Source organism: Nocardia sp. NPDC004860, assembly GCF_040609015.1.
Lineage (GTDB): Bacteria > Actinomycetota > Actinomycetes > Mycobacteriales > Mycobacteriaceae > Nocardia.
Genome location: NZ_JBEXJI010000012.1, coordinates 113,562 through 169,227 on the forward strand (window position 1 = coordinate 113,562; position 55,666 = coordinate 169,227).

At 68.4% G+C, this 55,666-nt stretch carries 56 protein-coding genes, 2 tRNA genes and 1 riboswitch (2 of these 59 only partly in view); of the genes, 29 read left to right on the plus strand and 29 right to left on the minus strand.

The window, feature by feature from the left end; translation table 11 throughout:
* On the minus strand, positions 1–47 hold the 5' portion of the coding sequence (gene hutU, locus ABZV44_RS22500) for a urocanate hydratase (RefSeq protein ID WP_354839391.1). 1,624 nt of this gene lie to the left of the window's left edge; the window shows 47 of its 1,671 coding nt (coding positions 1–47); it begins with the start codon at positions 45–47; the stop codon falls past the left edge of the window.
* A 197-nt stretch (positions 48–244) separates the two neighbouring features.
* Here hutU and hutC point away from each other — a divergent pair, with 197 nt between their 5' ends.
* Positions 245–1,000, plus strand: coding sequence for a histidine utilization repressor (gene hutC / locus ABZV44_RS22505; RefSeq protein WP_354839730.1), 756 nt, complete (start codon positions 245–247; stop codon positions 998–1,000).
* A gap of 5 nt (positions 1,001–1,005) precedes the next feature.
* Here the strand turns inward: hutC and ABZV44_RS22510 are convergent, their stop codons facing one another.
* Together ABZV44_RS22510 and ABZV44_RS22515 are read right to left on the minus strand one after the other, a co-directional pair.
* A complete protein-coding gene (locus ABZV44_RS22510) occupies positions 1,006–4,350 on the minus strand; it encodes an NAD-glutamate dehydrogenase domain-containing protein (protein WP_354839394.1) in 3,345 nt (1,114 codons plus the stop codon).
* An 83-nt stretch (positions 4,351–4,433) separates the two neighbouring features.
* A complete protein-coding gene (locus ABZV44_RS22515) occupies positions 4,434–5,231 on the minus strand; it encodes an IclR family transcriptional regulator (protein ID WP_354839397.1) in 798 nt (265 codons plus the stop codon).
* 141 nt (positions 5,232–5,372) lie between these two features.
* Here ABZV44_RS22515 and ABZV44_RS22520 point away from each other — a divergent pair, with 141 nt between their 5' ends.
* The gene (locus ABZV44_RS22520; RefSeq protein ID WP_354839400.1) at positions 5,373–5,795 is read left to right on the plus strand and encodes a hypothetical protein; all 423 of its coding nucleotides are present in this window, start codon (positions 5,373–5,375) and stop codon (positions 5,793–5,795) included.
* A 63-nt stretch (positions 5,796–5,858) separates the two neighbouring features.
* Here the strand turns inward: ABZV44_RS22520 and ABZV44_RS22525 are convergent, their stop codons facing one another.
* Positions 5,859–6,749, minus strand: a complete 891-nt coding sequence (locus tag ABZV44_RS22525; RefSeq protein WP_354839403.1) for a DUF5995 family protein — start codon at positions 6,747–6,749, stop codon at positions 5,859–5,861.
* 117 nt (positions 6,750–6,866) lie between these two features.
* Between ABZV44_RS22525 and ABZV44_RS22530 the strand changes: the two genes are divergently transcribed.
* Positions 6,867–7,352 carry a peptidylprolyl isomerase gene (locus ABZV44_RS22530; RefSeq protein WP_354839406.1) on the plus strand — a complete coding sequence of 162 codons (486 nt, stop codon included), beginning with the start codon at positions 6,867–6,869 and terminating at the stop codon, positions 7,350–7,352.
* Between the two features lie 108 nt (positions 7,353–7,460).
* Here ABZV44_RS22530 and ABZV44_RS22535 read toward each other — a convergent pair whose 3' ends face one another.
* From ABZV44_RS22535 to ABZV44_RS22550, 4 genes are all read right to left on the minus strand, one after another.
* Positions 7,461–8,528 (minus strand): acyl-CoA desaturase, encoded by a 1,068-nt coding sequence (locus ABZV44_RS22535; protein ID WP_354839408.1) that lies wholly within the window; start codon positions 8,526–8,528, stop codon positions 7,461–7,463.
* Positions 8,529–8,995: 467 nt separating this feature from the next.
* Positions 8,996–10,459, minus strand: coding sequence for an NAD(P)/FAD-dependent oxidoreductase (locus tag ABZV44_RS22540; protein WP_354839410.1), 1,464 nt, complete (start codon positions 10,457–10,459; stop codon positions 8,996–8,998).
* Entirely contained in the window at positions 10,456–12,240 is a 1,785-nt protein-coding gene (locus ABZV44_RS22545; protein ID WP_354839413.1) for a DUF3556 domain-containing protein, read from the minus strand. Before ABZV44_RS22545 ends, ABZV44_RS22540 begins: the two co-directional genes overlap by 4 nt.
* Positions 12,241–12,328: 88 nt before the next feature.
* Entirely contained in the window at positions 12,329–13,768 is a 1,440-nt protein-coding gene (locus ABZV44_RS22550) for an AMP-binding protein (protein WP_354839416.1), read from the minus strand.
* A gap of 160 nt (positions 13,769–13,928) precedes the next feature.
* Here ABZV44_RS22550 and ABZV44_RS22555 point away from each other — a divergent pair, with 160 nt between their 5' ends.
* Positions 13,929–15,149 (plus strand): helix-turn-helix domain-containing protein, encoded by a 1,221-nt coding sequence (locus tag ABZV44_RS22555; RefSeq protein ID WP_354839418.1) that lies wholly within the window; start codon positions 13,929–13,931, stop codon positions 15,147–15,149.
* Positions 15,150–15,197: 48 nt separating this feature from the next.
* On the opposite strand, the gene ABZV44_RS22560 is transcribed toward ABZV44_RS22555, so the two are convergent.
* The 3 genes from ABZV44_RS22560 to ABZV44_RS22570 form a co-directional block, all read right to left on the minus strand.
* Positions 15,198–16,547: a carboxylesterase family protein gene (locus ABZV44_RS22560; RefSeq protein ID WP_354839421.1), complete on the minus strand. Its 1,350-nt coding sequence runs from the start codon at positions 16,545–16,547 to the stop codon at positions 15,198–15,200.
* Between the two features lie 212 nt (positions 16,548–16,759).
* Positions 16,760–16,942 carry a hypothetical protein gene (locus tag ABZV44_RS22565; RefSeq protein ID WP_354839424.1) on the minus strand — a complete coding sequence of 61 codons (183 nt, stop codon included), beginning with the start codon at positions 16,940–16,942 and terminating at the stop codon, positions 16,760–16,762.
* Positions 16,942–17,241 carry a hypothetical protein gene (locus ABZV44_RS22570; protein WP_354839427.1) on the minus strand — a complete coding sequence of 100 codons (300 nt, stop codon included), beginning with the start codon at positions 17,239–17,241 and terminating at the stop codon, positions 16,942–16,944. Before ABZV44_RS22570 ends, ABZV44_RS22565 begins: the two co-directional genes overlap by 1 nt.
* A 626-nt stretch (positions 17,242–17,867) precedes the next feature.
* Here ABZV44_RS22570 and ABZV44_RS22575 point away from each other — a divergent pair.
* Positions 17,868–19,466 (plus strand): GMC family oxidoreductase N-terminal domain-containing protein, encoded by a 1,599-nt coding sequence (locus tag ABZV44_RS22575; protein WP_354839429.1) that lies wholly within the window; start codon positions 17,868–17,870, stop codon positions 19,464–19,466.
* Between the two features lie 37 nt (positions 19,467–19,503).
* On the plus strand, positions 19,504–19,620 hold the full coding sequence (locus tag ABZV44_RS22580; RefSeq protein WP_354839733.1) for a C2H2-type zinc finger protein: 117 nt from the start codon (positions 19,504–19,506) through the stop codon (positions 19,618–19,620).
* A gap of 196 nt (positions 19,621–19,816) precedes the next feature.
* Here the strand turns inward: ABZV44_RS22580 and ABZV44_RS22585 are convergent, their stop codons facing one another.
* The gene (locus ABZV44_RS22585) at positions 19,817–20,518 is read right to left on the minus strand and encodes an SDR family NAD(P)-dependent oxidoreductase (protein ID WP_354839432.1); all 702 of its coding nucleotides are present in this window, start codon (positions 20,516–20,518) and stop codon (positions 19,817–19,819) included.
* Between the two features lie 136 nt (positions 20,519–20,654).
* On the opposite strand from ABZV44_RS22585, the gene ABZV44_RS22590 reads away from it, so the two are divergent.
* The 6 genes from ABZV44_RS22590 (at position 20,655) to ABZV44_RS22615 (ending at position 26,136) form a co-directional block, all read left to right on the plus strand.
* Entirely contained in the window at positions 20,655–21,494 is an 840-nt protein-coding gene (locus tag ABZV44_RS22590) for a helix-turn-helix transcriptional regulator (RefSeq protein WP_354839435.1), read from the plus strand.
* A gap of 164 nt (positions 21,495–21,658) precedes the next feature.
* Positions 21,659–21,865, plus strand: coding sequence for a hypothetical protein (locus ABZV44_RS22595; protein WP_354839438.1), 207 nt, complete (start codon positions 21,659–21,661; stop codon positions 21,863–21,865).
* Position 21,866: 1 nt separating this feature from the next.
* The gene (locus ABZV44_RS22600; protein WP_354839441.1) at positions 21,867–22,718 is read left to right on the plus strand and encodes an alpha/beta hydrolase; all 852 of its coding nucleotides are present in this window, start codon (positions 21,867–21,869) and stop codon (positions 22,716–22,718) included.
* A 34-nt stretch (positions 22,719–22,752) separates the two neighbouring features.
* Entirely contained in the window at positions 22,753–23,199 is a 447-nt protein-coding gene (locus tag ABZV44_RS22605; protein WP_354839444.1) for a VOC family protein, read from the plus strand.
* Positions 23,200–23,221: 22 nt separating this feature from the next.
* Complete coding sequence (locus tag ABZV44_RS22610; RefSeq protein ID WP_354839446.1) at positions 23,222–24,697, plus strand: NAD(P)/FAD-dependent oxidoreductase; 1,476 nt, start codon at positions 23,222–23,224, stop codon at positions 24,695–24,697.
* The gene (locus ABZV44_RS22615; RefSeq protein ID WP_354839448.1) at positions 24,694–26,136 is read left to right on the plus strand and encodes an aldehyde dehydrogenase; all 1,443 of its coding nucleotides are present in this window, start codon (positions 24,694–24,696) and stop codon (positions 26,134–26,136) included. The genes ABZV44_RS22610 and ABZV44_RS22615 overlap by 4 nt, the downstream gene beginning before the upstream one ends.
* A gap of 99 nt (positions 26,137–26,235) precedes the next feature.
* On the opposite strand, the gene ABZV44_RS22620 is transcribed toward ABZV44_RS22615, so the two are convergent.
* Together ABZV44_RS22620 and ABZV44_RS22625 are read right to left on the minus strand one after the other, a co-directional pair.
* A complete protein-coding gene (locus ABZV44_RS22620; protein WP_354839450.1) occupies positions 26,236–27,285 on the minus strand; it encodes an alpha/beta hydrolase in 1,050 nt (349 codons plus the stop codon).
* A 69-nt stretch (positions 27,286–27,354) separates the two neighbouring features.
* The gene (locus tag ABZV44_RS22625) at positions 27,355–30,069 is read right to left on the minus strand and encodes an AAA family ATPase (protein ID WP_354839453.1); all 2,715 of its coding nucleotides are present in this window, start codon (positions 30,067–30,069) and stop codon (positions 27,355–27,357) included.
* Between the two features lie 129 nt (positions 30,070–30,198).
* Here ABZV44_RS22625 and ABZV44_RS22630 point away from each other — a divergent pair, with 129 nt between their 5' ends.
* The 7 genes from ABZV44_RS22630 to ABZV44_RS22660 all read left to right on the plus strand — a co-directional run bounded on the left by ABZV44_RS22630 (position 30,199) and on the right by ABZV44_RS22660 (position 36,395).
* Complete coding sequence (locus tag ABZV44_RS22630) at positions 30,199–30,627, plus strand: hypothetical protein (RefSeq protein ID WP_354839456.1); 429 nt, start codon at positions 30,199–30,201, stop codon at positions 30,625–30,627.
* Positions 30,627–31,019 (plus strand): alpha/beta hydrolase, encoded by a 393-nt coding sequence (locus ABZV44_RS22635; RefSeq protein ID WP_354839459.1) that lies wholly within the window; start codon positions 30,627–30,629, stop codon positions 31,017–31,019. Before ABZV44_RS22630 ends, ABZV44_RS22635 begins: the two co-directional genes overlap by 1 nt.
* A gap of 5 nt (positions 31,020–31,024) precedes the next feature.
* Entirely contained in the window at positions 31,025–31,165 is a 141-nt protein-coding gene (locus tag ABZV44_RS22640; protein ID WP_354839462.1) for a hypothetical protein, read from the plus strand.
* Positions 31,166–31,214: 49 nt separating this feature from the next.
* The gene (locus ABZV44_RS22645) at positions 31,215–31,802 is read left to right on the plus strand and encodes a DUF308 domain-containing protein (RefSeq protein ID WP_354839465.1); all 588 of its coding nucleotides are present in this window, start codon (positions 31,215–31,217) and stop codon (positions 31,800–31,802) included.
* A 161-nt stretch (positions 31,803–31,963) separates the two neighbouring features.
* Positions 31,964–32,148, plus strand: a riboswitch (M-box (ykoK) riboswitch).
* 354 nt (positions 32,149–32,502) lie between these two features.
* Positions 32,503–33,288, plus strand: coding sequence for a hypothetical protein (locus ABZV44_RS22650; RefSeq protein ID WP_354839467.1), 786 nt, complete (start codon positions 32,503–32,505; stop codon positions 33,286–33,288).
* Positions 33,289–33,324: 36 nt separating this feature from the next.
* A complete protein-coding gene (locus tag ABZV44_RS22655) occupies positions 33,325–35,082 on the plus strand; it encodes an ABC transporter permease subunit (protein WP_354839470.1) in 1,758 nt (585 codons plus the stop codon).
* 26 nt (positions 35,083–35,108) lie between these two features.
* Positions 35,109–36,395, plus strand: a complete 1,287-nt coding sequence (locus tag ABZV44_RS22660; RefSeq protein WP_354839472.1) for a nitrate/sulfonate/bicarbonate ABC transporter ATP-binding protein — start codon at positions 35,109–35,111, stop codon at positions 36,393–36,395.
* Here the strand turns inward: ABZV44_RS22660 and ABZV44_RS22665 are convergent.
* Positions 36,370–37,716 carry a DUF2786 domain-containing protein gene (locus ABZV44_RS22665; protein WP_354839474.1) on the minus strand — a complete coding sequence of 449 codons (1,347 nt, stop codon included), beginning with the start codon at positions 37,714–37,716 and terminating at the stop codon, positions 36,370–36,372. The genes ABZV44_RS22660 and ABZV44_RS22665 overlap by 26 nt on opposite strands.
* A 165-nt stretch (positions 37,717–37,881) precedes the next feature.
* Here ABZV44_RS22665 and ABZV44_RS22670 point away from each other — a divergent pair, with 165 nt between their 5' ends.
* Positions 37,882–38,244, plus strand: coding sequence for a hypothetical protein (locus ABZV44_RS22670; RefSeq protein ID WP_354839477.1), 363 nt, complete (start codon positions 37,882–37,884; stop codon positions 38,242–38,244).
* A gap of 43 nt (positions 38,245–38,287) precedes the next feature.
* Here the strand turns inward: ABZV44_RS22670 and ABZV44_RS22675 are convergent, their stop codons facing one another.
* Entirely contained in the window at positions 38,288–38,941 is a 654-nt protein-coding gene (locus ABZV44_RS22675) for a hypothetical protein (protein ID WP_354839480.1), read from the minus strand.
* Between the two features lie 18 nt (positions 38,942–38,959).
* On the opposite strand from ABZV44_RS22675, the gene ABZV44_RS22680 reads away from it, so the two are divergent.
* On the plus strand, positions 38,960–39,142 hold the full coding sequence (locus ABZV44_RS22680; RefSeq protein WP_354839483.1) for a hypothetical protein: 183 nt from the start codon (positions 38,960–38,962) through the stop codon (positions 39,140–39,142).
* A gap of 344 nt (positions 39,143–39,486) precedes the next feature.
* On the opposite strand, the gene ABZV44_RS22685 is transcribed toward ABZV44_RS22680, so the two are convergent.
* On the minus strand, positions 39,487–40,170 hold the full coding sequence (locus ABZV44_RS22685; RefSeq protein ID WP_354839485.1) for a GntR family transcriptional regulator: 684 nt from the start codon (positions 40,168–40,170) through the stop codon (positions 39,487–39,489).
* Between the two features lie 88 nt (positions 40,171–40,258).
* On the opposite strand from ABZV44_RS22685, the gene ABZV44_RS22690 reads away from it, so the two are divergent.
* From ABZV44_RS22690 to ABZV44_RS22700, 3 genes are all read left to right on the plus strand, one after another.
* On the plus strand, positions 40,259–40,792 hold the full coding sequence (locus tag ABZV44_RS22690; RefSeq protein ID WP_354839488.1) for a YbhB/YbcL family Raf kinase inhibitor-like protein: 534 nt from the start codon (positions 40,259–40,261) through the stop codon (positions 40,790–40,792).
* Between the two features lie 46 nt (positions 40,793–40,838).
* A complete protein-coding gene (locus tag ABZV44_RS22695) occupies positions 40,839–41,681 on the plus strand; it encodes an SDR family NAD(P)-dependent oxidoreductase (protein ID WP_354839490.1) in 843 nt (280 codons plus the stop codon).
* Positions 41,682–41,963: 282 nt separating this feature from the next.
* On the plus strand, positions 41,964–42,884 hold the full coding sequence (locus ABZV44_RS22700; RefSeq protein ID WP_354839493.1) for an SGNH/GDSL hydrolase family protein: 921 nt from the start codon (positions 41,964–41,966) through the stop codon (positions 42,882–42,884).
* A 17-nt stretch (positions 42,885–42,901) separates the two neighbouring features.
* Here ABZV44_RS22700 and ABZV44_RS22705 read toward each other — a convergent pair whose 3' ends face one another.
* From ABZV44_RS22705 to ABZV44_RS22725, 5 genes are all read right to left on the minus strand, one after another.
* Positions 42,902–43,708: an LLM class flavin-dependent oxidoreductase gene (locus tag ABZV44_RS22705; protein WP_354839496.1), complete on the minus strand. Its 807-nt coding sequence runs from the start codon at positions 43,706–43,708 to the stop codon at positions 42,902–42,904.
* A 191-nt stretch (positions 43,709–43,899) separates the two neighbouring features.
* A tRNA-Arg gene (locus tag ABZV44_RS22710) sits at positions 43,900–43,972 on the minus strand.
* Positions 43,973–44,037: 65 nt separating this feature from the next.
* A tRNA-Leu gene (locus ABZV44_RS22715) sits at positions 44,038–44,113 on the minus strand.
* A 266-nt stretch (positions 44,114–44,379) separates the two neighbouring features.
* The gene (locus ABZV44_RS22720) at positions 44,380–44,793 is read right to left on the minus strand and encodes a pyridoxamine 5'-phosphate oxidase family protein (protein ID WP_354839499.1); all 414 of its coding nucleotides are present in this window, start codon (positions 44,791–44,793) and stop codon (positions 44,380–44,382) included.
* Positions 44,794–44,833: 40 nt separating this feature from the next.
* The gene (locus ABZV44_RS22725) at positions 44,834–45,229 is read right to left on the minus strand and encodes a hypothetical protein (protein ID WP_354839502.1); all 396 of its coding nucleotides are present in this window, start codon (positions 45,227–45,229) and stop codon (positions 44,834–44,836) included.
* A gap of 348 nt (positions 45,230–45,577) precedes the next feature.
* Between ABZV44_RS22725 and ABZV44_RS22730 the strand changes: the two genes are divergently transcribed.
* From ABZV44_RS22730 to ABZV44_RS22740, 3 genes are all read left to right on the plus strand, one after another.
* Positions 45,578–45,706, plus strand: a complete 129-nt coding sequence (locus ABZV44_RS22730) for a hypothetical protein (RefSeq protein WP_354839505.1) — start codon at positions 45,578–45,580, stop codon at positions 45,704–45,706.
* A gap of 176 nt (positions 45,707–45,882) precedes the next feature.
* A complete protein-coding gene (locus ABZV44_RS22735; RefSeq protein WP_354839507.1) occupies positions 45,883–46,629 on the plus strand; it encodes a pirin family protein in 747 nt (248 codons plus the stop codon).
* A 233-nt stretch (positions 46,630–46,862) separates the two neighbouring features.
* Complete coding sequence (locus ABZV44_RS22740; RefSeq protein ID WP_354839510.1) at positions 46,863–47,411, plus strand: hypothetical protein; 549 nt, start codon at positions 46,863–46,865, stop codon at positions 47,409–47,411.
* Positions 47,412–47,469: 58 nt separating this feature from the next.
* Here ABZV44_RS22740 and ABZV44_RS22745 read toward each other — a convergent pair whose 3' ends face one another.
* The 6 genes from ABZV44_RS22745 to ABZV44_RS22770 form a co-directional block, all read right to left on the minus strand.
* Positions 47,470–48,396 (minus strand): hypothetical protein, encoded by a 927-nt coding sequence (locus tag ABZV44_RS22745; protein WP_354839513.1) that lies wholly within the window; start codon positions 48,394–48,396, stop codon positions 47,470–47,472.
* A gap of 45 nt (positions 48,397–48,441) precedes the next feature.
* Complete coding sequence (locus tag ABZV44_RS22750; protein WP_354839516.1) at positions 48,442–49,260, minus strand: helix-turn-helix transcriptional regulator; 819 nt, start codon at positions 49,258–49,260, stop codon at positions 48,442–48,444.
* 55 nt (positions 49,261–49,315) lie between these two features.
* Positions 49,316–50,161: a 3-hydroxybutyryl-CoA dehydrogenase gene (locus ABZV44_RS22755; RefSeq protein WP_354839518.1), complete on the minus strand. Its 846-nt coding sequence runs from the start codon at positions 50,159–50,161 to the stop codon at positions 49,316–49,318.
* Positions 50,162–50,341: 180 nt separating this feature from the next.
* Positions 50,342–50,692, minus strand: coding sequence for a hypothetical protein (locus ABZV44_RS22760; RefSeq protein WP_354839521.1), 351 nt, complete (start codon positions 50,690–50,692; stop codon positions 50,342–50,344).
* Positions 50,693–50,886: 194 nt separating this feature from the next.
* Entirely contained in the window at positions 50,887–51,258 is a 372-nt protein-coding gene (locus ABZV44_RS22765; RefSeq protein ID WP_354839524.1) for an acyl transferase, read from the minus strand.
* Positions 51,259–51,674: 416 nt separating this feature from the next.
* Complete coding sequence (locus tag ABZV44_RS22770; protein WP_354839526.1) at positions 51,675–52,562, minus strand: RNA polymerase sigma-70 factor; 888 nt, start codon at positions 52,560–52,562, stop codon at positions 51,675–51,677.
* Positions 52,563–52,733: 171 nt separating this feature from the next.
* Here ABZV44_RS22770 and ABZV44_RS22775 point away from each other — a divergent pair, with 171 nt between their 5' ends.
* Together ABZV44_RS22775 and ABZV44_RS22780 are read left to right on the plus strand one after the other, a co-directional pair.
* The gene (locus ABZV44_RS22775) at positions 52,734–53,429 is read left to right on the plus strand and encodes an NAD(P)H-binding protein (RefSeq protein ID WP_354839529.1); all 696 of its coding nucleotides are present in this window, start codon (positions 52,734–52,736) and stop codon (positions 53,427–53,429) included.
* 451 nt (positions 53,430–53,880) lie between these two features.
* Positions 53,881–55,476, plus strand: a complete 1,596-nt coding sequence (locus ABZV44_RS22780) for an ABC-F family ATP-binding cassette domain-containing protein (protein ID WP_354839532.1) — start codon at positions 53,881–53,883, stop codon at positions 55,474–55,476.
* A 75-nt stretch (positions 55,477–55,551) separates the two neighbouring features.
* On the opposite strand, the gene ABZV44_RS22785 is transcribed toward ABZV44_RS22780, so the two are convergent.
* Positions 55,552–55,666, minus strand: partial view of an NAD(P)/FAD-dependent oxidoreductase gene (locus tag ABZV44_RS22785; protein WP_354839535.1) — the 3' end only. It continues 1,370 nt past the right edge of the window; the window shows 115 of its 1,485 coding nt (coding positions 1,371–1,485); its start codon lies off the right edge, out of view; the stop codon is at positions 55,552–55,554.

A 55,666-nucleotide genomic window follows, 5' to 3' on the forward strand; every position in this document is an offset into this window, starting at 1 on the left:
CGCGGCGCACGGACCGGGCGGGGGCCGGACGTGGGGTTGGTGGTCATCGGGACTCCTGTGTATGGGCTGATCGTGACGCCCATAACACCCCGGATTCGATGCCTGGAACAGCGTCGGCGCGAGAGATTCTCGGATCCGAGACACCTGACCGCTGCGGGGCGCCGCCGGAGCGCCGATACACTTGGGCCCGAACGGGCGGGTGTCCACCGATGGGCAGGATGTGGAACAGGTGACGAATGTGGCGATGGACGAGGTGGATATCGCGTCGCTGTATCGGGCTCGCGGCCGTGGAGCAGCCCCGGCGTATCAGCGCGTCAAGGATCTGATCACCGAGCAGATCGTCTCGGGGCGCTGGCGGGAGGGCGAGCTGCTGCCGTCGGAGAATCAGCTGGTCGGTGCACTGGGACTGTCGCGCATGACGATCAATCGCGCGCTGCGGGAGCTGAGCGCCGACGGTCTGGTGGTCCGGCTGACCGGTGTCGGCACGTTCGTGGCCGAGCGGAAGGTCAGTTCGGCGCTGGTCGAGGTGCGCAATATCGCCGACGAGATCGGGGACCGGGGACACCGGCATCGGGCCGAGGTGGTGTCGCTGGAGCGGCGCCCGGCGGATTCGGTGATCGCGCAGGATCTCGGCATCGCCGAGGGCAGCCCCGTATTCCATTCGAAGCTGGTGCATTTCGAGGACGGGCTGCCCATCCAGCTCGAGGATCGCTTCGTGAATCCCGAGTTCGCGCCGCGCTACCTGGAACAGGACTTCACGACCACGACACCCAACACCTACCTGGTGTCGGTGGCTCCGCTCGGTCGTGGCGAGCATGTGGTGGAGGCGGTGCTGCCGACTCCCGACGAGTGCGCCCTGCTCGGGCTCACCGAGTCGGAGCCGTGTCTGCTGATCCGCCGTCGTACGTGGTCGGAGGATCGGCTGGTCAGTTCGGCGCGGCTGCTGCATCCCGGTTCCCGCTACCGGCTCGCGGGAACCTTCGACGCGCAGACTTCCTGAGGTAATTACCCCGTGCGGACCAGGCCGCGGATCTGACGCACCGCCACGGACATGGCGGCCACGTCGGCGGCCGGGCTCTCGAGGATTTCGGTGAGGGTGGAGCTGGTCCGGTGGATGCGGGTGGCGTTGCGGGTCGCCCACCGGGCGATGGTGTCGGCGGGCGGCTCGGCGGGATCGGGCCGGTCCGCCAGCAGCGCCAGGCACAGCAGGCGCAGGGATCCGTAGAGGTCGTCGCGCAGGGCCAGGCGGGCCATCGAACCCCAGCGGTCCTCGGTGGACAGTCGCGAAACCGATTGCAGCAGGCGCACTGTGCCCAGCTGCTGGCTCAGCGCGTAGTACAGCCCGGCCACGTCGGCCACCTCGTGACCGCCCGCGTCGGCGACCTCGATGATGTCGAGCAACCCGAACTGGTCGAGCAGCAGGTGCACCCGGGCGGCCAGCTCGTGCGGCACCCCGGCGTCGATCGAGTCGGCGATGCGGCCGTGCAGGTCTGCCAGTTCACGGTCGCGCAGCCATTCCGGGACCAGGTGGGCGTGTGCCGCCAGTCGCGGGGCGAATCTGCCGGTCTCGGTGGCGATGTCGAGTGGCTGCGGGCGGTTGGCCAGCAGCCAGCGCACCGCCCGGTCGAGCACCCGCTGCGTGGCGCGGACGAGCCCATTGGTGACCGCCGCCGGCAGTCCGCCGGCGGCGATGTCGTCCCAGAGGCGGTGTAGCCCGAAGATGCGGGTGGCGACGAGATAGGCGCGCACCACGTCCGGCCCGCCGGCCGCGGAGTCCTCGGCCAGCCGGAAGACGACACTGATTCCGCCGTGGTCGATCACATCGTTGGCGAGCTGCGTCGCCACGATTTCGCGGTGCAGCGGGTGCTCGGACACGCTGTCGCCGAAGCGTTCTCGCAGTGAGGCGGGGAAGTAGGCGAGCAGATGATCGTGCATCGCGGCGTCGTCGGGCAGGTCGCCGGCGAGCAGTTCGTCCTTGACCGCGAGTTTGGCGTGCGCCAGCAGGGTCGCCAGTTCCGGGGAGGTCAGACCGCGCCCGCTGTCGGCGCGCCGGGTGAGCTCGTTCTCGTCGGGCAGCGCCTCCAGGGCCCGGACCAGTCCGCGCCGGGCCTCCAGCTGCGCGATCATGCGGGCGTGCACGCCGATGCGGGCAGCCGCGTCGGCCCGGCTCACGCCCAGGACCCGGTTCTGGGAACGATTGTCCCGCAGGACGATCCGGCCGACCTCGGCGGTCATGTCGGCCAGCAGGCGGTCACGTTCGGCCCGGTCGACCCGGCCCGCGGACATCATGCCGTCCAGCAGAATCTTGATGTTCACTTCGTGGTCGGAGCAGTCGACCCCGGCCGAGTTGTCCAGGGCGTCGGTGTTGATTCTGCCTCCGCCGCAGGCGTATTCGATGCGGCCGCGCGCGGTGAATCCGAGGTTGCCGCCCTCGCCGACCACGGTGGCCCGCACGTCGGCGGCGTTCACCCGCACGCCGTCATTGGCCTTGTCGCCGACGTCGGCGTGTGATTCGGTGGCGGCCTTGACGTAGGTACCCACGCCGCCGTTCCACAGCAGGTCGACGGGTGCGCGCAGGATCGCGCGGATGACCTCGTTCGGTGGCGCCGCCGTGACCGACTCCGGAAGCCCCAGTGCGGCACGGACTTCGGGACTCAGGGGCACCGTTTTCGCCGATCTCGGCCACACCCCGCCGCCGGCACTGATGAGGGTGGGATCGTAGTCCGCCCAGGACGAGCGGGGTAGTTCGAACAGTCGCCGGCGTTCGGCGTAGGAGACCGCTGCCCGCGGCCGCGGGTCGAGGAAGATGTGCCGGTGGTCGAACGCGGCGACCAGCCTGATGCGCTCGCTGAGCAGCATGCCGTTGCCGAAGACATCGCCGCTCATATCGCCGATCCCGGCCACCGTGAAGTCGGCGGTGCTGGTGTCGCGGCCCATTTCGTGGAAGTGGCGTTCGACGCTCTCCCACGCGCCGCGGGCGGTGATGCCCATCGCCTTGTGGTCGTAGCCGACCGATCCGCCCGAGGCGAACGCGTCGCCGAGCCAGAAGCCGTAGCCCGCCGCGACCTCGTTGGCGATGTCGGAGAAGGTCGCGGTGCCCTTGTCCGCGGCCACCACCAGGTAGGTGTCGTCGCCGTCGTGGCGGACGACGTCTCGGGCCGGGAGCACGGCTCCCGTGGCCGCGTCGATATTGTCGGTGACGTCGAGCAGTCCGGCGATGAACTGCCGGTAGCAGGCGATGCCCTCGGCCAGGTGGGCGGCGCGGTCGGCCGCGTCGTCGCCGGTGGGCCGCGGGGGTTGCCTGACGACGAATCCGCCCTTGGCGCCGACCGGCACGATGACGGCGTTCTTCACCGCCTGCGCCTTGACCAGTCCGAGGACCTCGGTGCGCAGGTCCTCCTTGCGGTCCGACCAGCGCAGGCCGCCGCGCGCCACGGCGCCGAACCGCAGATGCACGCCCTCGACCCGGGGCGAGTAGACGAAGATCTCGAATCGTGGCCTGGGATGGGGGAGTTCGTCGATTCGCTGCGGGTCCAGCTTGATCGACAGTGCCGTCGCCTTGCCGTCGCGCACGAAGTAATTGGTGCGCAGCGTGTTTCGCACCAGCGTGGTGAGGGCGCGCAGAATGCGGTCCGCTTCGAGCCCGACGACCCGGCCGATGGCGTCGTTCAGCCGGTCGGTCACGCCGGCCTCGGCGGCTGCGGTGTTCCCGTCCGGCGCGAACCGCGCGTGGAACAGGTCGGTCAGCAGCCGCGCGGATTCGGGATGTGCGGCAAGGACTTCCGCGATCCGTTCCGGGCTGTACGGGAATCCGCTCTGCCGCAGGTACTTCGCGTACGCCCGCAGTACCGACACCGGACGCCAGGCCAATCCCGCGCCCAGCACCAGGCGGTTGAAGGTGTCGCTCTCGGCGTCGCCCCGCCAGGCGGCGGCGAAGGCTTCGGTGAAGCGGGCGTGCGTGCCGTCGTCGGGTGCCGGTTCGCTGTCGAATGCCAGGCCGAAGTCGTATATCCAGCATTGGTTTCCGGCCGAATCGTCGACCGGGTAGGTGCGTTCGTCCAGGACTTCCACGCCGAGGGACTGGATGACCGGCAGGATGCGGCTGAGCGAGACGGCCGCGCCGGCGATGTAGAGCGTGAGCCGTAACCGTCCGCGCGCCCGTCCGGTGGGTGGGTGCAGGGCCACGTCGTACGAGCCGGGGTGCAGCGTTTCGATGCGGGCGATGTCGGCGGCGGCCCGGGCGGGGTCGAAATCGTGTTTGTACCACTCGGGCAGGGACCGGGAGTACGCCTTCGCCAGGGTGTGGTCTGCCAGCTGTGCGTAGAGGTCGTCGTCCCAGTCCTGCGTCATTGTCGGAAATCTCCCCGTTGCGGCGGTTGTATATACAACAACATACAACTGCTGTGAGGGGCCTCACAAGCAGGGGAGCCGGGTCACCGCGCTACCGGTGCCTGTCCCGCGATTCGCGAGGTCAGGCGCTCCGCACCCCACCGCAGGGCCTGGCCCACCACCTCCGGCTCGGGATAGGACAACGTGCGCCACGTGGTGCTGAGGGCCGCGACCGGACGGCTGTTGTGGTCGAACACCGCCGTGCCGACCGACCGCAGGCCCGCCGTCACCAGTTCCACCTCCTCGGCCCAGCCGCGGGCGCGGATCTGTTCCAGGTCCCGGCGCAGCTCGGTCAAGGTCCGGGGCCCGCGCCCGGTGCGGGTGATGAAGTCGGAACGCTTGGCGTACAAGGCTTTTACCTGGGCATCGGGCAGCGAGGCGAGAATCGCCCGCCCGTTCGCGGTCAGATGCGACGGCAGCCGAACCCCGATATCGGTGATCAGCGAGACCTCCGCGGCCGGACCGGAGCCGGGGCGTTCCTTGAGCAGGTAGACGGTCTCGTTGCCGTGCAGGATGCCCAGATGCACGGCCTGCCCGAGCTGCCTGGCCAGCTGGTGCAGAATCGGCTGAGCCAGCCGTTCCAGCGGTTCGTGGCGCAGGTAGGCCGAGCCGATCTCGAAGGACGTCACGCCCAGCCCGTAGGCCTGTTCGCCCGGCACGTACACCACGAATCCGCGGTCCACCAGCACCGACAGGATGTGGTAGACCGACGAGCGCGGCAGCCCCAGATCGCGGGCGAGTGCCGCGGCCCGGACCGGGCCCGGACCCTGGGCCAGTCGGACGAGGATGTCGAGCGCCCGACCGACCGCCGGCGACGTGGTCGAAACCGAAGATGGGGCCATGCCCCGGATTCTGCCAGCGACGCGGAATCGGCAGTGGCGACGGCGAAGTGGGTCTCGGGCAATCCGTTCCGATCGCAACAGTGAAGCGTTATCGTTTCTCATTGCTCACGCTGTCGTGAGCGATACGTGAGGAGCACAACCATGAAGAATTCCCGCCGAGCCGGAATCGGCGCGACGACGTTCGGCGCCGCGGCTGCCGTCGCCGCCCTGACCGCCCCCGATGCGAGCGCGCTGGTCACCGGAATCACGGTCAGCGGCAGCCAGGTCTGCGTCAACCAGGCCACCACCGTCACCGTCGCCGTCACCGCGACCTCGTTCCTGTTCGACGTGTCGCTGACCGACAATGACACCCAGGTCGGCAACTCCAAGGTGTCCAACAGCCAGGCCACCTTCAGCTGGACGCCCACCACCACCGGTTCCCACACGCTCAAGGCGACGCAGGAGGTGGTCAGCACCAAGACCACCACCGTCAACGTCGTCGACTGCACCCCGTCGGGTGGCGGCTCCGGCTCCTCGGCGTCCAACCCCCTCGCGGGACTCCTCAGCAGCCTCTCGGCCCAGTGAGCCGGTAGCGCGATCCAGGCGAAAGCCGCTGCCGGGCAGTGGCTTTCGCCTCGCGATGCGATCTCAGATTCCGTTGAACCCGGCCAGGATGTCGAACGCGCGTTCCGCGGTCTGCCGCTCCAGCTCGATCTCCGCGGCCGTCGCCGTCGTCAGCGCGGGGTTCGCGAGGGCGAGTCCGTTGGCGAAGATCGTCACATTGGCCCCGAGGTCGGCGGCGACCAGCAGCGGCTTGGTGGCGACTCCCTGGCCCAGCACCTGATCGAGTCCTTCGCCGAAGAAGTAGAACCGCCACAGCGGGCCCATGTTCGCCCGGTAGATCCGGTCGGTCCGCTCGGTGATGACATCGCCGGTCTGGGCGATGCCGGCCACGATCTTGAAGTAGTCCCCGGCGTCGGCAGGTGTCGATCCGGCCTCGGCGACCGCCCGTGGCAGATCGACGATCAGATGCGCGTTGTAGCCGGCGAGCGCGACCCGGCCGGGTGAGGCCGCGCAGTCCGTGGCGAGCGCGAAGTAGTTGGCCCAGTGCGGTTCCGGCGTGCCGCCGCTGAACTCGGCATGCACATTGTCGAGGAACCGGCGCAGCAGATCGAAGCTGACCCGGTGCGCGTACTCCGGGTCGGCGAATGCTTGCGGATCGCGCTGCAGGGGCAGCACCGCTTGCTGCTCGACGACGTCCAGACCGGTGGCGAAGCTGCCCCGGCGGTCCGCGTGCTGCTCGAGGATCTGCGTGATCAGGTGGTCGCGGGACACGGCGTCCTCGAGCCGCGCGAGTTCGTCGTCGCCGGCGAGCGTGCCGGTATCGGCGAGCCGGGCGATCTCGTCGTTCTCCGCGGCGGACAGGGTGGTCGCGCATTCCGGTGTGGACGGTGGTGCGGCGAGTGCGGTCGCGGGCGCGACCACTGCGGTGGCGGAAACGGACAGTGCGGCAACGAAATGCCAAAATGCATCGGGCACGATGGGGTTCATAGCAGTGGCGGCCCGCGAGCGCCCGGCGGACACGCCGAGCAGGCGCCGGAAAGTTGACGGGATACATTTGCGCGGTCCGGATTCCTCTGTGAAAGGGTTACCGCCATGTCTATCGCCGCTGACAAGGTTGTCTCCATCGAATACACGCTGAAGGCCGATGACGGCGAGGTGCTGGACACTTCCGTCGGCGAGGCGCCGCTGGTGTATCTGCACGGCGCGGACAACATCGTCCCGGGCCTGGAGCAGGCCCTCGAGGGCAAGAGCACCGGCGACGAGCTGGTCGTCGTGGTGGAGCCCGAGGACGCCTACGGTGAGTACCTGGCCGAGCTGGTCAGCGCCGTGCCCCGCGACATGTTCGAGGGCGTGGACGAGCTCGAGCCCGGGATGGAGTTCCACGCCGAGGCGCCGGACGGCGATTCGCAGATCGTCATCGTCCGCCAGGTCGACGGCGACGAGGTGACCATCGACGCCAACCATCCGCTGGCCGGTCAGCGCTTGCACTTCACCGTCAAGGTCGTCGACATCCGCGATGCGAGCGAGGACGAACTCGCCCACGGCCACCCGCACGGCGAGGACGACCACGACCACTGAGGTAGGCGCGCTGTCCGCCATGGTCACCCCGCGGTGTCCGCCGGCAGCCGCGAACCTGCCGTCGTGCCACGGCCTCGTCCGAAAAGCGGCTGGATAGCTCGGTCCGCGCTATTCGGAGCGGGTGTGGCGGGCGACGGCGTTCAGGTGGCGCAGGGCTTGGCTGTAGGACGCGACGAGGGAGGTCTCGGCGTAGGGGATGGCGAGTTCGGCGCAGCAGGCTCGGACCAGGGGTTGGGCGCTGCGGAGGGCTGGTCGGGGCATGGAGGGGAAGAGGTGGTGTTCGATCTGGTAGTTGAGTCCGCCCAGCGCGAGGTCGATCAGGGGCCCGCCGCGTACGTTCCGGGAGGTCAGGACTTGCCGGCGGAGGAAGTCGGTGTTGTCGCCGGCGGGGAGAACGGTCATGCCTTTGTGATTGGGCGCGAAGGTGCAGCCCATGTAGAAGCCGAACAGGCCCTGCTGGACAGCGATGAAGGCCAGCGCCTTGACCGGTGACAGCGCCAGGAAGACCGCGGCCGGGTAGGCGATCGCGTGTGCGGAGAGCAATGCGCCCTCCCGGATACGGTGTGGGATCGGCCATTTCAACACGGCGCGCACGCTCGAGTTGTGCAGGCTGCCCGCCTCGAGGAACAGCATCGGGAAGAAGAGCCAGGCCTGGTAGCGAAAGACGAAGCGCCGCCAGCCTTTTCCGGTGACCGCTCGTTCGCCGGAGTGGGCCAGGATTCCCGCGACGTCGGGGTCCGCGCCCTCGGTGTTGGGGTGTGCGTGATGGCGGTTGTGATTGCTGGTCCACCAGCCGATGCTGACCCCGGTGGCGAGATTGCCGACGATGAGCCCGTACAGATGGTTGGCCCGGCGGGTTCGGAAGATCTGTTTGTGCCCGGCATCATGTCCGAGGAACGCGAGCTGCGCGAAGACAGCGGCCAGGAAGACCGCGGTGCCCAGCTGCCACCACGAGTCGCCGAGCACCCACAGTGCCGCCCATCCGGCCGCGAAAGCCGTTGCGGTGAACGCGGTTTTCCACCCGTAATACCGCATTCGGCGGTCGAGCAGACCCGCCTGCCGTACCTGCCGCAACAAGGCCGCGTACTCACTACCACGCGTCGGCGCGGATTCGGCCATCACCGGTCGCGGGATCTCCTGCACCGCCGGCCGGTGTCGTACCGTCTCGATTACCAAGGGTTCTGCACATCCTGCTGTCGTGGTGTCCAGCGATCGCTCCGCGAGCGCCCGCCGCCGCACGGGATTCCGAATTCGGCCCCGGGCCGCGCACGGCACCGCCAGCGGGCCCGCGCACCCGGCACCAGCGTGTCGCGCCGCGGCCACCATCAGGTGAACGAACATACGAAGCACCAACACATCTGCATGACGTTTTCGCGACCGTTCCCGATCCAGCGGCCGAACGCCGACCGTCCGCTACCTCGGGATCGACGTTCTTCTCGGACAGGAAGGTGACCAGAGTGTTGAAGATGCGTTTGTCGACGATCTTCACGACTCGCGCAGACGATTGGTCCGATCGATGAATTCCTATGCCGTCCAATGGTAATGAGTGCGCAGTCGCTTGGCCGTCCAGCGGGCAGCACAGTGCGGACGGCGATACCGTCCGGACATGATCATGGTTCGGCCGGACAGCGGCCTGGTCTCGCTCACGGAGCACTCCTGGTCGTCGAGGTGGTGGCGTCCTGGTGCGAGAGCGGCCCGCGCAGCCGGCGCAGGGCCCGTTCGGCGGCGTTGACGCCGCACATGCCGTGCGCGCCGGGGCCGGGCGGGGTGGCCGCAGAGCACAGGTAGTGGCCGGGAATGCCGATGTCATAGGGCCGCAGGGTTTTCCGGGGACCGAACAGCAGCTGGGGGATGTCCTTGGCGCCGGTCATGATGTTGCCGCCGACGAAGTTGGGATTCTCGTCGGCGAATCCGGCGGGGGAGCGGTGCGACCGGCCGACCACCCGCTCCCGGAAACCCGGGGCGAAGCGCTCGATCTGAGCGATGACCGCCTCGGTGGCGTCGCCGGTATAGCCATGGGGGACATGGGCATAGGTCCACACCGGGTGCACCGAGCCGACGGAACGCTGCGGATCGGCCAGGTACTGCTGGCCCACCAGCACGAACGGGCGCTGCGGCATCCGGCCCGCGTGGATGTCGCGTTCCCCGGCGGCGATCTCTGCGAACGGACCGCCCAGGTGCACGGTGCCCGCGCGGCGGGCCGCGGCGGCCGTCCAGGGGACGCCGCCCTCCACGGCGAAGTCGACCTTGAACGCACCTGGCCCGTACCGGAATCGCCGGTAGGTGGCGGCGATTCGCGGTGGTAGCCGGTCGCCGAGGATCTCCGCGAGCGCGGTCGGCGCCACATCCCAGACGGTGATGTCCGACGGCGGCAGCTCCGCCGCGGAGCGCACCCGGACCCCGGTCTCGATGGTGCCGCCGTGATCGGCCAGGGCCGTCGCCATGGTGTCGGCGATCCGCTGGGAGCCGCCGACCGCCACCGCCCAGCCGTACCGGTGCCCGGCGGTGAGGATGCCCAGCCCGATACTCGCGCTCAGCGGCCGGTCCAAGGGGTGGAAGGCGTGCGCGGCGACCCCGCCGAACAAGGCTCGCCCCTGGTCGGTGCGGAAGGCCCGCGCCAGCAGTGCGGCGGGCGCGGCCGCGGGAATTCCGAAGCGCGCCAACCGGAACGGATGACGCGGGATCCGCAGCAGCGGCCGCATGATGTCAGTGCCGAGGTCGTCGTAGCCGGCGACCGGTCCCTCGAACAGTAGTCGCCACAACCGTTCGTCGTCGCCGAGACCGACGGCGGTGTCGCCGACCGAACGATGCAGGACACCGGCGCTGCCGTCGTCGAGCGGGTGGACGCAGTCGAGTTCGGGCCGCGCCCACCGCAATCCGTAGCGTTCCAGGTCGATACGGCGGAACAGTGGCGACCCCACGGCCATCGGGTGGATGGCCGAGCAGTGGTCGTGCAGCAGTCCGGGCACGATGGCCTCGTGTGAGCGGGTCCCGCCGCCGATCGTGCCGGCGGCCTCGAGCACCGTCACCTCGATCCCGGCGAGGGCCAGGATGAGGGCTGCGGCCAGTCCATTGGGTCCGCTGCCGACCACCGTCGCCGTCGTCATCGGCTCGCCCCGACCACGGGTTCATCGTCGTGCCGCCAGGTCACCGTGTGCGGGATGGGCCCGTCGGGCAGCCAGGGCAGCGCCTCGACCGCGTCGGCGACCTCCCAGGTTCCGCGTTCGATCACCCCGAGCGCGGCGTCGATGACCACGTAGGCCTGGGTGCCCTTGTGAATCGGCTGGGACTCCACCCACACCACGATCCATTCCCCAGGTGCGAATCCGGCCCGGGCCTGGACCGCGTCGATGAGATCGCGATTGTGCAGGTGGCCGTCACCGAAGTTGAAACCGATCAACGAGTTGCACGCGAACTCGGCTTCCCGCACGGTCCAGTTGTCGAGATCGGGAATGTGCTTGTACAGCAGGGAGAACAGGCCACGGCCCTGGCTGTGCATGGAACGCCAGGCGATGGTCTGCTGCATGGTGATCTCGGCGACCGCCGGGTCGTAGCCCATGGCCAGCAGCTGATCGACCTGGTTGAGCGCGGGCCGATGCGCGATCGTGTTCAGCTTCGCCTCCGCGCCGGGAGCGAAGGCCCACAGCGCCGAGGCCCAGTTCCCGGCGTACTGGCGCATCGAGGGCAGGAAGGACACCAGGTCCGGGCGCAGATTGCCCAGCACCGGGAAGAAGGCCAGAGCGGCCACGATGGCCACGGTGAGCCACGGTGAGGACATGGCGAACACCCCGTAGCCGCCGGAGTTGGGGAAGCCGAGGAACAGGAACACCGTCAGGTAGGCGAACAGGATGTTCCATTCCAGCGGCACGGCCAGCGGGAAGGTGGAGGTGATGAACAGGTGGAAGATCACCATGACGGCCACCGCGGCCAGGGTCAGCCAGCGGTCGGTCGAGAACAGCAACACGATGGGGGTGATCACCTCGACGGTGGTGCCGCCGACGTGAGCCATGAACGAGGCCAGGCCCGAGGGGCGGATATCGCGCGGAAAGTCCCGGTAGTGGGCGCGTTTGATCGACGTGAACGGCATGGTCGGGCTGTTGGAGACCATCGGCGGCACCACGTTGGTGAAGTGCTTGCCGAACTTGGAGACGCCCGCGCCGATCCACACGATCACGATGAGCAGCTTGGCGGCGATGATCATGTCGGTGAACGGCAGCACCGCGAAGAACACCAGTGCGGGCAGATACTGCTCGCCGCGGGCGGCCAGGAAGATCGTCTTGTCGCGCAGGCCGCACAGCACGTACAGCACGATCGGCGCGATCAGCAGGGCGGGCCGCACGAGTCCGGAGGTATTGTCCGGCAACGCTTCCAGCAGCGACGCGGTGGTGCGGCCGGGCGCTAGCAGGGCCAGGGCCAGCGAGGCCAGGAAGCCGACGTAGAGGATCACGTCGAGCAGGGTGCGGGTATCGCCGTCGGTCATCGGCACTCGGCGCCAGGGACGTAGCCGGATGGTGCCGGGCTGGGCGAAATACCGTGCGCCGCCGGTCATCGGCTTGAATTTGCCCGCCAGCGGGCCCCACGAGCCGGCGACGCCGATCGCCTCGAGCAGCACCGTCCACAGCACCAGCTTCTGGTAGACGATCGGCTGGTTCCACCACTGCGTCACGTCCCAGAACGGTCCTGCGCCCGAGGTTGCGGTGGCGACCGCCACGCCACCGATCATGTAGAGCACCAGCACTTTCACCAGATAGATCGTGTGGATCATCTTCGGCGTGCCGAAACCGTATTCCGCCCAGTGCAGTGCCAGTAGCCGAATGCGTTCGCGCAGTGGCAGATCCAGAAATGTCTCCGTGTCCACCGGCGGGAAATCTCCCGTCTTGAATCCCATGGCTCGATCCCTTCTTCCGTGCTCCGGGCGCGCGCGACCGCGACCGAAAGTCTTCTTTCGTTCGAATTGAATTGCGGGGCAGTATCGTTCAGGCTTGCGAGGCGGACGCCCGCAGCTGCTTCTTGTCGATTTTGCCGACCGGATTGCGTGGCAGCTCCGCGGTGAGAACGATCGCGGCGGGCACCTTGAACGGTGCGAGCACGCCACGGCAGTGTTCGGTCAGCTCCTCGGCGCTGACCACGGCCTCCGGCACGGCCACCACGTGGGCGACGGGCACTTCGCCCAGGACCGGGTCTGGCACCCCGACCACCGCGGCCTCGTGGACCGCCGGGTGCCGGTAGAGCGCGTTCTCGATCTCCTTGGGGTAGAGGTTCTCTCCACCGCGAATGATCATGTCCTTGATCCGGTCCACCAGGATCAGATAGCCGTCCTCGTCGAAACGGCCCACATCGCCGGTGTGCAGCCAGCCGTTCACCACGGTCTGCGCGGTCGCCTCGGGGTTTCCGAGGTATCCGCGCATCACGTTCGGGCCGCGGACCACGACTTCACCGGATTCGCCCGCGCCCAGCAGGTTTCCCTCCGGATCCATGATCGCGACCGTCTGACCGGGCAACGGCAGGCCGACGGTGCCCGGCTTGCGTGGGCCTGCCACCGGGTTGAGAGTGGAGGCGCAGGTGCCTTCCGAGAGCCCGTACCCCTCCACGATCGGCACGCCGAAACGCTCCTCGAACCGGGCGATCAGCTCGGCAGGCATGGGCGCCGCACCACAGATCGCCCGGCGCAGCGAGGACAGATCGGGGCGGTGCGTCTCGGGCTGTGCCACGAGCATGGCGTAGATGGCGGGCACCGCGGAGAAATAGGTCGGGCGGACCCGTTCGACGGTGCCGAGAAACCTGGTCGCGGAGAACTTCCCCGCGAGGGTGGTGCGCCCGCCCGCCAGCAGCGGCGAAAGCACGCTCACCACAATGCCGTTGACGTGGAACAGCGGCAGCACCAGCAGGCTGTGATCGGTTTCGTCCAGGCCGAGCGCCTCGATGATCATCGTGCACATGGCGGCGAGGTTGGCGTGGTCCAGCACAACGCCTTTCGGGCGGCCCGTGGTGCCGCTGGTGTAGATGATCAGCGCCGGGCCGTCACCCGGGGCGGCGGCGACCGGTCCCGCCGGGTGCGCGAGCCGTGCGACGTCCAGTGTCACGCCGACTCCACCGGACTCGCCGACCACCACCGTCGCGCCCGAATCCTCGATCTGGTAACGGATTTCGTCGCCCGCGAGGCCCGGGTTCACCGGGGTGACGGCCGCGCCGAGCCGCCAGGCGGCGAACAGCGCCACCACCAGCTCCACCCGATTGGGCAGCACGACGGCGACCACGTCACCGCCGCGCACACCGGCCCGGTGCAATGCCGAGGCTGCAACCCGCACCCGTGCGCGGAATTCCGTGTTGGACAGCGCGGTGGCGTCGTCGGCCAGACTCGGCGCGGCGGGGGCGGAATCCGCTCTGGCGTCGGGCAATTCGGCGATGTGTCGCATGATTCCTCACCGTGGCAGATGTGACATGGGTTACATCCATCAAGGTAGGGCGCGCATCCGGCGGGGACCACGGGCCGGCGGCCCAGCGTTGCGCTGCCATGTTGTGCCGTGAGCACAAACCGCGCGATTCCGGCGGTGTGCGGGGGTACTGTCAGCGGCCATGGCCCCCGACAACGATCCCCTCGTACGTGAGGTGGCGGGCCGGATCAAGACCGACCTCGACCGCCTGACACCCACGATGACCTCGATGTTCGTCGAGGTCATCCCCGAGTTCCGGCACGACGACGAGGTACGCAGGCTGATGGTGGCCAGCACCGAGTCCAACCTCGCGGCCATGCTGGACATGCTCACCCTGGCCATCGGTCTCGACGACTTCGCCGTGCCGCCCGCCGCCGCCGAATACGCCCGCCGCTTCGCCCAGCACGATCTGTCGTTGGAGGCGCTGTTGCGTGCCTACCGGCTCGGCGAGCACATGTTCGGGCAGTGGATCCTGACCGTGCTGGCCGAGCTGAGCCCGTCGACCGACGTCGCCCTGGCCACCGCCGCGCGCATCGCGGCACTGGTCAACGGTTACATCGATCGGGTGATCGAGGGCCTGATCGACATCTACGCGAGCGAACGCCGCCGCTGGGACGCGCGCACCGACGCCGCCCGCGCCGCCCAGGTGCGCGCGGTACTCGACGCGGAGGACCTCGATCTGGCCTCGGCCGAGCAGATGCTGTCGGCGTCGCTGCGCGGGTGGCACCAGTTCGTCCTGTTGTGGACTCCGCCCGCGACCCGCGACCCGGGCGCGGTGCTGCGGGCGGGCACCGCGCTGGTGGCCGCCGCCACCGGGAAGACGCCGATGACCGTCGAGGTCGACGACCACACCCGGTGGGTCTGGATCGCCTCGGTGGGCCGACCCGCGCTCGATGCCGCGCGATTGGAGCGCGACCTGAGCGCGCACCCGAATCTGTCCATGGCCGTGGGTGATCCGGCCACCGGTCTGGACGGCTTCCGGCAGACCTTCCGTGACGCCCAGGCCGCCCGGGCGGTCGCGCTGGCTACACGTGGACCCGGTCTGACGGTGTACTCGGAAGTGGCGCTGGCCGCTCTGCTGGCCGACCACCTGCCCGCGGTGGAGGCGTGGGCCCGGCGTGTACTGGGCGGGCTCATGGGCGGAGACGAGACCGCCGCGCGGCTACGCGAGACGGTCCGCGCCTTTCTCGACACCCGCGGCAGCTACACCGACGCCGCCGCCCGGCTGCACGTTCACAAGAACACCGTCCATTACCGGGTACGCAAAGTCGAAGAGCTGCTGGGACATCCGCTCACCGAGCGCAGGCTCGACATCGAGGTCGCGTTGCTGGCCTGCGCGCAGCTGGGTCTGCCGAAATCATGACCGGTCGGGAGTTCGACAATTGCCGTCGTCTGTCGTGAGAGCTGAAGCTCAGCCGGCTACGCCCAGGTGCCGGACGAAGGGCTTGGGCGCGGTGAACGGCGACCATTCGGGGTCGGCGCTGGGGGCTCCGGTGCGCACGAAGCTCAGCCAGGCGGCACGCGTCTGCCGTCCGATGGGGTCGAGCTCGCGCTGATCGGCTCCGGCGAGCATCGGTGCGTCCGCCCAGGCGGCGTCGCTGCCGAGGATGAACGGCAGTTCGACGCAATGGGTGGCACCGAAGCCGGAATCCGGTGCGCGGTAGTCGAATCGGTACATCCATACGTGGGCACCGGCTTTGCTCAGCCGGCGCGCCAAGCGGCGGCTCGGGATTCCGAACATCAGGGCGCTGATCGTCTGTTCGATCGCGTTGGCCAGTGCCGGGCCGATGCCGGGAATCGTACGCAGTCGCCGCATCCATGGGACCTGCCGATGGAAGGCGGTCATCTCCTGCGCGGTGGTACCGATGATCACATCCAGATCCTGTGCGCGGGAGTCGATCTCGGCGTTCCACTGCGCCCGGGTGGGCATGACGCCGACGCCGGGAACGGTCATGTGGCCCGAGGCAGGGATCAGTTTCAGCCTGCCCCCGGACTCGGCAATGAGCGTGCCCTGCGCGCCGAGAATCGAGGCGATCGATGCCTGACGCGGGTCGCTACCGAGATGGTTCACGAAGCGCCGGCCGCCGCGGCTCGCCATGCGGGCGTTGCCGATCCCGACCGCGCCGGTCGGGTCGCTCTGGATGATGGCTCGGTGGAAAAGCCCACGGGTCTGGGGCATTCCGAGCAGGCAACGCACACTGTGGGCCCCGGCGGACTGACCCGCGATCGTCACCGCACCCGGATCGCCTCCGAAGGCCGCGATGTTCTCGTGAACCCATTGCAGTGCGGCGAGCTGGTCGGCGGGAGCGAAATTCCCGTCCGATACTCCGGCCGTGCGCAGGTACCCGAGCGTTCCGATGCGATAGGTGACCCCAACGACCACGACATCGCCCTCGCGAGCGAGCCGATGCCCGCCGTACCAGCTCAAATTGCCTGCCCCGGTGACGAACCCGCCGCCGTGGAACCACACCAGAACCGGTCGCAGCGAGTCGTCCACCGCCGGAGTGGTGATCGTCAGGTTCAGGCAGTCCTCGGACTGTTCGTGATCCTCCTGCACGCCCATCACCGCCTCCAGCCGCGACGGCAATTGCGGACAGATCGGCGCGTCCCGGGTGGCGTCCCGTTCCCCGCGCCACGGCTGAACCGGGCCGGGCGCACAGAACCGATCGGCTTCCGCGTACGGCACACCCCGGAACACGACGACACCCTCTTCGACCGCCCCGCGCAGCACACCGCTCTTCGTGGCCGTCGTTGTGATCATCGGTGAACTCCAATCTGCCGGGTGCCGCTGAAGGAAGCAATCGCAGACCCAACTCGGTGCTGGCCGGTAAAGGGGCCGCGCCACCGGAACATTCGAGGCAGACAGGTGCGCGCCTTCGTGGAAGGCGCGCACGCGGATGCTGGTCTCACATCGTCGCTGCGTCAGCCCGGTCGCGGTGCCGCCGGGTTCGCCCACCCGTGCTCGAATGTAAGTCACAGGGCCCCAATGCTTCTCGCCAGATCTTCGCCGAGTGGATAGAGCTTCTCCGGAGGGATGAGGCGCTTGGCGCGGTCGGCCCGCCCCTCGCGCAGATGTGCGGAGATCCGGTGCACGAGGGGAGTGCAATCGCGGCTGTCGATATCCGGACATTCGAACCGCATCCGCCGCGCGATCATCAGTGTTCGTCGTAGTGCCCGTTGTGGGGTGCGTGCCGGTGCCCATCGTGGATGTAGTCGACGTGGTCGCCATGGGGTACGGCGGTGTGGCCGCAGCCCTCGCCGTGGACGTGATCGTGGCTTTCGTGCGCGGTGTGGGCGGTCGGTTCGCACTCGTCGTAGTGATCGCCGTGTGCGCGGTGCAGGTGACCGTCGTGGACGTAGTCGGTGTGGCCGTTGTGTGGAACAGCTACATGTCCGCAACCTTCACCGTGATGGTGGTCGTGCTCGGCGTGCGCCGCATGCTCGGGTGTGGTCATGATCCTCGTTCCTTTCTCGTGCCTCTCTTCGTGCGCTTCCCCTCCGCTGCCATTTTCACATCATAATGTGCGCATCCTTTTGTGTATGTGCTGATAGGTAACCATTTCTCGGGTGATCCGACGTGCTCGGCGGAGTGCTGATCTGCATGGATGCCCGGTTCGGATTCGGCGTGGAAAAGGGGTGGAATGGCTGTCGCGTTGCTGGTAACGATCTTGGATTTCAAGATCTCGTGAAGGTTGCAAGATGGCTGGTCTGGTTTTCAGCAAACGTGCTATGCCATCACCGCTGCAGCGCGGGCGCCGGTGGTGGCCCAGGTGTGCCGGGCGCGCAGGGTCCGGCCGACCTCGGCGGCGGTCGGTTCGGGTGCGAGGACGCCGGTCATGCCGCCGGCCGTGTGACGCCCCGAGCTCCCGTCTCGGCCGCCTGCCAAGCGTTCGTCAGGTGCGTGAACGAATTCGTGCTCAGCGCCGTGCACTCGCGGTGATGGCCGGACGCCAACCGAGCCAACTCCGCCTATCCGTGCTCTGAAACGGGTTCCTGGGCGGCCGCTTTCGAGTACTTTCGCAACATGTTCCAGTTTCGTCGGTGACTCGCGGCGAGACCTGTGCGGACAGAAGGGCTGGTCATGGCGGCGACGGACTACATCATCATCGGTTCCGGGAGCGCCGGGGCCATTATTGCCCGCAGGCTGGCCGATACCGGCGCCGCTGTCACGCTGTTCGAGGCGGGCGGTCGTGACAACAGCCGGCTGGTGCGCAAGCCCGGCATGATCGGCCCGATGCACAGCGTGCCGCAGCTGAAGAAGCGGATCGACTGGGGCCACTACACCGTCGAGCAGAAGCATGCTCTGGGCCGAACCATCCCGCAGACGCACGGCAAGGTGGTCGGCGGTTCGAGCTCGGTCAACGGCATGGTGTTCGTGCGCGGCAACCGGCGGAACTTCGACGATTGGGCCGGCGAGGGCAACGACGGCTGGTCGTATGAGGACGTGCTGCCGAGCTTCAAGAAATTCGAGTCGTTCGAGGACGGCGCCAGCGAGTTCCGCGGTGGCGCAGGTCCGATCAAGGTGATCCGGGCGCGCGATCTGACGCCCGCGTCGGAGTCGTTCATGGAGGCGCTGGCCGAAACCGCCGACCTGCCGCGCAACCCCGACTACAACGGCGCCGAGCAGGAAGGCGTCTCGATCTTCCAGCAGAGCAACAGCGACGGGTTGCGCTACAGCACCTCGGTCGGTTATCTCGACGATCGCCCGAAGAACCTTACCGTGCTACCGAATACGCATGTGACGCGCATTGTGATCGAGAACGGCCGGGCCACCGGTGTGGAATTCCGGACCGAGCAGGGCATCGAAGTACTGCGGGCCGAGCGTGAGATCATCGTCAGCGCAGGCACATTCGGCTCCCCGCAGCTGCTCATGCTCTCGGGTATCGGACCGGCCGACCATCTCCGTGCCTTCGGCATCGACGTCGTCGCCGACCTCCCGGTGGGCGACAACCTGCACGACCACCTGTTCGTGCCGATGACCTTCGCCATGCCGACCGCCGTGCGCCGTTCGTCCGCGGGCTATTTCGCCCGGGCGTTTCTGCGGGAGTCGTTGCGCAACAACAGCACCTGGCTGGCGCGCAGCGTTTTCGAAGTCGTCGCGTTCCTGCGTACCCCCCATGCGGCCGGGGCGCCCGATCTGCAACTGCACGTGCTGCCATGGAGCTATCCCGGCCCCAATCAGGATGCCCCGATCCGCCACACCCCCGATCCCCGCCGTTCACTGACCGTCCTGGTGACGATGATCTACCCACAGAGCCGGGGCACGCTGCGCCTGACGTCGGCCGACCCCACCGCAGCGCCCGCCATCGACCCCCACTATCTCGCCGAGCAGCGCGACGTGGACACGCTCGTGTACGGCATGGAGCTGACCCGAGAGGTCATGGCCGCGAAGTCGATCGATAGCGCGGTGGACACCGAGATCTCTCCCGGCCTGCAATACCCCACCCGCACGGAGCTGGCCGCCGAAGTCCCCAACCGCGCAACCACCGTCTATCACCCCGTCGGCACCTGCCGCATGGGTATAGACGACCGCGCGGTGGTAGACCCGACACTCCGGGTGCGCGGAGTGGCCGGACTACGCGTCGCCGACGCCTCGATCATGCCCAGCATCGTCGGCGGCAACACCAACGCAGCCACCATGATGATCGGCGAACACGCCGCCTCGCTCATCCTGCCCTGACCGCCACCGAGTTCGCCGCCGCCCGCCGCCCTCCATCATCCGCTATTACCTCCTCACCTCCGCCAAGCGGCAGTACCCCTGCGACGTGTGCGGCGCGAAGTTTCCGACCCTCGGTGCGCTCACCAGTCACAAACGCTGGTCGCATGACCTGTAGTCACCGGCGACACCCTCTGCTGGCCGGGCTCGTATGCAGCGGTCCAGATACGCAGGAAGGCAAAACGGTGACGCGGCTGCCGCGCCCTTCGCATGCCAGTGCCTTTTCGATCGGAGAATCGGTGCGCGCCAGTGGAATTCAGCGGATCTGTGTGGCTTGTGACCACAGTGCTGACGGTGAGACGGATCCTCGGTCGCTACCAGGGCAACGTTCCGGAGGCATCGAAATAGCCTCCGGTGGGCCCGTTTTGGGGGACCTGGGCCATTCGTACGATGATCTCGGCGCCCTCTTCGACGGTTTGCCTGCCCGCGTGGGCGTTGAGGTCGGTGGCGGTGTATCCGGGCTCCACCGCGTTGATCCGAATATCCGGGAACGCTTTCGCGTATTGCACGGTGATTCTGTTCAGCGCGGTTTTCGATGCGGGATAGGACAATCCGGGATAGGCGTAGGTATGGGTGCCCGGGGTGGTGCCGCCTGTCATCGAGGCCAGGGAGCTGCTGACATTGACGATGACCGGTGCGGGGGCTTGCCGTAGCAGCGGCAGGAACGCGTGCACGACGCGAACGACGCCGAAAACATTGGTGTCGAATACGGTTCGCATCATGTCGGCTGTGACCTCAGCCAGGTCGACCGCGCCATTGCCCTCGATATCGATGCCCGCGTTGTTGACCAGGACATCCAGTCCGCCGTCCGCCTCGATGATCTTCGCGGCCGCGGCGACGGACGCGTCGTCGGTGACATCCAGCTGGACGGAGCGTGCCCCGATTTCCGCCGCGGCGAGCCGCCCGCGTTCGGTGTCGCGACTGCCGACATACACCGTGTGCCCCGCCGCGACGAGCTGACGGGCGGTTTCGAAACCCAGCCCCTTGTTGGCGCCGGTAATGAGCGTTGTTGTCATGTCCTCAGATTCGCGCCGCCCGGCGGCATCAGCCAGTCGCCTGATCTTCCTGGGACTGTCGATACCAGGCTGGGCCGGTCGATATCGCGCGGAACACCGACGGTGAGCGGATCGGCGAACGGGCAGAATGAATCCCATGGCCACAGCGGAATTCGGAGTAGCGGTGCGGCGCTGGCGCGATCAGGTATCGCCCGACGCCGTAGGGCTGTCGGCGAATGGCGCGCGCCGTGCGCCCGGCCTGCGCCGTGAGGAACTGGCGCTGCTGGCCGGTATTTCCGCCGACTACGTCACCCGGCTCGAACAGGGCCGGGCATCCAACCCCTCGCCCCAGGTGGTCGAGGCGCTGGCGCGGGCCTTGCGCTTGTCGGCCGACCAGCGTGCGCACCTGTATCGGCTGGCCGGGCTGGTACTGCCCGAGCCCGGAACCGTCCCGACCGCCATCCCGCCCGCCGTCCAGCGCATGCTGGATCGCCTGGTCGGCATCCCGGTCGCCGTCTTCGACGCGTCCTGGACACTGCTGCAAGCGAATCCGGCATGCGCGGCACTGCTGGGCGATTCCACGACCTGGCAGGGCAACGAACGCAACCGGGTGTGGCGGCATTTCATCGGCCCCGGCTCCGTCGGCCGCTATGCACCGGACACCCTCGAATCCCTCGAAACCGCACTGGTATCCGACCTGCGCGCCGCCGAGGCCCGCTACCCCGCCGACCAGCGTCTACGCCACCTGATCGCCGACCTGCGCACCCACAGCCCCCGCTTCGCCGCACTCTGGGAGTCCGGTGCCGTCGCCGGCTACGACATCACGGTCAAGACCATCGACCACCCGACAGCGGGCGCCCTGACCCTGGACTGCGCCGTCCTCACGGTGGCGGGCTGCGACCTGCGAATCATGATCGACACCGCCGAGCCCGGCAGCGCAGACGCCGAACGCCTTTCCCTGCTCACCGCCCTCGGAACCCGAACCGCCGTCGGCTGATCATCCGGGCCGGACCATGTCGGACTACGTCACCCGAACTCGGCCTGACCGACAGTAATTACGTCATCCGACGCTCGCCGCGGCATTCCCGCGAAACCTATCTTCCTCGACGCGGACGCTCGCGCCCGCGATTCACGGCTCGTGAAGAGGAAGGGGTCCCACTGATGACAGCCACATCCCGGTACGCCGTCGACGACGGCCCTGTGGCCGAGGTCGGCGCCACACCCGTACAGGTCTCGCCGGCCTGGCTGCTGCATCGACCGCCGGGTGACGACTACGTCATGGTCGGCGTCAGCCGACAGATGTGGCGGTGGGGGAGCGGAAACCAGAGTGGAAGCCGCACAACGTGCTTCACCTCGAAAGGACAATGACATGGTCGACATTCGACACCCCCGGATGCGGCGCGCGGGCCGGGCGATCGCGGCGGTCACGGCGGCGGTAGCGGCCGGTAGCCTCGCCGTCGCCTGCACCGCCAGCACCACCACCCATGCCGGGCCGACCGAGGACGCGCCGAAGCCGACCGTCGTGCTGGTGCACGGCGCGTTCGCGGACGGATCGAGCTGGAACGATGTCGTCGACCAACTCCGCAAGGACCACTATCCGGTTGTCGCGGCAGCCGATCCGCTGCGCGGGCCCGCCGCCGATGCCACCACCCTGCGGGGGCTGATCAGCCACATCAACGGACCCGTCGTGCTGGTCGGGCACTCCTACGGCGGATCGGTCGTCAGCGCCGCCGCGGCCGGCAGCGATCAGGTCAAGGCCCTGGTGTACGTGGCGGCGTTCCTGCCCGCACCGGGCGAGACCGCGCTGGAGCTGACCAACAAGTTCCCCGGGTCGACCCTTCCCGGCACGCTCGACCCGGTCCCGTTCACCAATCCCGACGGCAGCACCGGCACCGACCTGTACATCCAGCAGGCCAAGTTCCACGACCAGTTCGCCGCCGACGTCCCCGCCGACCGCGCTGCCCTGGCCGCCGCCGCCCAGCGCCCGATCCTGCAGGCCGCGCTGGAGGAGAAGGCCACCGTCGCCGCCTGGACCGACAAACCCAGCTGGGACGTGATCACCACCCAGGACCTCAACATCCCCGTTGCGGCACAACGGTTCATGGCCGAGCGGGCGCACGCGCAGGTCACCGAGGTCGCGGCCTCGCACTCGGTGGCCGTCTCGCACCCCGATCGGGTGGCCGAGGTGATCGAGCAGGCCGCCAAGAATTCCGCCCACTGACAGTCACGAAAGACGTTCGAGGAGAAAACGAATCATGGATTTGAAACTGGAAGTCGTCGTCCTGCCCGTCGCCGACGTCGACCGCGCCAAGGCCTTCTACACCGAGCGCCTCGGCTTCCGTCTCGACGCCGATTTCCCCGTGGACAACGGTTATCGCGTCGTGCAGGTCACCCCGCCCGGCTCGGAGTGCTCGATCATCTTCGGCACCGGCGTCACCGCGGCCGAGCCCGGATCCCTGCGGGGCCTGCATCTGATCGTCACCGATATCGAGAAGGCCGTCGCGGAGTTGACCGAACGCGGAATCGCGGTGGACGGACCGTTCCGCGATGCCACCGGTGTGTTCCACCACGCCGGAACCGAAAGCCGGGTCCCCGGAGCGGATCCGCAGCGACGCAGCTACGGATCGTTCGCCGCGTTCACCGATCCGGACGGCAACGACTGGTTCCTGCAGGAAATCACGCAGCGCGCTCCCGGCCGCTGACTCGGTCATCGAAGGGAACCCCATGTCCGACAAGGAAGTTCGTACCTACGACGTCGTGGTCGTCGGGGCCGGGCCGGTCGGTGAGAATGTCGCCGACCGCACCCGCGCCGCCGGGTTGAGCACCGTGATCGTCGAATCCGAGCTGGTGGGCGGCGAATGCTCGTACTGGGCATGCGAACCCAGCAAGGCGCTGCTGCGTCCCGCGCTGCTCTACCGCGAGGCCGCCCGCTTCCCCGGTGTCGGGGAGGCGGTCACCGGACCCCTCGACGCGGCCGCGGTGCTGAAGCATCGCGACCGGATGGTGGCCGACTGGGACGACCGGGACCAGCTCGACTGGCTCGCCTCGGTCGATGTCGAACTCATCCGCGGCCACGGCCGGCTCGCGGGACCCCGGCGGGTGACGGTCGAGACGCCCGAGGGCGAGACCGTGCGGCTCGCCGCCCGGTATGCGGTGGCCGTGTGCACCGGCACGTCGGCCGCCCTGCCGCCACTGCCGGGCCTGGATGCCGTGCGGCCGTGGACGAGTCGCGAAGCCACCAGCGCCCGGGAGGTACCGGACCGGCTCGCGATTCTGGGAGCCGGAGTCGTCGCCACCGAAATGGCCGCCGCCTGGCAGGCATTGGGCGCGCGGGTCACGCTCATCGCCCGCGAATCCCGGCTGCTGGGCCGTGTCGAAGCCTTCGCCGCGGACCTGGTCGCCGAGCAGCTCCGGGATGCCGGAGTGGACCTGCGCTTCGGTACCACCATCACCGCCGCCGAGCGCGCGGGCGGACCCGACGACAGCATCCGCCTCACCCTCGCCGACGGCACCCGGCTGGTCGCCGATGAACTCCTGCTCGCGACCGGCCGCGCACCCCGGACCGACGACCTCGGCCTCGACACGATCGGCCTGACACCCGGCCAGTGGCTCACCACCGACGACACCTTCACCGTGACCGCGGTCGACGGGGAGTGGTTGTACGCGGTCGGGGACGTGAATCACCGTGCGCTGCTGACCCATCAGGGCAAGTACCAGGCCCGCATCGCCGGGACGGTCATCGCCGCCCGGGCTCGCGGGCTGGCGCTGGACACCGGACGCTGGGGCCGCCACGCGGGGACCGCCGACCTCGAAGCGGTGCCGCAGGTCGTGTTCACCGACCCGGAGATCGCGGCGGTGGGTCTCACCACCGACGACGCCGCGCGCGCCGGGCGCGACGTGGACGTCGTCGACTACGACATCGGCCGGGTCGCCGGTGCGATCCAGCACGATCCCGGCTATCGGGGCCGGGCCAGGGTCCTGATCGACCCGGACCGCCGGGTCATTGTCGGCGCGACCTTCGCCGGGCCGGGCGTCGCCGAACTGCTGCACTCGGCCACCATCGCCATCGCCGGCGAGGTCCCCCTCGACCGCCTCTGGCATGCGGTGCCGTCCTTCCCCACCATCAGCGAAGTCTGGCTCCGGCTGCTGGAAACCTATCGCGACCAACAGAATTCGCCGACCGCGGGAGAAACCAGATGATCACCTACGATCGGCTCTACGTCGGCGGTTCGTGGACCGAACCCAGCGAACCGGCACTGCTGGAGATCCTCTCGCCGCACGATCGATCGGTCATCGGCTGGGCGGCGCAGGCGCAACCCGCCGATGTGGACCGCGCGGTGACGGCGGCGCACGCGGCCTTCGACGGCCGCGTCTGGCGTGACACCCCGCCCGCGGAGCGAATCGCGGCGTTGCGACGGTTCAACAAGCTGCGCGAGGAGCAGGCCGACCGGATCGCCGCGCTCATCACCGACGAAAACGGTTCCGCCGCATGGTTCACCAAGGCCGGTCAGGCCGGTCTGACCCGGCAGGCGAATGCCTACCTCACCGCCGCCGAGAATTGCGACTGGGAGTACACGCTCACCCCGTCGGACCCGGATACCGGTGTCCGCAGCGTGGTCCGGCGCGAACCGGTCGGCGTGGTGGCGGCGGTGATTCCGTGGAATTCGCCCTTCTCCGCGGCGACGTCGAAGATCCTGCCCGCCCTGCTCGCCGGAAACTCGGTGGTGCTGAAGGTGTCTCCGGAGAATTCGCTGAGCATGGGTCTGCTGGCCGAGCTGGTGGATCGAATCGGCCTGCCGGAAGGCGTGATCAGCGTGCTGCCCGCGGATCGGGAAACGAGCGAGTACCTGATCTCCCACCCCCGCGTGGACAAGATCGCGTTCACCGGCTCGACCGGGGCCGGGCGCCGGATCGCGTCCATCGCGGGCACCCAGCTCAAACGGGTGAGTCTCGAACTGGGCGGCAAATCGCCGGCGGTGATCCTGCCCGATGCGGATCTGACGGCGGTGATGAACGGCCTGAAATTCGGCTCGTTCTTGAACAATGGAGAGTCCTGTATCGCCCAGACACGGATCCTCGCCCCGCGCTCCCGCTACGCGGAGGTGGTCGCGGCGCTCGCGGCGCTGGTCGAGTCCTTGCCGGTCGGTGATCCGCGCGACCCGGACACCTTCATCGGGCCCATGGTGCGCGGCGATCAGCAGCAGCGGGTCCGCGACTACATCGAGGCCGGTATCGCCGAAGGCGCGCGCCTGGTCTGCGGCGGTCCGCAGGTCCCGCCCGGACTGCGGGACGGCTTCTATGTCACCCCAACTGTTTTCGCCGACGTCACACCGGACATGCGCATCGCGCGTGAGGAAATCTTCGGCCCGGTCCTGGTCGTGCTCGCCTACGACGACATCGACGACGCGGTGCGCATCGCCAACGACTCCGACTACGGGCTCTCCGGTGGCGTCTGGTCGGCGGACGAGGCCGCGGCGCTGGCCGTTGCCCGCCGCATCCGGACCGGCACGGTCACCATCAATGGTGCGCCGATCGGATTCGACGGCCCCTTCGGCGGATTCAAGACCAGCGGCATCGGCCGCGAGTATGGCGCGGTCGGTTTGGGCCAGTACACCGAGTATCAGACGATCACAATCTGATGCCCTTGTAAGGCGGTGCGTGCGATCGAGTCCGGCGAGTCCGGACAGCGAACCGCCGGGCCCAGCGGCAGCTGCCGGGCCCGGCGGTTCACAGGTTGTTCAGAGATGGTCGGCGTCGATGATCGCCTGCGCGAACGGGCCCGGCGCCTCCTGTGGGACGTTGTGCCCGATGCCGTCGAGGACGCGGTGCTCATGTTTACCGGTGTACTTGGCGGCGTAGGGCTTTCCGTCCTTGGCCGCTCCGTCGAAGTCGCTGCCGATGGTGATCGCGGGCACGGTGATAGCCGGTCCGGTGGCGAGTTGCTGTTCGTAGGCTTCGTATTGCGGCTCGCCCGGCGCCAGGCTCAAGCGCCACCGATAGTTGGTGATGACGATGTCGACATGGTCGGGATTGTCGAAGGCGGCCGCGGTGCGGTCGTAGGTCGCGTCGTCGAAATTCCATGCCGGGGACGCGCGCTTCCAGATCAGCTTGTTGAAGTCGTGCCGATTGCGGGTGTAGCCGAGGCGACCGCGTTCGGTGGCGAAGTAGTACTGGTACCACCAGCCGAGTTCGGCCTCGGGCGGCAGTGGCTGCTGCTGTGCCGCCTGCTGCGTGACGATGTACCCGCTCACCGCCACCATCGCCTTGACGCGCTGCGGCCACAGCGCGGCGATGATGTCGACCGTGCGTGCGCCCCAGTCGAATCCGCCGAGCACGGCCTTGTCGATGTGCAGCGCGTCCATGAAGTCGACGATGTCGCGCGCGATCGCCGACTGCTGGCCGTTGCGAACGGTCTGCGTGGACAGGAAGGTGGTCGGGCCGTAGCCGCGCAGAAACGGGACGAGGACCCGGTACCCGGCCGCCGCCAGCAGCGGTCCGACATCGGCGTAGCTGTAGGCGTCGTAGGGCCAGCCGTGCAGCAGGATCACGGGTTGTCCGATGCTGGGCCCGAATTCCGCGTAGCCGACGCTGAGGACACCGGCGTCGATCTGCTTGATCGGTCCCAGTGTCGTATTCGCGCCCGAGCCCTTCCGCAGGTCCGCGCCGACCGGAGTCGTGGTGGCTGGCGCGGTCGCGGAATCCGTGCCGCAAGCGCTGAGCGAGGCCGCGGCCAGGCTCGCCGCGCCCGCTGCGAGCGCACCACCGAAAAATCGTCTGCTGATGTTCATGTCCTCAGACGCTAGGAACCGGGCGACCGGTGTCGCGAGCGTCGGATGACGTACTCGGTGTCGGTTGGGCTACCGTGCCGGCTCGTCCTCGGTCGGCAGCAGCGCCGCGAGGTCACCGCGCGAACTGATACCGAGCTTGGGGAAGATGCGGTGCAGGTGGGTGCTGACGGTCCGATGCGACAGGTAGAGCCGCTGCCCGATCTCCCGATTGGTCAGCCCCTGCGCCGCCAGCTGCGCGATGCTCAGCTCGTGCGGGGTGAGCCGCTCGCGGGCATCCGGGTCGCGGTTCGGGCTCGATTCGCCCGCGCTGCGCAGTTCCAGGCGGGCCCGCTCGCTCCACGCCGTGAAGCCCAGGGCGTCGAAAGTCTCTCGGGCCGTGCGCAAATGGGTGCGGGACTCCACCACCCGGCGCTGCCGCCGCAGCCACTCGCCATAGGCGAGATGCAGGCGGCCGCGTTCGGCGGGCCACCCGGTGAGATCCGCCTCCAGCGCGGCGGTGAACAGCTTGCCGGCCGAGTCACCGGCGAGCACCGCTCGGGCATACCGCATTCCGATGTGCAGGGCGGGCGACGACGTGGACTCCGCCACCGGTTCCAGGCCGCGCAACAGTTCCGCCGCCGCGTCGGTCTGCCCGGCGCGGACCGCGGCCTCGGCGAGTTCGGTGAGGAAACACGCGCGCAGCGCCGGCGAATACGACGGGTCGCGCGGATCGTGGATGCGGGCCAGATCGGTGAAGGCGTCGTCGAATCGGCCCTCACCGAGCGCGATCAGCCCCCGGGTGAGCTGCACGGTGGCCAGCACGGGCCGCGCACCGGCGGCCAGTCCGGTCCGTTCGGCGTCCGCCGTGAGCTCGGCGGCCTGCAAGTAATCCCCACGCAGGGCAGCGATCTCGGCCTGTACCGCGATGACGACCGCATGCATGAACGGCGCCGCGGTCTCGCGGGCGAAGGCCGCGGCCTCGGCCGCGATGGGCGCGGCGGCGGCGAGGTCGCCGAGCCGGGCCAGGCTCCAGGCCTGGATCGCGAGGGCCCGGGTCAGCAGCCCCAGCCGTCCGGCGGCACGGAATCCGGGTGCGGCGGCGCCGGCGAACTGCGCCGCGAGGTCGAAGGCGCCGACCTGGTATGCCGCGCTGCTGAGAAAGTGATCGACCTCCGGATCGCGGCCCGTGGTCGCGGCCAGCGCCCGCAGGTGGCGCAGCACCTGTTCGCCGCGCTCGAACGGGGCCACGATCGAGTCGATCGCCAGCTTGCGCGGGTCACCGTCGGGAATGCCGAAGGTGTCGGCGACCGCGAGGACCGCGCGCCGGGTCTCGGGCCCGGGCTCGGACCAGAAGCACCGCATGGCCGCACCCCACATGATCCGCAGCGCGGGATCCGGATACCCGTCGGCGGCGACGGAGGCCGCGAGCGCGGCCAGTTCGCCAATGCGCGACGGACTTTCGCGCATGCCGTCCTCGAATCCGCTGAGCAGCCACTTCGCGGTGGCCTCCTGCGCGGGGGTGAGGGGGAGGGTGCGCGCGGTGTCGACCAGTCGGTCGGCTGTGTCGCGGTGACCGGAGTCGACGGCCAGTTCGGCCGCACGCAGCAGGCGATCCGCGCGCCGGCCGGGGGTGGCGCTGAGCGCGGCGGCCCGCTCCAGCGCCGCGACCGCACCGCCGCGGTGCCGGGACCGTTCGGCGACGTCCTCGAGCGCCGCCGCCACCTCCTCATCGGCTCCGGCGGTGCCCGCCGCCCGATGCCACACCTGGCGATCCGGAGACCCGGTGAGCAGGTCGGCGAGCGCCAGATGCGCACGGCGGCGCTCCTCGGCCGTCGCCGCCGTCACCAGGGCGGAACGGACCAGCGGGTGGCGGAAAATCACTGTGCCGGAACCGATATCGATCAGTCGGGCCGCCACCGCGGGGGCGAGAATGTCGGCCCCGACCTCGGATCCCAGGAGAATCCCTGCGGCGGCGAGTGTTTCGGCGACCGAATCGCCGTCGTCGAGCGCGGCGACCAGCAATGCCGACCGGGTGCGCTCGGGCAGCGCCGCACTGCGCGCCGAGAACGCTCGTTCGAGGCGTTCGGTCAACGGGAGGGTCGGCGCCGGTTCGGCGAGAACCCCCACGGCCGTGGGCAATTCGGTCAGGGCGAGCGGGTTGCCGTGCGCCTCGGCGAGCACCCGCCGTCGGACCTGGGCGGACAGCTCCGGTGCGGTGCTGTCGAGCACGGCGTTCGCGTCCTCATCGGACAGCGGGCCGAGCCGCATGGCGGTCAGCTCGGCCTCGCGCAGCGGCGAGTTCGTGCCGTCGCGGACGGTGGCGACCATGGCGACGGGTTCGGAGTCGATGCGGCGCGCGACGAAGGCGAGGACCTCGGCGCTGGCGGGATCGAGCCAGTGCACGTCCTCGGCGACGACCAGCAGCGGTCGTTCGGCCGCCAGATCGGCCAGCAGCGTCAGAGCGGCAAGCCCCACCAGATGCGGGCTCGGCTCGCCGACGGCATCCGACATGCCCAGGGCGGTTGTCAGCGATTCGAACTGGCGCGCCGGCAGGGCATCGAACGCGCGGCGCAGCGGGTACAGCAGCCGCTGCAGCCCGGCGTAGTCGAGGCCGTGTTCGGCTTCCACCCCCGCGGTCCGCAGCACCCGCAGCCCCGCGGCGGCCGCAACGGCGACCGTCTCCTCGACGAGCGACGACTTGCCGATTCCGGGTTCCCCCTCGATCAGGATGCCGCTCCGGTCGCCGGGGCCATCCACGAGTGCGGCCAGGACTTTCAGCTCGGTGTCTCGTCCGACCATCGGCATGGGTGGTGCTCTCCTCCTGGACCCGTGACGACGTACGGGACCGGTCGCGACCTTACCCAAACAGGATTACGTCACCTCAACGTCAACTGACAGATTCGGCCGCCCGCCCGCGGCGGCGAAGGTATTTCCATGGCTACGGTACGTTTTCATCTCCTGTCCACACTGACTCCCGCCGAGGTCGTGCGGGTGCTCACCGACTTCGGCCCCGCCCGCACCGAGGCGTGGCCCAGCATCGACGCCGAGCATTTCGTCGTCCACGACCGCGGCGAGACCTGGGCCGAGGTCACCGAAGGCACGGCCGCCGCCTGGGAACGCGCCCGCTACCAGTGGGATCCGGACGGCGACACCGTCACCGTCACCACCCTGGATTCCAAGCTCTTCGGCGCGGGCGGCGGCTGGGTCTTCCGAGCCACGCCGGAAGCGGGCGGCACCCGGGTCGATGTCGAACTGACCCGGACTCCGCAGGCCTTCAAGGGCAAGCTGCTGGCGGCACTGCTGCCGCTGGTCGGACCGTCCTCGCTGCGCAAGTCGTTCGCCGGCCCGCTGCGGGCGAAGTGATGTCCGCCGAAGCGATGCAGGCCATTTCGAGCGACGAACAGATCGCGCGCGGCATCCTGCCGTCCTGTTTCGCCGACTACTGGGGCGACGAAGAACGGTGGGCCGCTTTCCGGAAAGGGCTGCGGGCCACCTACATCTCGGGACTGGACGCGCACCTGACTCCCGATCTCGTCGACGACCGCGCCGATCTGCCGAACCTGACCGTCCCCGCCCTGGTCATCGTGGGCCGCCACGATGTCATCTGCGGACCGCGCTGGGGACTGGAACTGCACGAACTGATCCCCAATTCGCGACCGACCGTCCTGGAACACAGCGGGCACCTGGGGCATCTGGAAGAACCCCAGCGCTTCGACCACGCGGTCCGGGAATTCGTCTTCTCACCCGAGGAGTGATCGGCATGTCCCCGTTTCGTGCGTTCCGGTGGAGCGAGCAGGTCAGTGCGGCAATGGTTTTCACTGGTCCGGCGGCGCTCTGGAGCTGGGCCGAGTTCGCGGTACTGCACGGGCGGGGACCCACCGTACGGGATCTCATCGGCTAGCGATCCCACTGCCTTTCTTGCCTCACCCCGATCGAATGGAAGAGGTTCCATGAACACCACTGCGGTACAGCCTGTTTCGATATCCGCGCGCTCGTCGCTGATCCGCCTGTCCCTGGTCCGTGGCCTCCTGGCCATAGCGTGGGCCCTGGCCTTCGCCGCGGCCCACGACACCCTGAACGCCGTCGCGCTCACCCTGCTGATCGCCTACCCCCTCATCGACGCGGTGTCCTCCGCCATCGACTGGCTCGCGGTACCGGAGGGCTCCGAACGCCGCGTGACCGCCCTCAACGGCACCCTGAGCACCCTGGCCGCCATCGCCCTGGGCATCGCCGGAACCGCCGGCGGCGTGGCCGCCATCCTGGCCGTATTCGGTTCCTGGGCAACGATATCCGGCGCGGCTCAACTCGCGGTCGGCCTCTACCGCCGCGGCCCCACCCTGGGCAGACAATGGCCCACCCTCATCTCCGGCGGCCTGTCCTTCCTGGTCGGCGCCGTCTACGTCGCCCAGGCAACCGCCCCCTCCCCATCCCTGGATGTCCTGTCCGTCTACGCCACCGGCGGCGGTATTTTCTTCATAGCCCAAGCCGCGCTACTGGTCTGGAAGTCGCGCTCCCAGCGAACGACCGGACAGGTGTAGGCGGGCGGCATTCATCTTCCTCCGGCGCCCATGCTGCAGGACATCTCCGGTCCGGGCACCGCGGCAATCGGGCCGCGGTCCCACGCGCCGCTGTGACATAGCGCTCGCCGATATGCGAATAGCGGGTTTTGACTTTTAACGAGTCTTTAACTAGGTTCCCTGTTGCACCTCGATAGGCGAGGCTCCTGTACGAACACAGGCCACTGATCTGACGACGTCGAGAGACGCCCAAGGTTAGGACAGATTTCTCCGGCTCAAGGGGTAATCCAAAGTGGCTTTCCGATTCGGAACACTCCGATTCGGAACACGTCGTGCAGTGCCAAAACTCTGACGAGAGGGGTGTGCGTCCGCCCCGAGAGTTCGGGCGACCTCCCCCGTGCGTTGACGAATCGCGTTCTACCAGTGAGGAGGTCGGGTAGCAAGATGGCACCCGATGATGACCCGGGATCCCCGTGTCGGCCCCTCCGCCTCGGTCCGGGCCGCTAGCCACCACACCAACACCGCGTCGATATCTCGACGCACGTAATTCTCCGATATCACGATGCCGCCCGCGCGGCACCGGACTATTCGCATGCACATTTCACGAATGAATTCGGAGATTCGCATATATATCCGACCCGTCGGCACCACCGTGCCCGACGGTATTCGATGCTGCCCGGAAACCGATGCGGGCAGCGGTATCCCGAGGGGAAACATCCCGATGAGAATTCGCTTGCTCGCGTTCGCCACCGCGGCGCTGACCACCGCCGGACTGGTCGCCCCTGCCGCCGCTTCGGCCGCGGCACCCGGACCGGACGTCCGGCTCGCCGACGCTGTGACAGCTCCGGCCGTGTCCGGCGACGCCCGGATCGTGGACCGATCGGTGGTGCTGCGCACCGACCTCGGCACGCTCCGAACCACCACCGACCAGCTGCAGATCCTCGACCCGCAGGGCGTGGTCGTGGGGGTGATCCCGCTGACCATCACGAAGCAGGACACGACGTACCCGATCGACGCCCGCATCGACGGCGACAGCGCCACCCTCACCCCGCGCCCGGATCGGGCCCGGCCGGTCAGCACCGAGGAACGACGCATCGCCGCGGAGCTGCACGCCGCCGCGGAGGCGCATGCCGAAGGCCCTGCGGCACAGCAGATTGCCGATCCCGACAGCTTCGAGGATCGGATGAATACCGTCTTCCAGAATGTCAACAACGAGCTCACCGTGGCCCTGGCGGTGGGCACGCTGCTGGGTGCCGTCATCGGAGCGCCGCTGGGCTGCGTCCTGCTGGGCGCGGGTCAGGGTCTCGCGGTCGGCGCATTGACGTTGGGCACGTTGGCGATTCCCGGCGCCGTCACCGGCTGCCTCGAGGGCGCGGTGGCCGGAGCCGCGATGGGCGTCGTGGCTTTCAACCTGCTGATCGGCGCACCGGCGGTGCTGGCCGCGGCCGTGCACGCCTACAACGTCATGACCGCACCGCCCGCGGTCTCCGCCGAATCGACCAACTGAGTTGCGACGAAGCCGCTCGGAGCGAGGTGAACAGCAATGACTCTCGAATTGGCAATTCCGGACCGCCCCAAGACGACTCCCGAGGTGCCGCGGGCACGCGACCGGCTCCGAGCGGTGGACTACCTGATCATCGGCGCGGGCGTGCTGCTGATCCTGCTGGTGCTGAGGCTGTTTCGGGACATGTCGGTGCCCTGGACGCCGGATACCGGAACCGAGGCCGTATCAACCGATCCCGCGAACCTGCCCTATTACGCGGCCCGCACCACGCTGCGCATGTTCATCGGCCTGGCGGCGTCCATCCTCTTCACATTGATCGTCGGCCAGTGGGCGGCGCGCTCGCGGCGGGCCGAGAAGGTGCTCATCCCGGCGCTCGACGTGCTGCAGTCGGTGCCGGTGCTGGCCCTGGTCTCGATCACGGTCACCGCGTTCGTGGGCCTGTTCCACGGCTCGTATCTGGGCGCGGAGGCGGCGTGCATCTTCGCCATCTTCACCGCGCAGGCCTGGAACATGACCTTCGCCTACTACCAGGCGTTGCGCAATATGCCCCGGGAGCTGGATGATGCGGCCCGCATGATGCGGCTCACCCGCTGGCAGCGGCTGTGGCAGCTGGAGGTGCCTACAGCCATGGTGCCGATGATCTGGAACGGCATGATGAGCTTCGGCGGCGCGTGGTTCATGCTCGCGGCCTCGGAGGTCATCACGGTATCCGGCCGGGACGAGGCGCTGCCCGGCATGGGTAGCTTCATCGCCGCGGCCACCTCCGAGGCCGAGGCCGGCAATCTCATAGTGGGTGCGCTGGTCATGGTGCTCACCATCGTCTTGGTGAACGTGGTGTTCTGGCGGCCGCTCACGGCGTGGTCGGAGCGATTCCGGGTGGAGCACACCGAAAGTGCGCAGGCCCCACGGAGTCTGGTGCTCGACCTGCTGCGGCAGAGCACGGTGCCGGGCCGGCTGGCCCGGGTGCTACGGCCGGTCGGTGAGCGGGGCGATCGCCTCATGCGGGTCTTCGGGCGCAGCACCCGTTCCGCCTACGTCGAGCCTGCGGGCAGCCGCATCGGCGATGTGCTCTTCTTCGGACTGCTCTTCGCCGCGCTCGCCTGGGGCACCTGGGCGCTCGCCTCCTACTTCGACAGAACCGTGGGCCTGGCCGAATTCGGGCCGACCTCGTTGATGGGGCTGGCCAGCCTCGGCCGCGTCATAGTGCTGCTGGTGGTCTCCACCATCGTGTGGGTGCCGGTCGGCGTGTGGATCGGGATGAATCCGCGCATCTGCCGGTTCGCACAGCCGGTGGTGCAGGTGCTGGCCAGTTTCCCGGCCCAGTTCCTGTTCATCTTCGTCATCGCGGCGCTCACCTACACCGGTATCTCACTGAATATCGGCGGCATCGCGCTGATGGCGCTGGGTGCGCAGTGGTACGTGCTGTTCAATGTGATCGCGGCGGCCGGGCAGATCCCGACGGACCTGCGCGAGGCCATGGACGATCTCGGCGTGCACGGGTGGCAGCGCTGGAAGTCGTTGATACTGCCCGCGATCGCACCCGGCTACGTGGTCGGCGCGATCACCGCGTTCGGCGGCGCGTGGAACGCCACGCTGGTCGGCGAGGTCGTGGAGGCCGGGAACACGCATATGGAGGCCTACGGCCTGGGCGCGTACATCACCAATGCCACCACCGACGACGTCTTCGCCAAGGTGCTGCTCGGCACCGTGGTGATGAGCGTGGTCACGGTGACGATCAACCGCCTGCTGTGGCGACGCCTGCAGCGCACCGCCGAACGGCGATTCTCACTGAGCTGAAACACCTTTCGAAAGGAGGACACACCGTGTCGGCCCCCATCATCACCGTCGATCGTGTCACCAAGAACTTCACCAACCCCTCCGGCGAGCAACTGCCGGTTCTCTCGGATGTCTGCCTCGAGTTGCAGGAGGGTGAAATCGTCGCGCTGCTGGGCAAATCCGGCTCCGGCAAGTCCACGCTGCTGCGGATCATCGCGGGCCTGATGCTCCCCTCCGCGGGGTCCGCGCGCATCCGGCAGACCGAGATCACCGAGCCGAATGCCGATACCGCCATGGTGTTCCAGACCTTCGCGTTGCTGCCGTGGCTGACCGTGCGGCAGAACGTCGAACTCGGCCTTCGCGCCCAAGGGATTTCGGTCTGGGAGCGCGCAGAGAGGGTTACCGACGCCATCGACATGATCGGCCTGGACGGCTTCGAGAACGCCTATCCCAAAGAGCTGTCCGGCGGTATGCGCCAGCGAGTGGGATTCGCCCGCGCCCTGGTGGTGCAGCCGGAGGTGCTGCTCATGGACGAACCGTTCTCGGCGCTGGACGTCTTGACCGCCGAGAACCTGCGCGGCGAGCTCATGCGACTGTGGGCGGAGACCGCCTTCCCGACCAAGACCATGCTGATGGTCACCCACAATATCGAGGAGGCCGTGCAGCTGGCCGACCGAATCCTGGTGCTGGACAACAATCCCGGGCGAATCAAGGGCGAGATCCAGGTGAAGCTCCCGCAACCGCGCGACCCGCGCGGCGCGGGGTTCCAGGCGCTGGTGGACCAGGCCTATCGGATGCTCACCGACGCCACCTTCGATGGCGACTGGCCGAGCATCACCCCCACCCCTACCACCCGGCCGCTGCCCGATGCCGGGGTGGACGGAATCGGCGGCATGCTGGATTTCGTGGCCGCTCGAGGCGGGCGGGCGGACCTGCCGGATCTGGCGGGCGGGTTACGCTTCGAGATCGACGATCTGATGCCGCTGGTCGACGCCGCCACCATGCTGGGGCTGGCCACCACCGCCGACGGGGATATCGAGCTCACCGTCGACGGCGCCCTGTTCGCCGAGGCCGATATCGACAGTGCCAAGGCCATTTTCGCGCGGCTGGCGCGAGCCAAGGCGCCCCTGGTCGCGGCGATCGACCACGCGCTGACCAGTGCGCGCAACCAGCGGCTGCGCGACGGCTTCTTCCTCGACCTGCTGCGGCGGGGCTTCACCGAGGACGCCGCGCGGCGACAACTGCGGATCGCCATCGACTGGGGACGCTATGCCGAACTCTACGAGTACGACGCCGCCGAGCGGTTGCTCAGCCGGCATCCGGACGCGGCCTGAGGTCGAGGTGGGCGCGGTCGGCGGCCACTCGGCCGGCGTCCCAGCCTGCGGCGCTGCGGATGGTGATTCCGCGATTCCGGGCTTGTGGAAACAGGGTGTCGAAAGCCGCGTCGACTGCGATCTGGTGTGAGGCCAGGACCGGCAGCAGTCGTTCCGGCTCAGCCGATTCCGCGATGGTGGCCGCGGTGGCCGCATCCAGGCGCTCCCCGATGCGGGTGGCATAGGCGACGAGGAACGATTTCCGGAACGTCCGGCTGCGTGCCTCCTCGGTTCGGAAGGCTTTGTCGCCTCGGGAGGCTTTGTCGCCGTTCGCGATCATCGCCCTGGTGGCCTGCACGAGCAGTGAGGTGGACAACAACTCCACCGCGTCGAGATCCGCGTCGTCGCCGACGATGGTCATGAAATCCCATGCCGAGGAAAAGACGGCGCGGCATCGATTGGCCTTGGCGACGACGTCGATCAGCAGCGCCTTCGCGTCGGTGTACGGGGTATCGAGCCACATTCGCCGTGCCCCCGGCAGATCCGGGACGGCGGTGTCGGCGTCGACGAGCACCCGATCGAGCGCGTACTTGGTCATCAGCTCCTGTGCCTTGGCAGACAGGGCCTCGGCCTCTTCGGGGAAGGACGTGGACTCGGCTTTGGCGAGCAGTCCGCGAACGCGGCCGAGCACCTTCTCGTCGACATGATGGGGGACCACGGCCGTCGGACGTGCGGTGCCGGGCAGGGGCCTGATGAGTTCCAGTTTCGGCAGCAGGAGCAGCAGTGCGAGGGCCTCGATCACGGTGGTGAGCGCTTCGGTGGTGGTCAGCATGTGCTTCGCCGCCCACTGGCCGAAATGCGGCGAGGAATCCGACCACCAGGCCTCGGCCGCCAATTCACCGAGCTGAGCAACCCAGGTGTCGTCGACGGTCGCAGGCGCGAAGGGCCGCACGGAGTCCGCCACGGTGTCGATCAGAAAGCTGACCGCGAAGTCGTCGACCCGCCGTCGCGCCGCCTGCTGAATGTCCGCCGGCAACCAGCCATTCCGGAAGGCGCGCGTCATGAGGTGCTGCCCCGCCAGGTGCACACCCCGCTCCACCTCGTGAACGAGCGGGTCGTCAGCGGCGAGCCGGCCGGCGAACATGACAACCGGATCACGCTGTACCGATCCGCCCCTCACCCCACGCTGGGCCGATTCCATGGCGGCCGCCAGGATCGCATTGCCGATCTCCTCAGCGGTCGGCGGCCGCCCCTCGGTCCCACCGGGCATGCCCGGAAAGTCGGCACCGCCGTATCGCGCCCGCTGCTTGGCCGCCCGATGCTTCCGATTCGGCTTACCCATGATCGACTCCACCGACCCTCGAATCGCCATGACCTGTCACGACCCGACCGTATTTCACGGCTGTAGCGTTCCGCGATGCGGGCCGGGGAGGACCAAAACTTCAGAATGGAAACAAAATTGGGCTCGGCGACGACGAACAACACAACGCCAATCGGAAGGGTCTTCATGAACAGGTCGTTGAGTGTCGCCGGACGGGTTGCGATCGCGGGCATTTCGGGTTTGGGTTTCGCGGCCGTCGTCGGGTCGGGTACCGCGCAGGCCGCGCCACAGGACTGCACCGTGACGAAGGGTCTGTTCGACGCGTCGGCAGTCTGCCAGCCCGACGGTGGATCCAACTACGTCCTTCACCTCGACTGCGTCGGCCTCTACGCCAGCGGGCCGTTCCCGCTGTACGCCGTCGGTCCCTACAAGGTGCTCAGCTACCCCTTCACCCCGTCGGGTGAGCGTATTACGGCGGCCTGCACCGGCACCGGACCCGGCGTCTTCGCGGTCGCCACCAACGCTTTCGTGGAAATCTACAACCCCTAGGCGACGGAGCCAGAGTCGGCCGTCTGGGGATGCGGTCGGGGCGTCAGCGTGCGGGAACGTGCACCGTGATTTCCCCGCCGAGGTGATAGCCGTCGGCCAGACGCAGATTGTCGCCACTCCAAAACCTGCCCGGGTCATACCAGTTCGGACGCTTCTCGGGCAGCAAGCCCATGGCCTGATAAGTCATGGCGACGATCTCCGCGCAGTACGCGTTCTCCAGACCGGCGTCGGTTTCGAGCGTTCCCGATCGTTTCGGCAGCGGCACCCGGCCCCGTAGCCACCGCCCCGCGAGCGCGCTGGTAGAGGGAAAGGGCATGCCGTCCAGCCGCGCGACCATCCGCAGCGCGGCATCTTCCATCTCGCGGGTAACCGGCCGATCCAGCTGGCGAATCCACGCTTGCTGCCCATAATCGTTGGCCCAGCGCATGATCGCGGCCCGCAGGTCGTGCAGCTGTGCACCGCGATGGTGGTTGCCCGACCAGACGTCCGGCAGCGCCCGGCCGAGCTCGGCGTGCCAGATCAGGGCCGGGAGGTCATCGATGACAACCGCCATGCCGACATGATTGACCGGGCTGTTGGTCAGCCCCCGGATCGCGCGATCGGCACCGGTATGCCCGCGGAACAGCCACAGATCGCCGGTCCGCGTGAGCTCGACCGCGCCATCCAAACCGATACTCGAGAGCGCTTCACCTTGCACAGCGACTAGCCTAGGCGCATGCGCTGGTGGAAGGTGCTCGGCTTGGCAGGGGCCGCGGGTGTCGCGGCGACCGGTGTGGTCATCGTGCGGTCCGAACGCAAACGCCGCGCCTACACCCCGGATCAGATCCGAGATCGGCTACACGCCCGCCTCGGCGATCAACCCGGACCCATCGAGCCCGTCGGCGACGGCAAACGCTGAGCCGGACCGCGAAAGCGTTCACCCGCACTGGCTTCGACCGTCATTGTGGGCTCGACGCGACAGCCTCCGGAATGAGCGGAATTCACGCGATGCGCAACGGCGGTATCGAGGTCGTTGTCCCGCAGTCGTTGTCTGGCCGAGGGTTCGCCGAGTTCGGGCATGGCACCGGCGGGGCCGCCAGTTCCGCGCGCCACGCGGGATCCATTTCACTACAACGGATCTCGGCATGCTCGTGTCCTCGGTACGCCGTGCGCTGCCGAATGCCGGGTGCTTGTCCGGCCTGGATATCGGCCGGTAGAACTCGGACAGCGTTCTGGGACTGGAACATTCTGCCGCGGTGTCTGTCAGCCTTCTTGTTCCGCCAGTGCGGCCGTCGTCAGGGTCAGGTGTCGGGTCAGTAGGTCGGCGGCGGTGTCGGGGTCACGGGCCAGCGCCGCCTCCTCCAATCGGCGATGCTCGTCGATGGCGTCGCGGTCGGGGGCGCGGTGTGCCGACCAGCGGCGAGCCAGCTCGCTCGCGACCCACATCCGGTCGAAGGTCTCCAGCAACACCGGGTTGCCGCACCCCGCCAAGAGGGTGCGATGGAACACCCGATGGGCCTCGGCCCAGGCCTCGCTGTAGTACTCGCCGTCCTCCGGGGTGAATGCCGGTGTGCGCGCCAAGCGGTGGTGGGCGGCTCGGACATCGCCCTCCCAGCCGACGTCGCCACGTTCGATCGACATGCGTAGCAGGACCGGCTCGATGGTCCGGCGGGCCTCGCCGATCTGCTGCCAGCGGCGATCGGAGAAGGCCGGGACCGCGAAGCCGCGATTGGTCAGCCGTTCGGCCAGACCCTCACCGACCAGCCGCACCAGCGCCTCGCGCACCACGGCCAGGCTCACACCGTGTTGCTTGGCCAGATCCTGCGGCTTGAGCGCGTCACCGGGCGCGTACTCGCCGCGCATGATCGCGTGCCGCAGGTGTGCGTAGATCTGCTCGGACAGCATCTGCTTCTCCGGTGAGGTCGGGGTGTGGGCTGCCCTGGTCATGGTCCGATGATAGACGATCTCCAAAATAATCGATTATTTCTGATATCGTCGATCTTGCCTGTCCGACATGACTCGAAAGGCACGACACATGAGTGCAAACAACCCCTTCGCCCGGCTCCCCGAGGCAGCCTCGTTCACGGTCACCAGCGCCACGGTGAGCGACGGCGCCGCCTGGCGACCCGCACAGTGGTCCTCCGGCGCCCCCGGCGGCAAAGACGTTTCCCCGCAACTGAGTTGGAGTGGCGCCCCGGCGGGCACCAAGAGTTACGCCGTGACCGTGTACGACCCCGACGCTCCTACCGGCTCCGGCTTCTGGCACTGGGCTGTCGCCAACATCCCGGCCACGACCACGAGCCTTCCCGAGGGCGCCGGAGACGACGCGGGCAGCGGGTTGCCGACCGGCTCCTTCCAAGTGCCGAACGACGCGCGCCTGCCTCGATACATCGGTGCGGCACCGCCGGCGGGGCACGGTGAGCACCGCTATTTCGTCACCGTGCACGCTCTGGATGTCGACGACATCGGCATCGCCTCCGACTCCACGCCTGCTCTGCTCGGATTCACCATCGCAGGTCACATCCTGGGCCGAGCGACGCTCGTCGCCACGGCGGAGACACTGCCGTGAATTCCGCTCGAGCATCCTGGCGAGGTCGGTACGGCAAGGAAAGGTTATGAGCGACAAAGGTATCGACCGCATGGCTGATCGCACGGTGCTGATCACGGGTGCGACGGACGGACTCGGCCGCGAACTCGCGGTGCGTCTCGGCGCGGCGGGCGCCCGCCTGATCCTGCACGGCCGCAACCCCGATCGGGCCGCCGCGGTCGCGGCCGAGATAACGGCCGCGAGTGGACACGCTCCGCGGGTCATCCTGGCCGACGTGTCGCGACTCGCGGAGGTGGACCGGCTGGCCGACGAGATCATCGCCCGCACTTCACGATTGGATGTGCTGGTGAACAATGCCGGCACCGGAGGCCGGTCGGACGGGAGACGCGCACTCGGCGCCGACGGCAACGAATTACTGTGGGCGGTCAACCATCTGGCTCCGTATCGGCTCACACGGCGGTTGCTTCCGCTACTGCGGGCCTCGGCACCGGCGCGGGTGGTGAACGTAGCCTCCGCCGGGCAGCAGGAGATCAACCTCGACGATCCGACCCCCGAGCCCGACTACGACGTGTACACCGCCTACTGCCGCGCCAAGCTGGCGATGATCATGGCGACCATCGAGTACGCCGAGGAACTCGACGGAACCGGTGTCACCGTGAACGCCCTGCACCCGGCCACCCTCATGGCGACCACCATGGTGCTGGAATCCGGCACCACGCCGATCAGCACCGTCGCCGAAGGCGCGGCCGCGACCCTCCGCCTGATCTGCGATCCGGACCTGTCACAGACGACAGGCTGCTATTTCAACCGCACCAGGCAGGCCCATCCGCACGCACAAGCCCTCGATCCGAAGGCGCGCCGCCGCCTGCTCGAAATCAGCGACGCCGCAGTCGTTTCGGCGCTGGGCTGAGGTGGTGGGCCGGTAGGTCGCGCGATGCGGGACCAACCGGCCCAGCACCCCCCGAATCCGCGTCGAACGTGCCGTCCGAGCGGCCTGCATGCCGGAGCCGTCTGGTCCCTCGGGGTGGCACGTTCAGCATTCACGACAAATCTGGAGCGCGATGAACTTCGGGTCTCCGCCGAATTCGCGATCGATCGGCGGCGCTACCGGCGCGCCGCTACAGTAGGCGTTCGAATCTGAAGCGGTCGCGCTTCGCATATTTTCGCAACGGATCGATAAGAGGTACACAGCTTGAAGAGTTCGGCTCGGTTGCGGTTGCTTGCAGCGTCCACGGTCTGCGGCACCGCAGCGGTGCTCACCGCGATGGCGCCGCCGACCACGGCGGAGACCGCCGACGGCAAAACCCTTGTGGTGATCGGCGATTCCTTCTCCGCCAACGGGGAAATCCTCGACCTGCTGAACGCGGGCGGGGACCCCGGCTGCAAGCACGTGCCTACATCATGGCCGACGCAGCTGACGCAGCGCATCGGCTTGTCGCCGGACGACGTCGAGGACACCTCGTGTCAGGGCGGCACGATCGACACCTCGGGCTGGACCCTGGTGCACCAGGTGAAACGGGCCGTGTCCGATAGCGCGTTCGGACCACGCACCCGGACCGTGACGATTCAGCTCGGCATGAACGATGCCTGGGGAACCGACAACCCGGTCGCCCTGTCTCGTGCCTTCACGTGCCTGACCGACCTGATCGATGGTTGCGGTCCGGAAGCCGCAGCGCAGGGCCGCGCCCCCAACCTCGACACCGTCACCGGTCAGGCCTATGCCGATCGAGTCCGCCAAGCGGTGGAGTACATCCGCTACTACGCTCCGAACGCGCGGATCGTTTTCGTGGGATACCCGGAAATACACTCTCCCGGCCAGGATTCCGCCTGCGCGAACATCCTCGGCATCAATGTGGTCCAGCCCCGGGCCGGCGCGGTCACCGGGTTCCTGGACCGGATCGACACGGCCCAGCGCGAGGCCGCCGGCATTCTGAACGTGAACTTCCTCGACACCCGAGCGGTCACCGCCGGGCACGGCGCCTGCACTGCGGATCCCTGGGTGGACGGAGCGTTCGACCCACACACCGAACCGCTCGGGTTCCCCTGGCACCCCAGCGCGCACGGCGACTCGATGGTCGCAGCCGCCATGCAACAGTGGATCGCTCGAAGCTGAAATAGCTGTTCGGGCAACTAACGTCCGGCGAGCTCGGCGACGACCGGAGCGAACCTGTCGGCGACGTCGGCGCCGAAGACGAAATAGGAGAAGCCGATCTCCTCCCGTCGCCGTTGGATTTCCTCGACGGCGGCGGCCGGGTCATCCGGAAGGACGGTCATCGCGTCCGCCGCGTGAAGCGCGGCAGTGTCGGTATCGGGGGGCGCCATGTGCGGTGCGACAGTATCGCCGATAACCGGTACAGCGAGCGCGAGTTCGGCGTCGCTGGTGGCGCGGAAGTCGCGTGCCAGCCGCTCGACCTCGCCCCGAGGCTGATCCCCGAGCACGAAGGTGACCGTGTCCGCGACCTCGGCCGCCAACGCCCGGGCCTTCGGACCGAGTACGGCCATCGCCACGGGCGTGTGACGGTCGGGGCCGTCGAGATCTCGCAGCCGCTGGACGGTCTCACGGACCTGGGCCAGCCGCTCGTAGGGCGGCGGTACGGAGGGCATTCCCTTGTCGCGGAGCTCGTCCTCGATTCCCGGTCTGCCGGTGCCGATGCCCATCTCGAAGCGCCCCTCGGTCAACAGCGACAGCGAGTGCGCATCCCACGCCGTCAGCCAGGCCGGGCGGAGCGGAGAGGCGTACACCCAGGTGCCCACGCGCAGGTCGGTCAGGGCCGCGGCGGTGGCCAGCATGGGGGCGGGCGCCGGCTGCATCAGCGGGAAGTCGGGCACCAGCAGCGTCGAGTAGCCGCTGTCGGCGATGCGGCGCACACGATCTCGCCACGTCGGCAGGTCGGATCTGAGCGGGGCAACGACCCCGAATCGAAACGGTCTCGTCATAGCTGGCTCCTGTCTCTCGGCCTATCCAGAGGAGTCGACGACGAATCCACCCGAAATTCATCGGTGCAGCCGAGATCGCATACCACCCATCCAACTCCGCCGGACAACCTCACATGATGCGAAGGGATTCGACGGGCCCTCAAAGACCGTGAGCGGTGGAAGTCGGCTTACCGCACTTCATCGAAAGTTGATGTGCCCGGAAGGATTCGAACCTTCGATCTCCCGCTTCGTAGACAGGTGCTCTTTCCACTGAGCTACGGGCACTTGACCCCGCGCGGATGTCGGCGTTGACATCTACTCGGCGCTGAAGTGCGCGGGGTTGGGTGGGTTGGTTCCCTCGGTGAGATTCGAACTCACACTCGACGGCACCTGAGACCGTTGCCTCTACCCTTGGGCTACGAGGGAATGGGGTGAGGGGATGTGGAAAGGGCCGCTCTCCGTGGCTTTTGCCCGGAAGCGGCCCTGGCGGGGCGGTGATGCCGAGGCCGCTAGGAGACGCTCCGGATGCCGAGTCGGATGCGGAGCAGGCGGGCGAGGAGCGTGGTTGCGGGCTGAATCAGCTCGGTCATGGGGGCCGCCTTTCCGGTGTCGTCGGGTGGAGGTGCTGGAACCACGGTAGCAACGGGATCCGAAGCGGTAAAACGATTTTCGGGGTTGTGGAGGTTCGGCGGTTAGCTTCCGGTGCGGGGGAGTTGGCCGAGGCGGGTGAGTTGGGCGGGCGGGGCGAGGTTGAAGCGCCGGCAGTCCGCGCATCGCCGGGATGTCGCGGTCGAGGTGGCTGTGTGGTGGAGTACGGCCAGGGTCGGCGCGATCTCGAGGGTGTAGTCCCGCAGGGTGGCGTGGCCGTCGATGATGAGGGCGTGACCATCCGAGGTGGATGGTGGCCACAGCAGGGTGACCGCCGGGTTGGCGGTGATATTGCGGCAGGTCACGGGTCCGGGTGCCGTGATGGTGAAGCTGCCGCCGGTGAGGGTGGGGTGCTGCGGCGTGGTGTGCGGTCCGAGGTCGCCGATGCTGACCAGGAAGGCGAACTCGTACTGGCCGATCAGATCGACCAGTTCCGCTGGTAGGTCCGGCACGTTCATTCACCAAGCGTAGGCGAATGTGCGGTGCCGGAGAGCCTATTTATCCGCGGATGAGGTTCCACCGGCCCTGATACACCGCAAGTGCGATTCTCGGATGTCGGGGGTGACTGCTTCGGACCAGGTCGGCGAGTTCAGTAGACGTCGCGGACGTAGCGCTTGTCCGCGGCGAGCTTCTTGACGTAGGCATCGGCGTCGAATACAGGCGCGGTTGAATGCGTTTGAGCATGTCCGCCCAGCCTTGTGGGTCGGCCAGCCGGGGATGCTCGGCGGCGATGTCGACAGGTTGGCGGCCCCACAGCCATTTCGCGAGTTCGCCCTTGTTGTCCTGGCGCAGCAGGGTTCTCAGGTACGGGGTGGCGCTGCGTTCGGTCAGGTAGCGCAGCAGCTCCGGCGTCATCTTGGTCAGGTCGAGATGGTCTTCGAGCGCGACCGACAACGGAAGTGGCCCGACCTTGGGGACTTCGACGACGGCGGCGGGGTCGAGCCCGGTGGTGGCCAGGAAACTCCCACACCAGTCCCAGATCGTTGGCCGGTCGCACCCCGAGCGCGTCCCCGACCTCGTACCGCAGCCCAGCACCGGTGAGATCGAAACTGAACTGCCGCACCTCTTTCTGCGCGGCAGGCCCGATCCGCCAAGCCGGCAACCGGGGCTCGCTGCGCGCCGACCTGCTCCTCACCGGCGACGAGATTCGCGCCACCGGAGCCTTGAGGCCCGGCCAGGTCCGCGACGCGCTCGGCACCGCGTTGCCGCCGCATCGTCCCCGTCCGGCAGGTCGAAGGCGGAGTGTGGCGGGCCATCGGCGCCGTCGGCACCCCACACCTGGCCAACCTCCTGAACGCCCACGCCCTGGCACTCCTCCCGCCGGGAACCGGCCGCGGCACCCTGGTCGAATTGCTGCCGCTGCCACGGTGAACCGGTCGTCGCGTGGCTGTCCCTCCGGACCGGCTGCCGCTGGAGATCGGTCGGCTCCGGACGGCGGTCGGCGGGATCGCAACCGGCGCGGCAGGCCCGCCTCGGCGTCACGGTCGGGAATGTCGGCTCGCCCGTTGGGTTACAGAGGCGGGAGGGATCGGTTGCGGAGGTGAGCGGTGGCGGTGAGTGAAGCGGGTGTTCGGGTTGTGCCGGGCGCGGATCGCGGGCGCTGGCGGAACGAGTGGCTCGATTCCCGGCAGTCGTTTCCGGCCACCGGCAATTTCGATCTGGCGGCGAATGCCCACGGGCTGCTGATGATCCACAACGAGGACATCGTCGACCCCGGTGAGGGGTTCGACACCCATCAGCATCGTGACATGGAGATCGTGACCTGGGTGCTGGAAGGGACGGTGGTCCACCAGGATTCGGCGGGGCATTCGGGTTTGATTCATCCCGGTATGGCGCAGCGGATGAGCGCGGGCACCGGGATTCTGCATTCGGAGCGCAACGGCGCCGGCCTGCTGGAGCGGCAGCGCCTGCACGTCGTCCAGATGTGGGTGCCGCCCCACGAACCCGGAGCCGCTCCCGGATACCAGGAGCGGGACATCACCGCGGAGTTGGCGGGGAACTCGCTGATCACCGTCGCATCGGGCATCCCGCGCGACCGCGACCGTACAGCGATCGTCATCGGAAACAGGTATGCGGCCTTGCACGCGGCGCGCCTGGAGCCGGGCCATACGGTGCAGATTCCGGACGCGCCCTACGGCCACGTCTTCGTGGCCCGGGGGAGTGTCGAATTCGAGGGCTCCGGCCTGCTGGCCCAGGGTGACGCCGTGCGATTGACCGCCACCGGCGGCCATCGGGTCACCGCTGTCGAGCCGAGCGAACTGCTGATCTGGGAGATGCACACGACCTTCGCCTGATCGCGCCCATATCTGACGGAGTCGGCCCCTCGGATCTTGACCTCGGGCCGCGGATTGTGTATCGGGAAGTGTGCTCTTGATTGCCCGGAACCGAGCGGGCGCACCGGCCGCGGCGGGACTGAGGGAGAATAGGGGCGTGGGCGACGCAATGAAGAAGAAGTTCGGAGATCGGCTCGGCGTCCGGGCGGTCATGGCGGGAGCGGGTGCCGCGGCGCCCGTCGGCGGCTAGGTCGATGTCGGATCGGGAAGTACCAGGACGTGGATCCCTGCCGGGACCCGGCGGGAACAGGTTCGATGCGGTCGAGCGGCTACGCAGGCAGCTCGAGGCATTGAAGGCTGCCGAGCGCGGCAACGCCGACGCGGGGGATGCCTCGTCGAAGATCACCAGGCTGCCGCGTCGCCCGCGGCGCAAGAACGAAGAAGCCGTCGAGCGTCCGCACCAGCCGTGGCGTCCGGAAGGCGGCTCGGTCTACGATCCGGCGCCGACCAGGCCGGTGCTGCGATCAGAGCTGCAGCGCGAGACCGGGTGGTGGCCGGTCGACCCGGGCCCGGGGCCGTACCCCGCTCCGGTCAGCGATTCGGGCAGTGCCGAGCAGGAGGGGAGTGTCATCGACCTCGGCGCCATGCGGCGCAAGCGAGCCGGTGACGATGCCCCGGCCACCGGTATCCGGCCTGTGGCTCGGCCGCGCAGAATCGGACCCGCCGCGGGTGAGGGATCCGCACCGGACAGCGGCAGTGACCCCGATCTTCCACCGCCGGACGGACCCGTTCGGCGGCCCTGAACCGTCCTCGACGCGCCCGCACAGACCGCCTGCGGAGGCCAGCTCCCGCCGGCCGGAGTCACCCGACTCGGTCGTCGAGGCGTACGCGCAGCACGTCACCGCGGCCGGTGGCAACCATGAGATCCCGGTCCGAGCCGGGGACCGTCGCCACCGCGGCCAACGGGTCCCTGGTCAAGAGCGAGCAGCTGGTGTGGGTGCCGGGGTCGACGCGGAGCAGGGCGCCGGAGGTCGTGGCGGCATAGAGGACTCCGCCGGGGCCGACCGCCAGGTCGTCGGCGAGTGGGGTGTCCGTAGTGGTGCTCTGGCGGGTCGGGTCGGCGATCGGGATCTGGACGAGCCTGCCCTGCGGGGTGAGGTAAACCGTCGTGTAGATCGAATCATCATGGACGGCAATGCCGTTGACGCCGAATATCTTCGCCTGTGCCGACCACTCGGTGTCGACGGTGCCATCGTGGCGGACCCGGACCACCCCGGACCCGGTATCGGCGACGTACAGGCTGCCCTCGGTGTCGAAGGCCGCACCATTGGCCATGCTCAGGCCGCCGACGAAGGTCTCGGGAACCGGTGCGGCGGCGGTCGGGTCGAAACGGACGACACCGCTGTCGTGACGGCCGGACAGCAGGTTCACCGAGTTGTCGCCGTAGACGACATACAGCAGCTGATCGGGGCCGAGGCGGATCGCGCCGGGCGAGCTGACCGGGACGGTCGCGGTGACCCGGCCCGCACTGTCGTAGCGCTGCACTTCATTCCGGTACAGCCGCGCGACCCACAGGTTGCCCTGCGCGTCGAATCCGAGGTTCTCGGCCCAGTCGACGAACGGGATCACCGCGGTGGCAACGGTCGATACGGTGACAGCAGGGCATGAAACCGGTTGGGACCGCGCGGTTCCCGGCGCGGCCAGACCGGCGGCCGCCACCGCGAGCAGGGTCGCGCCCGCCGCGGCGATCCGATGCGGCCGAGTGTGCGTGTGGGGGAATGGCTTCACGGTCGGTGATGGTAGGTACCAGAACCGATCGGTTGCCTGGGTGCGTTATACCCAGGCTCGCGCAGCAGCCAGGCGCGCCAGGCGGGCGGCGGTCGGGCTGCCGGGCTCGGCCTGATAGACCATCAGCCGCTGGCCCGCGGCGCCGCGCACATCGAAGGACTCGTAGGTCAGGAACAGCTGACCGGCCTCGGGATGGCAGAACTCCCGGGGCTCGGTCGTCGCGGTGCACAGCGTGTAGGAATGCCACAGTTCGGCGAATTCGGTACTGGCCGTGGTGAGTTCGGCGACCACGTGACGCAGGCGTGGATCGTCCGGATACAACGCCCCCGCCTGCCGGAAGCCCGCGACCATGGCCTGGCAGGTCCACGTCCAGTCGACGCAGAACCGGCGAGCGGCCGGTTCGAGGAAGGTCATGCGGGCCAGATTGTCGACGCGGGGGAATCCGGAGAAGAACGCGCGGGCGATGACATTGGCGGCGAGGATGTCCATGGCCGGGTTCAGCACCAGGGCCGGTGCGGCCGGATAGCCGTCGACGATGCGGCGCAGCGCGGGGCTGACCGTCTCGTCCGGGCTCGGTTGTCGCACCGGCGGGGCCACCCCCGCGAGGCGGTAGAGGTGTTCGCGCACAGCCTCGTTCAGTCGCAGCGCACCGCTCAGCGCCTCCAGCATCTGCGCCGACGGGTGGCGCTCCCGCCCCTGTTCCAGGCGGGTGTAGTAGTCGCTGTTCATTCCGGCGAGCTCGGCGACCTCCTCGCGGCGCAGCCCCGCCACCCGGCGGCGGCCGTGCGAGATCAGCCCGATGTCCTCGGGACGCAGTGCCGCGCGGCGGGCGCGCAGAAAGTCGCCGAGTTCGTTGCCGGTCATGCCGACCACGCTAGGTGCTCGCCGCCGCCGGTTGCCCGGCGGCGGCCCTCCGGCGTCAGTAGGTGTAGAAGCCGCGGCCGGTCTTGCGGCCGAGGTAGCCCGCGTCGACCATGCGGCGCAGCAGCACCGGGGGCGCGTACTGCGGTTCGCCGAATTCGGCGTAGAGGGATTCGGCGACCGCGAGGGTGACGTCGAGGCCCACGGTGTCGGTGAGGCGGAGCGGGCCCATGGGGTGGGCGCAGCCGCTGACCATGCCCTCGTCGATGTCCTCGGCGCTGGCGAACCCGGTCTCGAACATGCGGATCGCGCTGCAGAGGTACGGGATCAGCAGGGCGTTGACGATGAAGCCGGCCTGATCCTTGGACTCGATGGTGCGCTTGCCGAGGATGTCGCGGGCGTAGGCGGTGACCTTGTCGACGACCTCGCGGTCGGTCTTGAGGGTCACCACGATCTCGACCAGCGGCAGCACCGGGACCGGGTTGAAGAAGTGCACACCGACGACGCGGCCCGGGTTGGCGGTGGCATTGGCCAGCCGGATGACCGGGATGGACGAGGTGTTGGTGGCCAGGATGGTCTCGGGGGAGACGATGGCGTCCAGCTTGGCGAAGAACTCGGTCTTCAGCGTCTCGATCTCGGGCGCCGCCTCGATGACCAGCTCTCGGTCGGCGAAGTCGTCGATCGAGGTGGTGAGGGTGATGCGGGCGCGGGCCTCGTCGGCCGCGGCCTGCTCGAGGCGGCCGGACTTGACCGCGCGGGCCAGGGACTTCTCGATGCGTGAGACGGCGGCGTCGGCCGCCGCGGTGTCGCGCTCGAGAACCAGGACCGACCCGCCTGCGCGGGCGGCCACCTCGGCGATGCCGGCACCCATGGTGCCGCCGCCGATCACGCCGATGCGTTGCACTTACTTCTCCTTGTACCTCGGGGAAATCGCCACCTATCTTGCTCGACCACCCGTGACCGCCTTTCGCCGGGCGGCAGCGGCAACAGCCACTGGACAGTGTGCGTGTCTCAGGCCACAGCTCCGGATCGGCGGCACTCCGGCCCGGTACTGTCCAGAGCCGTCAAACATGCTGAGCGATCATCATGGGCGATTACCCCCGAGCGAGCCCCGAGCCGACGCAGACCGGTCCGGGGCTCGATCGGTCACATTGGGCGTCCGGCCCATCGTGCCCATTCCAGCCGTCGGCGGCTCGTGCCGAGCCAGGTACCGCCGATGTTCGACGGTGATCCAGCCGATCCCGGCGATCAGTGCGATCGCGGCCGCGGCGGCCCACAGATCGGTCCAGCCGCTACCGGGCGTCATGGCCAGCGCGATGACACCGGCCAGCAGCAGGGCGAAGCCGGGCCACGACACACCGTCCAGGAGAGTCGGCACCGTGGGGCCCGCGGGTGGCTCACGGACCATTTCGGGGTGGAGATTGCGTGGTGGCATAGGAGCGCGCTCCTTCCGGTTCGTACACTGCCCTGTCCATCGGGTTCCCGATTACGCGCTCCCGAAACAGGTTGCTGTCGGCCGTGCCCCACCGTGCACGGCCCGAAATATGTTGTGTACGAACAGGAATCAGCGAATCCGTGTGCGCCCGACGATTTGTGAACGCGCCGGTGCCGAGTGCCTTCCCGCCGGAGTCAGTCCCAGGCGCCGCTGTCGACGACCCAGATGCCGCCGCTGCCCTGTGTCACCGGCTGACCGACCTGCAACGTGAGTTTGCTGCCGTCCTGATTGGTGACCACGACGCTGGTCGGACCGTCCGCGGCGGCCTGAACAGTGGCCCATCCGAATCGCTGCTGCACGAAGGCCTTTGCGACCTGGACGCGATCCAGGCGCCACGGCTGGTGCCCGCTGTCCACGCCCTGCTGCAGGTCACGGGCTTGCTGAGCGGTGAGGCCCTCGCCGGGAAACGTCTTTCCGGCTTGCGGTTCGGTGCTCGACTCCGGCACCTTCGACGGTGCCCGAGTCGGCACGACCGGGGGCTCGGCCACCAAGGACGTTGTCGGCACAGCGGTTGTTCCAGGTAGCGAGCCCGGGACAGTAGCCGTCGCCGCGGCGGTAGCTGTCGCCGATGGCTGGCTGGTGGGCGAATCCGTCGACGTTGTCGTGCAGCCCGCAATCGCCGCCCCGCAAGCGAGGACGCCGAGAACGGTCACCCCCGCTCGCTGCCCCACCAGCGCGAACGCGATCGACCGACGGCTGACATGTGTGCTGCGCATAGGTCTCCCCTGACCTTGAACCCGAATCACCCCGACCACGATCCACAATGGATCCGCTGCCCTGATGTCGTCCCACCGAACCCGATCGTTAACCGCCAAAACCATTCTGGCGCAGACTTTCCGAACCCCGGCGGCGATCACCCCGAATCCGACGCGAAATATCGCCACCCGACCGGGCGGAGTTTGTTGGTGCGGTGCACCCGGATTCAGCGGCTGACTGTGGTCTCCTGTGCGATCCGTGACAGCTTCTCGGGGTTGCGCACGAAGTAGAGCCCGGTGACGAGGCCGTCGTCGATCCGGACCGCCACGACTCCGTCGATCTGTCCGTCGAGTCGGATGACCAGCGCGGGCCAGCCGTTGACCTGTGCGGGTTCGGCGGAGGCGTCACCGCCCATCCAGCGTGATCCGCCGGATAGCAGGTGAGCCACGTGATCCACACCTACGACGGGGTGCAACAGCGCCTGCTTGATTCCGCCGCCGTCGCCGAGGAAAACGATGTCGGGTGCCAGTAGGTCGAGCAGGCCCTGCAGGTCTCCGGTGTCGATGGCTCGTTGGAACGCCCCCAGCGCCGCCCTGGCCTCGACCGCGGAAACGACCCCGCGCGGACGGCGCGCCGCTACGTGCGACCGGGCCCGGTGGGCGATCTGGCGGACCGCGGCCGGCGTCTTCTCGACCGCTGCGGCGATCTCGTCGTAGTCCAGGCCGAACACCTCGCGCAGCACGAACACCGCGCGCTCGGTCGGCGTGAGGGTTTCCAGGACCAGCAGCATCGCCATCGACACGTGCTCGGCCAGCTCGACGTCCTCGGCCACATCGGGTGCGGTGAGCAGTGGTTCGGGCAGCCACGGGCCGACGTAGGACTCCTTGCGGCGGCCGAGCGTGCGCAGCCGCCGGATGGCCTGGCGGGTGGTGATCCGAACCAGGTAGGCCCGCTGGTCCCGCACGGTGTCCAGCTCGACGCCCATCCACTGCAGCCAGGTTTCCTGCAGCACGTCCTCCGCGTCCGCGGCCGAGCCGAGCATCTCGTAGGCGACGGTGAACAGCAGATTGCGGTGGGTGACGAAGGTTTGCGTGGCCCGGTCGCTGTCGCTCATGATCTCGCTCCTGCTCGTCTGTTCCAGCCTGTGTCGCGCATACGTGGCCCGGGCAAGCCTTCGTGTGACACCCGGCGGCGGTGACGCTCGTCACGCCCCGGCGCTGTCACAGGCGCGAGGGCACCGGCTACTTGTGTTCGTCCAGTTACCGAACAGGAGGATGACATCATCATGCGTATCACGGTCTTCGGAGCCAACGGTCGTACCGGCCGCCTGCTCACCGCGCAGGCACTCGACGCCGGACATCACGTCGCAGCGGTCACCCGGCAGCCGGAATCGTTTCCACTGCACCATGATCGGCTCGAAGTTGTCGGCGCCGACGTGCTCGATCCGGCCGCCGTGGACGCGGCTGTGGCTCAGCGGGATGCGGTCTTGTCGACACTCGGGGTCACCGCCGGGAAGGAACCGATCAGCACCTATTCGCACGGGGCGGCCAATATCGTCGCCGCGATGCAACGGCATGGGGTGCGCAGGCTCGCGGTGGTCAGCTCGACAGGAGTCGACCCGCACCCGTACTCCGATGCCGGAATCCTGTTCAACCGTGTACTGCTGCCCTATGTGACTCGAGTGCTGGGCAAGACTCTCTACGACGACATGCGGCGGATGGAGACACTCGTTCAGGCCAGCAATCTGGATTGGACGATCATCCGCCCCAGCGGCCTCTACCACCTTCCGCGGGTCACCGACTACACCCTCGTAGAGGGTCACGCCGACCGCAGGTTCACCGCCCGGGCGGACCTGGCCGCGTGCCTGCTCGCCCTGCTCGACAGCGACCGGTATCACCGGGCCACGGTCAATGTCGTCACCACCGTCGACAACCCCACCCTGCTCCAATGGATTCGCCGCGAAGCACTCGCTGCCACCTGAACAGGCCCGTCCCCTCGGTGTCGTACCCCAGAGGTAGGTTCGCCGGTATGCAGCCTGCTACCGCCATGGTCGCGGATGTCGTCGCGGCGATCACGCCCTTCGACGACCAGAGCGACACATCGACATGGCCCGCCGCGGCGGCCAATGGTGGGACCTCGACCCGGACAACCTGCCCGCCACCGATCCCCACCTGCCCCGATTCATTCTGAAGCTCGACGACTGTCAGCGGGGTGCTGTGGGCACGACGGCTTGATTGCCGCCGGCCCGGGTCGTGCGGGGCCTGGTAGGGTGGCCGGATGCTCATCGAGGTCGACAGACTCTAGCCGCCTACTCGAAGGCGGCGTTGCGATCACACCTGCTGCACGGCGTTCCGAATCGGGAATGGGCCGTTGATTTCCGGTGTGTATCGGCGGCGTCGGTAAACCCATGAGCAGGAAGAGTCTGTCGACACATGTCTTCATCCATGCAAGCGGCGATCACGCTGCAGAATCTGTCATTCGAATGGCCCGACGGGACCGTCGCTCTCGCGGGGGTCGATGGTGTGTTCACCACCGGGCGTACCGGTTTGGTGGGGCGTAACGGTGCGGGGAAGTCCACGCTGCTGCGCCTGATCGCCGGCATCCTGACCCCGACCTCGGGGCGGGTGGAAACCAGCGGCGACGTGGGGTATCTCCCGCAGCACCTCACGCTCGCCCAGAACGACACCATCGCGCAATTGCTCGGTATCGCAGGCACACTCGCCGCCCTGCGGGCGATCGAAGCCGGCGACACCGAGGAGAAGCACTTCGAGACGATCGGCGACGACTGGGACATCGAAGCCCGTGCCGACGAAATGCTGCACGAAATCGGTTTCAGCGCAGCCGATCTCGACCGCAGGATCGGCGAGATCTCCGGCGGTGAGGCCGTTCTCATCGCCGTCACCGGGCTGCGGATCAGGCGCACCCCGATCACGCTGCTCGACGAGCCCACCAACAACCTCGATCGCGAAACCCGCGCCAAGCTGGCGGAATTCGTGGATTCGTGGCCGGGCACGCTCGTCGTGGTGAGTCACGATCTGGAACTGCTGGAGCGCATGGACGCCACCGCGGAACTGCACGGCGCGACCCTCGAGGTGTACGGCGGTCCCTACAGCGCGTGGCAGGAGCACGTCGAGCAGGAACAGGCAGCGGCCCAGCAGGCGGCGCGAACCGCCGAGCAGGCATTGAAGGTCGAGAAGCGGCAGCGCATCGAGGCCGAGACCAAACTGGCCCGGCGCGAGCGCACCGCGCGCGCGACGCAGCGGGACGGTGGCATTCCACGCATCCTCGCGGGCAACCGGGCCAGCCGGGCGCAGGGCTCGGCCGGGGCCATGCGCACCACGCTCGACGCGAAAGTCCGTGCCGCCCAGGATGTCCTGGACGCCGCGGCCGCGCGGGTCCGCCGCGACGAGCACATTCATCTCGACCTGCCGGACCCCGACGTGCCACGCAGCCGGCGCATCGCGGAACTCGGTGACGGCGAGCGCACCATCGTCATCCAGGGTCCGGAACGGGTGGCCCTGATCGGACCCAATGGCGCGGGCAAGTCGACGCTGATCGAGCACCTGCTCAGTGGCCGCCACCCGGAACGCGGCACCCTGCTCACCGACCGGGTGGGCTACCTGCCGCAACGCCTGGACAATCTCGACGAGCAGGCCGGTGCGCTCGACAACGTGCACGCGGTGGCCACCACCACCGCAGCGGCCACGATCCGTAATCAGCTGGCCCGCTTGCTGCTTCGCGGCGGCAGTGTCGAACGCCCGGTCTCGACACTGTCGGGCGGTGAACGCTTCCGGGTGTCGCTGGCGCGCCTGCTCCTGGCCGATCCACCGGCCCAGCTGCTGATCCTCGACGAGCCGACCAACAACCTCGATATCGCAAGCGTCGATCAACTGGTCGAGGCGCTGGCCGACTATCGCGGCGCGATCCTGGTGGTCAGCCACGACTATCCGTTCCTGCACCGGATCGGCATCGACACCGTCGTCGAGCTCGACCGTGCGGGGAACCTGCGGCAACGCGGCTCCTTGTAACCGCCTCCGGCGCCGGGCCTCACCGTGACCCGGCGCCGGAATCGGTGGTGCAGTTCTGGATTCCGCGACCCTCGCTCAGGACGCCGAGTCCCCGGCGGCCTGCACCCGCGAATGTTGTTGATCGCGATAGGTTTCCAGCAGCCGCAGCCAGATCTCACTGATCGTGGGGTACGCGGGGACCGCGTGCCAG

Bases quoted from the DNA above. Each gene is read 5' to 3' on its own strand.
- hutC (WP_354839730.1), top strand. From the start codon at position 245: ATGGACGAGGTGGATATCGCGTCGCTGTATCGGGCTCGCGGCCGTGGA.
- ABZV44_RS22510 (WP_354839394.1), bottom strand. From the start codon at position 4,350: ATGACGCAGGACTGGGACGACGACCTCTACGCACAGCTGGCAGACCAC.
- ABZV44_RS22515 (WP_354839397.1), bottom strand. From the start codon at position 5,231: ATGGCCCCATCTTCGGTTTCGACCACGTCGCCGGCGGTCGGTCGGGCG.
- ABZV44_RS22520 (WP_354839400.1), top strand. From the start codon at position 5,373: ATGAAGAATTCCCGCCGAGCCGGAATCGGCGCGACGACGTTCGGCGCC.
- ABZV44_RS22530 (WP_354839406.1), top strand. From the start codon at position 6,867: ATGTCTATCGCCGCTGACAAGGTTGTCTCCATCGAATACACGCTGAAG.
- ABZV44_RS22540 (WP_354839410.1), bottom strand. From the start codon at position 10,459: ATGACGACGGCGACGGTGGTCGGCAGCGGACCCAATGGACTGGCCGCA.
- ABZV44_RS22545 (WP_354839413.1), bottom strand. From the start codon at position 12,240: ATGGGATTCAAGACGGGAGATTTCCCGCCGGTGGACACGGAGACATTT.
- ABZV44_RS22550 (WP_354839416.1), bottom strand. From the start codon at position 13,768: ATGCGACACATCGCCGAATTGCCCGACGCCAGAGCGGATTCCGCCCCC.
- ABZV44_RS22555 (WP_354839418.1), top strand. From the start codon at position 13,929: ATGGCCCCCGACAACGATCCCCTCGTACGTGAGGTGGCGGGCCGGATC.
- ABZV44_RS22560 (WP_354839421.1), bottom strand. From the start codon at position 16,547: ATGATCACAACGACGGCCACGAAGAGCGGTGTGCTGCGCGGGGCGGTC.
- ABZV44_RS22565 (WP_354839424.1), bottom strand. From the start codon at position 16,942: ATGATCGCGCGGCGGATGCGGTTCGAATGTCCGGATATCGACAGCCGC.
- ABZV44_RS22570 (WP_354839427.1), bottom strand. From the start codon at position 17,241: ATGACCACACCCGAGCATGCGGCGCACGCCGAGCACGACCACCATCAC.
- ABZV44_RS22575 (WP_354839429.1), top strand. From the start codon at position 17,868: ATGGCGGCGACGGACTACATCATCATCGGTTCCGGGAGCGCCGGGGCC.
- ABZV44_RS22585 (WP_354839432.1), bottom strand. From the start codon at position 20,518: ATGACAACAACGCTCATTACCGGCGCCAACAAGGGGCTGGGTTTCGAA.
- ABZV44_RS22590 (WP_354839435.1), top strand. From the start codon at position 20,655: ATGGCCACAGCGGAATTCGGAGTAGCGGTGCGGCGCTGGCGCGATCAG.
- ABZV44_RS22595 (WP_354839438.1), top strand. From the start codon at position 21,659: ATGACAGCCACATCCCGGTACGCCGTCGACGACGGCCCTGTGGCCGAG.
- ABZV44_RS22600 (WP_354839441.1), top strand. From the start codon at position 21,867: ATGGTCGACATTCGACACCCCCGGATGCGGCGCGCGGGCCGGGCGATC.
- ABZV44_RS22605 (WP_354839444.1), top strand. From the start codon at position 22,753: ATGGATTTGAAACTGGAAGTCGTCGTCCTGCCCGTCGCCGACGTCGAC.
- ABZV44_RS22610 (WP_354839446.1), top strand. From the start codon at position 23,222: ATGTCCGACAAGGAAGTTCGTACCTACGACGTCGTGGTCGTCGGGGCC.
- ABZV44_RS22615 (WP_354839448.1), top strand. From the start codon at position 24,694: ATGATCACCTACGATCGGCTCTACGTCGGCGGTTCGTGGACCGAACCC.
- ABZV44_RS22620 (WP_354839450.1), bottom strand. From the start codon at position 27,285: ATGAACATCAGCAGACGATTTTTCGGTGGTGCGCTCGCAGCGGGCGCG.
- ABZV44_RS22625 (WP_354839453.1), bottom strand. From the start codon at position 30,069: ATGCCGATGGTCGGACGAGACACCGAGCTGAAAGTCCTGGCCGCACTC.
- ABZV44_RS22630 (WP_354839456.1), top strand. From the start codon at position 30,199: ATGGCTACGGTACGTTTTCATCTCCTGTCCACACTGACTCCCGCCGAG.
- ABZV44_RS22635 (WP_354839459.1), top strand. From the start codon at position 30,627: ATGTCCGCCGAAGCGATGCAGGCCATTTCGAGCGACGAACAGATCGCG.
- ABZV44_RS22640 (WP_354839462.1), top strand. From the start codon at position 31,025: ATGTCCCCGTTTCGTGCGTTCCGGTGGAGCGAGCAGGTCAGTGCGGCA.
- ABZV44_RS22645 (WP_354839465.1), top strand. From the start codon at position 31,215: ATGAACACCACTGCGGTACAGCCTGTTTCGATATCCGCGCGCTCGTCG.
- ABZV44_RS22650 (WP_354839467.1), top strand. From the start codon at position 32,503: ATGAGAATTCGCTTGCTCGCGTTCGCCACCGCGGCGCTGACCACCGCC.
- ABZV44_RS22655 (WP_354839470.1), top strand. From the start codon at position 33,325: ATGACTCTCGAATTGGCAATTCCGGACCGCCCCAAGACGACTCCCGAG.
- ABZV44_RS22665 (WP_354839474.1), bottom strand. From the start codon at position 37,716: ATGGGTAAGCCGAATCGGAAGCATCGGGCGGCCAAGCAGCGGGCGCGA.
- ABZV44_RS22670 (WP_354839477.1), top strand. From the start codon at position 37,882: ATGAACAGGTCGTTGAGTGTCGCCGGACGGGTTGCGATCGCGGGCATT.
- ABZV44_RS22680 (WP_354839483.1), top strand. From the start codon at position 38,960: ATGCGCTGGTGGAAGGTGCTCGGCTTGGCAGGGGCCGCGGGTGTCGCG.
- ABZV44_RS22685 (WP_354839485.1), bottom strand. From the start codon at position 40,170: ATGACCAGGGCAGCCCACACCCCGACCTCACCGGAGAAGCAGATGCTG.
- ABZV44_RS22690 (WP_354839488.1), top strand. From the start codon at position 40,259: ATGAGTGCAAACAACCCCTTCGCCCGGCTCCCCGAGGCAGCCTCGTTC.
- ABZV44_RS22695 (WP_354839490.1), top strand. From the start codon at position 40,839: ATGAGCGACAAAGGTATCGACCGCATGGCTGATCGCACGGTGCTGATC.
- ABZV44_RS22705 (WP_354839496.1), bottom strand. From the start codon at position 43,708: ATGACGAGACCGTTTCGATTCGGGGTCGTTGCCCCGCTCAGATCCGAC.
- ABZV44_RS22720 (WP_354839499.1), bottom strand. From the start codon at position 44,793: ATGAACGTGCCGGACCTACCAGCGGAACTGGTCGATCTGATCGGCCAG.
- ABZV44_RS22740 (WP_354839510.1), top strand. From the start codon at position 46,863: ATGTCGGATCGGGAAGTACCAGGACGTGGATCCCTGCCGGGACCCGGC.
- ABZV44_RS22750 (WP_354839516.1), bottom strand. From the start codon at position 49,260: ATGACCGGCAACGAACTCGGCGACTTTCTGCGCGCCCGCCGCGCGGCA.
- ABZV44_RS22760 (WP_354839521.1), bottom strand. From the start codon at position 50,692: ATGCCACCACGCAATCTCCACCCCGAAATGGTCCGTGAGCCACCCGCG.
- ABZV44_RS22770 (WP_354839526.1), bottom strand. From the start codon at position 52,562: ATGAGCGACAGCGACCGGGCCACGCAAACCTTCGTCACCCACCGCAAT.
- ABZV44_RS22775 (WP_354839529.1), top strand. From the start codon at position 52,734: ATGCGTATCACGGTCTTCGGAGCCAACGGTCGTACCGGCCGCCTGCTC.
- ABZV44_RS22780 (WP_354839532.1), top strand. From the start codon at position 53,881: ATGTCTTCATCCATGCAAGCGGCGATCACGCTGCAGAATCTGTCATTC.